General features: G+C 35.4%; 53 protein-coding genes. 24 read left to right on the top strand and 29 right to left on the bottom strand.

Going from position 1 to position 57671, the window contains the following annotated elements; genetic code table 11:
* Nucleotides 1-269: 269 nt before the first annotated feature.
* The 4 genes from LX80_RS00005 to LX80_RS00020 all read right to left on the bottom strand — a co-directional run bounded on the left by LX80_RS00005 (nt 270) and on the right by LX80_RS00020 (nt 3540).
* Nucleotides 270-566, bottom strand: coding sequence for a hypothetical protein (locus LX80_RS00005; protein WP_111293004.1), 297 nt, complete (start codon nt 564-566; stop codon nt 270-272).
* Nucleotides 566-1366 carry a 5'/3'-nucleotidase SurE gene (gene surE / locus LX80_RS00010; protein WP_111293005.1) on the bottom strand — a complete coding sequence of 267 codons (801 nt, stop codon included), beginning with the start codon at nt 1364-1366 and terminating at the stop codon, nt 566-568. The genes LX80_RS00005 and surE overlap by 1 nt, the downstream gene beginning before the upstream one ends.
* A 136-nt stretch (nt 1367-1502) precedes the next feature.
* Nucleotides 1503-2486: a hypothetical protein gene (locus LX80_RS00015; protein ID WP_111293006.1), complete on the bottom strand. Its 984-nt coding sequence runs from the start codon at nt 2484-2486 to the stop codon at nt 1503-1505.
* Nucleotides 2487-2592: 106 nt separating this feature from the next.
* Complete coding sequence (locus LX80_RS00020; RefSeq protein WP_111293007.1) at nt 2593-3540, bottom strand: hypothetical protein; 948 nt, start codon at nt 3538-3540, stop codon at nt 2593-2595.
* A 34-nt stretch (nt 3541-3574) separates the two neighbouring features.
* Between LX80_RS00020 and LX80_RS00025 the strand changes: the two genes are divergently transcribed.
* Both LX80_RS00025 and holA read left to right on the top strand, forming a co-directional pair.
* Nucleotides 3575-4291 (top strand): ribonuclease H-like domain-containing protein, encoded by a 717-nt coding sequence (locus LX80_RS00025; protein WP_111293008.1) that lies wholly within the window; start codon nt 3575-3577, stop codon nt 4289-4291.
* Between the two features lie 78 nt (nt 4292-4369).
* Nucleotides 4370-5365, top strand: a complete 996-nt coding sequence (gene holA, locus LX80_RS00030) for a DNA polymerase III subunit delta (RefSeq protein WP_111293009.1) — start codon at nt 4370-4372, stop codon at nt 5363-5365.
* 13 nt (nt 5366-5378) lie between these two features.
* Here holA and ribF read toward each other — a convergent pair whose 3' ends face one another.
* The gene (ribF, locus tag LX80_RS00035) at nt 5379-6326 is read right to left on the bottom strand and encodes a riboflavin biosynthesis protein RibF (RefSeq protein WP_111293010.1); all 948 of its coding nucleotides are present in this window, start codon (nt 6324-6326) and stop codon (nt 5379-5381) included.
* A 154-nt stretch (nt 6327-6480) separates the two neighbouring features.
* Here ribF and LX80_RS00040 point away from each other — a divergent pair, with 154 nt between their 5' ends.
* The 3 genes from LX80_RS00040 to LX80_RS00050 are packed head-to-tail and all read left to right on the top strand — an operon-like array spanning nt 6481 to nt 8989.
* Entirely contained in the window at nt 6481-7656 is a 1176-nt protein-coding gene (locus LX80_RS00040) for an AIR synthase related protein (RefSeq protein ID WP_111293011.1), read from the top strand.
* A 59-nt stretch (nt 7657-7715) separates the two neighbouring features.
* On the top strand, nt 7716-8414 hold the full coding sequence (locus tag LX80_RS00045) for a cell division ATP-binding protein FtsE (RefSeq protein ID WP_111293012.1): 699 nt from the start codon (nt 7716-7718) through the stop codon (nt 8412-8414).
* Between the two features lie 59 nt (nt 8415-8473).
* Complete coding sequence (locus LX80_RS00050; protein ID WP_170120341.1) at nt 8474-8989, top strand: GNAT family N-acetyltransferase; 516 nt, start codon at nt 8474-8476, stop codon at nt 8987-8989.
* Between the two features lie 24 nt (nt 8990-9013).
* Here the strand turns inward: LX80_RS00050 and LX80_RS00055 are convergent, their stop codons facing one another.
* The 3 genes from LX80_RS00055 to ytxJ are packed head-to-tail and all read right to left on the bottom strand — an operon-like array spanning nt 9014 to nt 10486.
* Nucleotides 9014-9553, bottom strand: coding sequence for a YeeE/YedE family protein (locus tag LX80_RS00055; RefSeq protein ID WP_111293014.1), 540 nt, complete (start codon nt 9551-9553; stop codon nt 9014-9016).
* A 5-nt stretch (nt 9554-9558) separates the two neighbouring features.
* Nucleotides 9559-10122, bottom strand: coding sequence for a YeeE/YedE family protein (locus LX80_RS00060; RefSeq protein WP_111293015.1), 564 nt, complete (start codon nt 10120-10122; stop codon nt 9559-9561).
* Nucleotides 10123-10150: 28 nt separating this feature from the next.
* Nucleotides 10151-10486, bottom strand: coding sequence for a bacillithiol system redox-active protein YtxJ (ytxJ, locus tag LX80_RS00065; RefSeq protein WP_111293502.1), 336 nt, complete (start codon nt 10484-10486; stop codon nt 10151-10153).
* 287 nt (nt 10487-10773) lie between these two features.
* On the opposite strand from ytxJ, the gene LX80_RS00070 reads away from it, so the two are divergent.
* From LX80_RS00070 to LX80_RS00090, 5 genes are all read left to right on the top strand, one after another.
* Nucleotides 10774-12138 carry a UDP-N-acetylmuramate--L-alanine ligase gene (locus LX80_RS00070; RefSeq protein WP_111293016.1) on the top strand — a complete coding sequence of 455 codons (1365 nt, stop codon included), beginning with the start codon at nt 10774-10776 and terminating at the stop codon, nt 12136-12138.
* A 72-nt stretch (nt 12139-12210) separates the two neighbouring features.
* Nucleotides 12211-12987, top strand: coding sequence for a 3'-5' exonuclease (locus LX80_RS00075; protein WP_111293503.1), 777 nt, complete (start codon nt 12211-12213; stop codon nt 12985-12987).
* Between the two features lie 88 nt (nt 12988-13075).
* Entirely contained in the window at nt 13076-13858 is a 783-nt protein-coding gene (locus tag LX80_RS00080) for a polyprenol monophosphomannose synthase (RefSeq protein WP_211307665.1), read from the top strand.
* 21 nt (nt 13859-13879) lie between these two features.
* Nucleotides 13880-14752 (top strand): DMT family transporter, encoded by an 873-nt coding sequence (locus LX80_RS00085; RefSeq protein WP_111293018.1) that lies wholly within the window; start codon nt 13880-13882, stop codon nt 14750-14752.
* 144 nt (nt 14753-14896) lie between these two features.
* On the top strand, nt 14897-17845 hold the full coding sequence (locus tag LX80_RS00090) for an alpha/beta hydrolase family protein (protein WP_170120342.1): 2949 nt from the start codon (nt 14897-14899) through the stop codon (nt 17843-17845).
* Between the two features lie 76 nt (nt 17846-17921).
* Here LX80_RS00090 and LX80_RS00095 read toward each other — a convergent pair whose 3' ends face one another.
* The 3 genes from LX80_RS00095 to LX80_RS00105 form a co-directional block, all read right to left on the bottom strand.
* Nucleotides 17922-19358, bottom strand: a complete 1437-nt coding sequence (locus LX80_RS00095) for a dihydrolipoamide acetyltransferase family protein (protein ID WP_111293020.1) — start codon at nt 19356-19358, stop codon at nt 17922-17924.
* 164 nt (nt 19359-19522) lie between these two features.
* Nucleotides 19523-20785, bottom strand: a complete 1263-nt coding sequence (locus LX80_RS00100) for a CinA family nicotinamide mononucleotide deamidase-related protein (protein WP_111293021.1) — start codon at nt 20783-20785, stop codon at nt 19523-19525.
* A gap of 99 nt (nt 20786-20884) precedes the next feature.
* The gene (locus tag LX80_RS00105) at nt 20885-21295 is read right to left on the bottom strand and encodes an acyl-CoA thioesterase (protein ID WP_111293022.1); all 411 of its coding nucleotides are present in this window, start codon (nt 21293-21295) and stop codon (nt 20885-20887) included.
* A gap of 161 nt (nt 21296-21456) precedes the next feature.
* On the opposite strand from LX80_RS00105, the gene LX80_RS00110 reads away from it, so the two are divergent.
* The 6 genes from LX80_RS00110 to LX80_RS00135 all read left to right on the top strand — a co-directional run bounded on the left by LX80_RS00110 (nt 21457) and on the right by LX80_RS00135 (nt 29613).
* A complete protein-coding gene (locus LX80_RS00110) occupies nt 21457-24489 on the top strand; it encodes a tetratricopeptide repeat protein (protein WP_245897883.1) in 3033 nt (1010 codons plus the stop codon).
* A 23-nt stretch (nt 24490-24512) separates the two neighbouring features.
* Entirely contained in the window at nt 24513-26303 is a 1791-nt protein-coding gene (locus LX80_RS00115) for a TonB-dependent receptor (protein ID WP_111293023.1), read from the top strand.
* Between the two features lie 9 nt (nt 26304-26312).
* Nucleotides 26313-26894, top strand: coding sequence for a hypothetical protein (locus tag LX80_RS00120; RefSeq protein WP_111293024.1), 582 nt, complete (start codon nt 26313-26315; stop codon nt 26892-26894).
* Between the two features lie 14 nt (nt 26895-26908).
* Nucleotides 26909-27814 (top strand): class I SAM-dependent methyltransferase, encoded by a 906-nt coding sequence (locus LX80_RS00125; protein ID WP_111293025.1) that lies wholly within the window; start codon nt 26909-26911, stop codon nt 27812-27814.
* A gap of 85 nt (nt 27815-27899) precedes the next feature.
* On the top strand, nt 27900-28496 hold the full coding sequence (hisIE, locus tag LX80_RS00130; protein WP_111293026.1) for a bifunctional phosphoribosyl-AMP cyclohydrolase/phosphoribosyl-ATP diphosphatase HisIE: 597 nt from the start codon (nt 27900-27902) through the stop codon (nt 28494-28496).
* A gap of 43 nt (nt 28497-28539) precedes the next feature.
* On the top strand, nt 28540-29613 hold the full coding sequence (locus LX80_RS00135) for a TlpA disulfide reductase family protein (RefSeq protein ID WP_146250345.1): 1074 nt from the start codon (nt 28540-28542) through the stop codon (nt 29611-29613).
* A gap of 43 nt (nt 29614-29656) precedes the next feature.
* Here the strand turns inward: LX80_RS00135 and LX80_RS00140 are convergent, their stop codons facing one another.
* Genes LX80_RS00140 through LX80_RS00155 form a run of 4 tightly spaced genes read right to left on the bottom strand, consistent with a single transcriptional unit; the run spans nt 29657 to nt 31614 of the window.
* The gene (locus LX80_RS00140; RefSeq protein ID WP_111293028.1) at nt 29657-30010 is read right to left on the bottom strand and encodes an arsenate reductase; all 354 of its coding nucleotides are present in this window, start codon (nt 30008-30010) and stop codon (nt 29657-29659) included.
* Nucleotides 30010-30531: a hypothetical protein gene (locus tag LX80_RS00145; protein ID WP_111293029.1), complete on the bottom strand. Its 522-nt coding sequence runs from the start codon at nt 30529-30531 to the stop codon at nt 30010-30012. Before LX80_RS00145 ends, LX80_RS00140 begins: the two co-directional genes overlap by 1 nt.
* Before the next feature lie 45 nt (nt 30532-30576).
* Nucleotides 30577-30795, bottom strand: coding sequence for a hypothetical protein (locus LX80_RS00150; protein ID WP_111293030.1), 219 nt, complete (start codon nt 30793-30795; stop codon nt 30577-30579).
* A 33-nt stretch (nt 30796-30828) separates the two neighbouring features.
* Nucleotides 30829-31614, bottom strand: a complete 786-nt coding sequence (locus tag LX80_RS00155; protein ID WP_111293031.1) for a (Fe-S)-binding protein — start codon at nt 31612-31614, stop codon at nt 30829-30831.
* A gap of 102 nt (nt 31615-31716) precedes the next feature.
* Here LX80_RS00155 and LX80_RS00160 point away from each other — a divergent pair, with 102 nt between their 5' ends.
* On the top strand, nt 31717-32352 hold the full coding sequence (locus tag LX80_RS00160; protein ID WP_111293032.1) for a LysE family translocator: 636 nt from the start codon (nt 31717-31719) through the stop codon (nt 32350-32352).
* On the opposite strand, the gene LX80_RS00165 is transcribed toward LX80_RS00160, so the two are convergent.
* Nucleotides 32349-33671, bottom strand: a complete 1323-nt coding sequence (locus LX80_RS00165; RefSeq protein ID WP_111293033.1) for a (Fe-S)-binding protein — start codon at nt 33669-33671, stop codon at nt 32349-32351. The genes LX80_RS00160 and LX80_RS00165 overlap by 4 nt on opposite strands.
* Before the next feature lie 232 nt (nt 33672-33903).
* On the opposite strand from LX80_RS00165, the gene LX80_RS00170 reads away from it, so the two are divergent.
* From LX80_RS00170 to LX80_RS00180, 3 genes are all read left to right on the top strand, one after another.
* Nucleotides 33904-34398, top strand: a complete 495-nt coding sequence (locus LX80_RS00170) for a phosphoribosyltransferase family protein (RefSeq protein ID WP_111293505.1) — start codon at nt 33904-33906, stop codon at nt 34396-34398.
* 57 nt (nt 34399-34455) lie between these two features.
* A complete protein-coding gene (locus tag LX80_RS00175) occupies nt 34456-36183 on the top strand; it encodes a phospho-sugar mutase (protein ID WP_111293034.1) in 1728 nt (575 codons plus the stop codon).
* Between the two features lie 138 nt (nt 36184-36321).
* Nucleotides 36322-36978, top strand: coding sequence for a protein-L-isoaspartate(D-aspartate) O-methyltransferase (locus LX80_RS00180; RefSeq protein ID WP_111293035.1), 657 nt, complete (start codon nt 36322-36324; stop codon nt 36976-36978).
* Nucleotide 36979: 1 nt separating this feature from the next.
* Here the strand turns inward: LX80_RS00180 and LX80_RS00185 are convergent, their stop codons facing one another.
* Both LX80_RS00185 and porW read right to left on the bottom strand, forming a co-directional pair.
* Nucleotides 36980-39403: a penicillin-binding protein 1A gene (locus LX80_RS00185; RefSeq protein WP_111293036.1), complete on the bottom strand. Its 2424-nt coding sequence runs from the start codon at nt 39401-39403 to the stop codon at nt 36980-36982.
* Nucleotides 39404-39468: 65 nt separating this feature from the next.
* Nucleotides 39469-42426 (bottom strand): type IX secretion system periplasmic lipoprotein PorW/SprE, encoded by a 2958-nt coding sequence (gene porW / locus LX80_RS00190; RefSeq protein ID WP_111293037.1) that lies wholly within the window; start codon nt 42424-42426, stop codon nt 39469-39471.
* A gap of 103 nt (nt 42427-42529) precedes the next feature.
* Between porW and LX80_RS00195 the strand changes: the two genes are divergently transcribed.
* From LX80_RS00195 to LX80_RS00210, 4 genes are read left to right on the top strand one after another with little or no spacing between them, the layout of a single operon-like run.
* The gene (locus LX80_RS00195; protein WP_111293038.1) at nt 42530-42928 is read left to right on the top strand and encodes a hypothetical protein; all 399 of its coding nucleotides are present in this window, start codon (nt 42530-42532) and stop codon (nt 42926-42928) included.
* Nucleotides 42925-43134, top strand: coding sequence for an AtpZ/AtpI family protein (locus LX80_RS00200; protein ID WP_111293039.1), 210 nt, complete (start codon nt 42925-42927; stop codon nt 43132-43134). The genes LX80_RS00195 and LX80_RS00200 overlap by 4 nt, the downstream gene beginning before the upstream one ends.
* Before the next feature lie 2 nt (nt 43135-43136).
* Entirely contained in the window at nt 43137-43538 is a 402-nt protein-coding gene (locus tag LX80_RS00205) for a hypothetical protein (RefSeq protein WP_111293040.1), read from the top strand.
* 9 nt (nt 43539-43547) lie between these two features.
* Nucleotides 43548-44174 (top strand): SprT-like domain-containing protein, encoded by a 627-nt coding sequence (locus LX80_RS00210; RefSeq protein ID WP_111293041.1) that lies wholly within the window; start codon nt 43548-43550, stop codon nt 44172-44174.
* A 56-nt stretch (nt 44175-44230) separates the two neighbouring features.
* Here the strand turns inward: LX80_RS00210 and sucC are convergent, their stop codons facing one another.
* The 11 genes from sucC to LX80_RS00265 form a co-directional block, all read right to left on the bottom strand.
* Entirely contained in the window at nt 44231-45442 is a 1212-nt protein-coding gene (sucC, locus tag LX80_RS00215) for an ADP-forming succinate--CoA ligase subunit beta (RefSeq protein ID WP_111293042.1), read from the bottom strand.
* 73 nt (nt 45443-45515) lie between these two features.
* Nucleotides 45516-46031 carry a DinB family protein gene (locus LX80_RS00220; protein WP_111293043.1) on the bottom strand — a complete coding sequence of 172 codons (516 nt, stop codon included), beginning with the start codon at nt 46029-46031 and terminating at the stop codon, nt 45516-45518.
* An 18-nt stretch (nt 46032-46049) separates the two neighbouring features.
* Entirely contained in the window at nt 46050-47726 is a 1677-nt protein-coding gene (locus LX80_RS00225) for a S8 family peptidase (protein WP_111293044.1), read from the bottom strand.
* A gap of 124 nt (nt 47727-47850) precedes the next feature.
* Entirely contained in the window at nt 47851-48177 is a 327-nt protein-coding gene (locus LX80_RS00230) for a cupin domain-containing protein (RefSeq protein WP_111293045.1), read from the bottom strand.
* A 9-nt stretch (nt 48178-48186) separates the two neighbouring features.
* Nucleotides 48187-49710, bottom strand: a complete 1524-nt coding sequence (gene amaB, locus LX80_RS00235; protein ID WP_111293046.1) for an L-piperidine-6-carboxylate dehydrogenase — start codon at nt 49708-49710, stop codon at nt 48187-48189.
* 202 nt (nt 49711-49912) lie between these two features.
* The gene (locus tag LX80_RS00240; protein WP_111293047.1) at nt 49913-50605 is read right to left on the bottom strand and encodes a LytR/AlgR family response regulator transcription factor; all 693 of its coding nucleotides are present in this window, start codon (nt 50603-50605) and stop codon (nt 49913-49915) included.
* A 52-nt stretch (nt 50606-50657) separates the two neighbouring features.
* The gene (locus tag LX80_RS00245) at nt 50658-51821 is read right to left on the bottom strand and encodes a sensor histidine kinase (protein WP_111293048.1); all 1164 of its coding nucleotides are present in this window, start codon (nt 51819-51821) and stop codon (nt 50658-50660) included.
* A gap of 88 nt (nt 51822-51909) precedes the next feature.
* A complete protein-coding gene (gene panB / locus LX80_RS00250) occupies nt 51910-52725 on the bottom strand; it encodes a 3-methyl-2-oxobutanoate hydroxymethyltransferase (RefSeq protein ID WP_111293049.1) in 816 nt (271 codons plus the stop codon).
* Nucleotides 52726-52759: 34 nt separating this feature from the next.
* On the bottom strand, nt 52760-53647 hold the full coding sequence (locus tag LX80_RS00255) for a Ppx/GppA phosphatase family protein (protein ID WP_111293050.1): 888 nt from the start codon (nt 53645-53647) through the stop codon (nt 52760-52762).
* Nucleotides 53628-55724: a polyphosphate kinase 1 gene (ppk1, locus tag LX80_RS00260; protein WP_111293051.1), complete on the bottom strand. Its 2097-nt coding sequence runs from the start codon at nt 55722-55724 to the stop codon at nt 53628-53630. The genes LX80_RS00255 and ppk1 overlap by 20 nt, the downstream gene beginning before the upstream one ends.
* A 107-nt stretch (nt 55725-55831) precedes the next feature.
* Complete coding sequence (locus LX80_RS00265; RefSeq protein WP_111293052.1) at nt 55832-57586, bottom strand: vWA domain-containing protein; 1755 nt, start codon at nt 57584-57586, stop codon at nt 55832-55834.
* Nucleotides 57587-57671 lie beyond the last annotated feature (85 nt).

The following is a 57671-nucleotide window of genomic DNA, read 5'->3' on the forward strand; positions in this document are numbered from 1 at the left end:
GGTTAAACTCTCTAAAAAGTTCGAACTGTTGGTAGGCAAGCCGACAAACGCATATATTTAAAAAGCAATCTTGCAAAAGGTTGCTTTTTTTTGCAAACTGTTATATACAAATTTGCTAAAAGGTTAAACTTGTATTAATGAAGACAAATTAATTCAATAGGCTTAGATAAATTTTTACATCATTAATACTTTTTTTATTTATTAAGTGTGCAGGCAATTGTGACTGTAGTTGCAACATTTTAAAACGTTGTTGTGTACAAACTTTTTTATTAATAAAACAGTTTTAATAGTAATACACCAATAGCATAAATTACGGTTACAACAAAAATGCCTTTAGCTGTTTTATCTTTTCTTGTATTGATGTATAGCGTAAATACAATAGCATTGGCCAATAAAGCAAAGCTTAACATGGCAGTAATTAAATGTTTTTCAATGCCTAAATATTGAATAAATTCTGTAATGGTTAAACGTTGAAACCGCCATAAATAAAAGCCAAATATGCCGGCTAATGGCGCTAACAAGCCTAATATTATACCCAGTTTTGTATTATCTTTTTGTAAAAACATTATAAGTCCCAGTTGGTTTCTAATTCTTTTTTTAAAGCATAATCAGTTAAATCGAAGGTTACGGGAACCAAGCTTACATAATGATTGTTCAGTGCCCACACATCGGTATCTTTTCCTTTGTCAAAGTTCAAAAAATCGCCGGTAAGCCAATAATATTTTCTGCCATGTGGGTCTGTACGTTCAATAAAATCTTCCTCATACTTAGCATAAGCTTGTCTGCAAACTTTAATCCCTTTAATTAAGCCTGCATCTAATGCAGGAATATTTACATTAAATAGTAAGTGTTTGGGTAGCTTTCTTTTTAGTAGTTGTTCTGTAATTTTTCTAACATATATTTTGGCTGCTGTAAAATCAGCTTCCATGCTATAGTCTAATAACGAAAAACCGGCAGAAGGAATGCTTTCAATAGCTGCTTCCATAGCGGCACTCATAGTACCACTATAAATTACATTAATACTATGGTTTGCGCCATGGTTAATGCCACTTAAACAAATATCGGGTTTACGGTGTAAAATTTTGTCAACAGCCAGTTTCACGCAATCAACGGGAGTTCCATTACAGGTGTATGCTTCAACGCCATCAATAAATGCCACTTTTTGTAACCGAAGTGGGTGGCCTATGGTTATGGCATGTCCCATTCCGCTTTGCGGCTTATCGGGTGCTACTACTACAATTCTTCCTAAGTCCATTACTGCTTCAACCAATGCTTTTATTCCCGGTGCGCCAATGCTATCATCGTTGGTAACCAATATAATCGGTTCTTCTTTTTTTTGTTTCGATTGTTTCACTTTTTTTGCCATAGGTGCAATATACTTATGAATACTTTTGGTTGTTTATTTTTTTGCTATCTGTATGTTAATATCTGTATGTAATAAAAAGAAAAACCGCCCCAATATAATGTGAGGCGGTTGTGTTCTTAGTTGAGTGGCTAATTATTTAGAGGCCTAAAAATCCTCCTTTATTCAAGGTTTTTTGGGCTTCACCAATTTTAAATCCGTTGTTGTATATTTCAATTTTATAATTACCACCGGTGAATTTGCTTCCGGGTTTCCAATTAAAACTTACGGGTAAGGTTTTGCCTTGTTCATAATTTACTTCAACTGCATTTGAATAAGCTTTATCACTGCCATCACGTAATTTAAATGTACCTTCTGTGCCTGATGGGGTTCCATCGGGATTGGTTACACATACATACAAGGTTTTTTTACCGCTTGGTGTAATTCTGTTCTCATCAATATTGCAGGTAATAACAAACATATCTGCACGTTTTGCATTGTTGGTGCTAACTTCTTTACCGCTTTTTTTCACAATAACAGCTTTTACCTGAATGTTGGAAGCATGTAAAGTAGAAGCAATGTCCTCTATATTCGCTTTTTCTGTTTGTGTTTTGGTAAGGTTGCTTTGTAACTCGGTGTTTTGATTGGTTAATTGTGTTTTTTCAGTAGTTAACTGTTGATTGGCAGCAGTTAATTGTTGATTTTCTCCTTTTAACTGTTGTATTTCAGCAAACAGGCTGTCAATTTTTGCATTTAATTCAGCAATCATGGCTTTGGCCTGTTTTAACTCTTCTTCTGTGGCATTCTTTTTATTTAAAATGCTTCTGATGTTTGACTTTAGCTTTAGAATTTCATTGTTTTTTTCAGCTAAAGCACCTTGTAATTTTACATTACTTCCGGTTAATGAATCTGCTTTTGCAGAGGCATCATTAAATAAAACCTGTAATGAATCTTTGGCAGTTAATGCCGTTGTAATTTGGGTGTCTTTTTGTGTAATAATTTCTTTTGTTTTGCTTTTATCGTAAATAATATAACCCCAGGTTAATACCAATGCGGCTATTAATATGCCATAAAAAGTTTTACGATTGTCTCTTCCTGATGAAGATTGTTTTTGCGGGTTTTCTGTTGGTGTTGTATAACTCATAGTTGTATGTTTTACAGTACTAAAATAATCTTTGTTTGTGTATTATTATAATATAAAAAATATTAATTTTTAAAAATACTTATTTATTGATGTTTTTTGGGAATTTTTAGCCGAATATGCCGCTTTTTTTAAGTAATATGGATCCTTGCCCAATTTTGTACCCATTTTGATAAACAATAATGGTATAATCACCGGGTTCATAATTGCCGTTGTTACGCCAGTTAATGTTTACCGAAGCTGTTTTACCTTGTTCATATTGTACGGTTACTTTGGTTGTATAAGGTATTGTACCATCTAATCGGGTAGTTATGGTATTGCCCGAAGTTATAATTTTACCATCAGGGCTTACAATGCAAATAAACAGTTCTTTTTCACCGCTGGGTGCAATTCGGTTAGCATCTAAATCAAAACTTATGCGTAATAAATCTGTTTTTTTGGCTACCGTAATCATTTTTTCTTTGCCATTATTATGCACTTTTAATGCTTCTATGCTAAAGTTTGAAGCATGCAGTGTTGAAGCCTCATTGGTAACATATTGATTGTATGCTACAGTTTTATTCAATGTGTCTTGTAATTGTAATTTTTCATTATTTAACTGCTCATTAGCTAATGTTAATGCTTGATTTTTATTTTGCAGCAAAGCCAGTTCATTATACAAATCATTCACTTTGCCATTCAATTCATCAATCATTTTTCTGGCTTCTAATAATTGTGTGGCTGTAATATTTTGTTTTTGCAGCAGTCCGGCAATTGTATTTTTTAAATGTTGAATGGTTTTGTTTTTATCGGCCAGTTTATCAATTAACTGAATATGCTTGCCGGTTAATGAGTCTAATCGGGCCGAAGTGGCATTAAATTCCAACTTTAGCTCTGCCCTTGAACTGTCAATGGCATTTATTTGGGTTTGCAATTGTTCTTTTGAGTGGGTGGTAACACTTTTATCATAAATAATATATGCCCAAGTACCTAATAACAACACCACAAATAGGCTGTAAACTAAGTTGCGTTTATCTTTTTTCTGCTTGGGTTGATGGTCTAATGGTTCGTTCAACATAACTTTAAGGTGCTATTTATTTAAAATTAAATTCATGCAAATTAGTAATTTATTGGTATTGGATATTGAAACCGTTCCACAGTATGCCGACTTTCATCAGCTTTCGGAAAGGGTTCAGTCGTTATGGTGGAATAAAATTTCTAAAACCGTGCCAGAAAATATTTCACCGGAAGAAAGTTATCGTTTAAGGGGCGGAATATTGGCTGAATTTGGTAAAATTATTTGCATTTCAACCGCTTTTTTTTATGAAAATGAGGCCAGGGAAATTTGTTTAAAAGTAAAAAGTATATATGGGCATAATGAAACAGAAATATTAAAAACTTTTTCTGCTTTATGTACTAAAATGAGCCAAATTCATCATGGGTTTACCTTTGCCGGACATAATATTAAGGAATTTGATATACCCTACATTTGCCGACGTTTAATTATTAATGGTTTGCCTTTACCGGAATGTTTGCAATTGCATGATAGAAAACCTTGGGAAGTACGAATGATGGATACTTTAAATTGGTGGAAATTTGGGGATAACAAAAATTATGTTTCATTAGATTTATTGGCTGAAGTATTACAAATTCCTACCTCTAAAACAGATATTGATGGCAGTATGGTGCAGGATGTTTATTATAAAGACAATGACTTGCCCCGCATAGTGCACTATTGTGAACGCGATGTAGTGGTAACTGCTAACATTATTCTAAAATTTTTAAACCTGCCTGCTTTACCTGAAAGTAGGGTTGTGGTTGTGAATTAAAAGTGGTGAGAAAGTTGTTGTTTTTAACATTTTCAGCATTGTATGCCAATACACTAATCACTACTTATTTTTGCCGGTATGAGTTATGAAAAAATTTTGGCCGACTGGCAAAAGAAAGTTTTTAAACCTATTTATTGGCTGGAAGGGGAGGAAACTTATTACATTGACCATTTAATGCAATATGCTGAAAGCAACTTGCTTTCCGAAACAGAAAAGGAATTTAATTTAACCATACTCTACGGGCGTGATACAGATTGGGCTCAATTAATTAATGCCTGCAGGCGTTATCCCATGTTTGCCGATAAACAAGTAGTGTTGTTGAAAGAAGCCCAACAAATGAAGGATATTGAAAAATTGGAAGCCTATATTGAAAATCCATCTAACACTACCATTTTAATAATTGGATATAAAGAAAAAAAATTAGATGGCCGCTTGAAACTGGCCAAACTGTTAAAACAAAAACACGAATTACTAACTACCCGTCGGCTATATGAAAATGAATTGCCTGCATGGGTAAAGCAAACGGCCCAATCATTAGGTTACTCTATTCAACCCAAAGCCTTGGGTTTATTGGTTGATGCTATTGGTAATGATTTAAGTCGCTTATACAACGAAATTGAAAAATTAACCCTAAACTTAAAAGGGAAAAAAGAAATTACGGATGATGATGTTGAAACCTATGTAGGAATAAGTAAGGAGTTTAATGTATTTGAATTGCAAAGTGCCATTGCACATAAAAACATGGCTAAAGCCATAAAAATAATTCAATACTTTGATGCCAACCCCAAGGCTGGTCCGTTACAATTAGTTTTACCTGCCATTCATAATTTCTTTTGCCGTGTATTAATGCTGCATGCAGAAGGCAGCAGTAAAAATCCGGTAACCATTATTGGCAGTAATCATCCCACTGCCATTGCCGACCATATGGCTGCAGTTAAAAATTATTCGCATCAAAAAACACAACAAATACTATTGTTGCTGCATGAATACAATTTAAAAAGTATTGGTATTAACGATGCCGGCAGTTCCGCTGCCGATTTATTAAAGGAATTAACTGCTAAAATTATTTTTTAATGCATGATTTGTATTAAACCAATTGGCTTAATACGGCTTGTTTATCTAATGCTAATTGTTGTTGCAAAGCTTGTAAACTAGTTAATGGCATATCCCCACGAATAAACGCTTTTAGCGTAACCTGCATCGTACATTCGTAAATATCTTCATTAAAATCAAAAATATTTACTTCAATTACTCTGCGTTTTCCATTTACAACGGGTCGACTTCCAATGTACATCATCCCTTTTAATGAGGAATAAGCAGATAAATTATTTTTACCGGCATTTACCGAACAATACACCGCGTAAACCCCATCGCCGGGTACTAATTTGTCGGTGTTATTGAGTTGAATATTGGCCGTGGGGTAGCCAATGGTTCTTCCAATTTTATCGCCGGAAATAATGGTTCCTGAAAAAAAATAATCATAACCCAATAAATGGCTGGCTGTAGCAATATCATTTTGTAACAATGCTTTCCGAATGCGGGTTGAACTGATGGCTGCTGTTTCAATTACTTGAACAGGAATTTCTTTTACTAAAAATCCCATGGCTTTACCATACGTTTCCAATAAACTAAAATTGCCGGTGCGATCGTGGCCAAAATGATGATCGTACCCGATAATGATGGTATGCGGCCTAAATTTTGCTACTAAAAAATTTTTAATATATGCATCGGCACTTAGTTGCGAAAATGCTTCATTAAATGGCACTACTACTAAATGGTCAATATCTTGCTTTTCAATTAATGAAATTTTTTCATCTAAAGTGGTTAATATTTTAATATCCGGAACATCGCCCACAATTTTTCGAGGATGCGGATGAAAGGTAATAACAACTGTTTCGCCGGTTACTGCTGCTGCTTCTTCTTTTAGTTGTTGCAAAATGGTAGTATGCCCAATATGTACGCCATCAAAAGTGCCGATGGTAATTACGCAATTTTTAAAATGGGGCAATGCATCAATATTATAATGTACCTGCATGGTTCTTTGTATTGTTTGCAAAAGCCAAAAAAATTGAATGATTTTATTGGCTTAACAGCAAATGTACAGTAAAGCATAACTATAAAAACAGCCAATTGCTGTTGTATGGATGCTTTGTTTAACTTTGCCCGAAACAACACATTAATTTTTTTTCATGTCATTATATGCGCAGCGCGGCGTTTCAGCCCAAAAAGAAGAAATACATGAGGCCATTAAGCATTTAAACCAGGGATTATTTGCACATGCATTTTGTAAAATATATCCTGACTTTTTAGGTGGTGATGAGCAAATGATTAATGTTAGCCATGCCGATGGTGCCGGAACAAAATCTATTTTAGCTTACTTGTATTGGAAAGAAACCGGCGATGTTAATATTTGGAAAGGCATTGCTCAGGATGCAGTTGCTATGAATATAGATGACCTGCTTTGTGTTGGTATTTATAATAACATGGTTTTTGCATCAACCATTGATAGAAACAAGCATTTAATTAATGGTGCAGTAATTGAGCAAATTATTAATGGTACACAAGCATTTTTCAATCAACTTGCTGCGCATGGTGTTCATATTCATTACTTAGGTGGCGAAACTGCCGATGTAGGCGATGTGGTTCGTACCATTGCAGTAAATGGAACCATTACAGCACGCTGGCCTAAGCAAAAGTTAATTACCAATCATAAAATCAGTGCCGGTAATGTAATTGTTGGTTTTGCCAGTAGTGGTAAAGCTACATACGAAACAACCTATAACAGTGGATTGGGAAGCAATGGTTTAACCAGTGCTCGCCACGATGTGTTAAGCAAGCATTATGCTCAACTATATCCTGAAACTTACGAAACCGGCTTGCCGTCAAATGTGGTGTATATTGGCAATAAAAAATTAACTGATGAATGGGTTGTCAATAATGAAACTTATACCATTGGTCAATTATTATTATCACCCACCCGAACCTATGCTCCGTTGGTAAAGCAATTATTGGAAGAACAGTTCAATGATATTTACGGAATGATACATTGCAGCGGCGGTGGACAAACCAAATGCATGAAATATTTACCACAAACTTTAAAAGTGGTGAAGAATAATTTATTACCGATTCCACCTATATTCCAGTTGATACAACAAAATTCCGGTGCTGATTATAAAGAAATGTTTCAGGTATTTAATATGGGGCATAGACTTGAGATTTTTACCAATGAAAAAGCAGCTCAAAAAATGATTGATATTGCTAAACAATTCAATATTGATGCAGCTATAATTGGTCATACAGAAGCTGCCAATAAAAATAATTTGGTGATTGAAGGCAACTTCGGCAGCATAGAATACACATATTAACAATTTTGCTTGCTCAATTTTACTTAATTTTAAACGTTGTTATAAAAAATTAATTTTTTATGGAATCGGTTGTAACGCTTACAAACGCAAATATTTATCAGGGTTCGGCACTTATTTTACAACAAGTAAATTTTACAATAGAAAAGGGAGAGTTTGTTTACTTGGTAGGTAAAACCGGATCGGGTAAAAGTAGCTTACTAAAAACTTTGTATGGCGAATTACCTTTGAAAGAAGGGCAGGGTAACGTAGTGGGCTTTAATCTTAGAGAAATGAATTGGAAAAAAGTTCCATATTTAAGACGAAACCTGGGAGTAGTCTTTCAAGATTTTCAGTTATTAACCGATAGAAATATTTATGAAAACTTGCGTTTTGTTTTAAAAGCTACCGGTTGGAAAGATGAACATTTAATGAATGAAAAAATAAATGATGTGTTAGATAAGGTTGGCTTGAAGAGCAAAGGCTTTAAAATGGCTTATGAAATTAGCGGTGGCGAGCAACAAAGGGTTGATATTGCTCGTGCTTTATTAAACTCGCCCAAACTTATTTTAGCCGATGAACCTACCGGTAACCTTGATCCTGAAACAAGTGATGAAATTATGCAGTTGCTGTTTCAAATTACAAAAGATTATGGTACCAGCATTATAATGGCAACGCACGATTTTATTGTTATCAATCGTTATCCTTCGCGTATGCTTAAAACCGAAAATGGGCAAGTAACCGATATTCCTTTATCTGCCAATGCCACTTTTGCCGGATAATTAAATGAGTTGTTTCTTCAATAATTTTGCTGTTGATTGTCCCCATGCTTTCGCATTTAATGATAAAAAAAGTTACTGCTGATGAAATACCATTATTGGTAGAAATTAGTCAATCTACTTTTTACCATACCTACCAAGCATTTAATACCGAACAGGATATGCAGCTTTATTTAAATAAACACATGAATGAAGCAGCTATACGCAATGAATGGAATAGCCCCAACAATGAATTTTATTTTGCCTGGCTCAATGAAAATCTTGCAGGTTATTGTAAACTATCTTACCATACACAACCGGATAGTTTACATTTTTCAAATGGTTTGGAAATTGCCAGGCTTTATGTTAATGAGCCTTTTAAAAAGTTAGGAATTGGTAAACAGTTTATTGCATTTGCCAAAAATTTGGCTCAACAACAAAATTTAGAACAACTTTGGTTAATTGCCTGGCAGCAGAATAAATCGGCAATTACATTTTACCAAAAAATGGGGTTTGAAATTGTAGGTGAACAACAATTTATTTTAGGTAATGATGTACAAAACGACTGGGTTTTGCGGAAATGGCTAAATGCAAAATAGTTGGTTACGTTAATAGTGAAAACACTAATGTGGCAATTTTTCCCGCACAGCACCATATACCCAAGTACCAACCATTGCGCTTAGCAGTACAACAGCAATAACGGTTATACCCGACCCGATTAAAGCGTACAATGGCCCCGGGCAAGCGCCAGTCATAGCCCAACCTAAACCAAAAATAAGCCCACCATAAATCTGTCCTTTATTAAATTGTTTTTTTACAAATTGAACAGGCTCGCCATGTATGGTTTTTAATTTCCATTTTTTTATGCACCAAACACACAATGCACCGGTAACTACGGCAGAACCTATTACCCCATACATATGAAAACTTTGCAGGTGAAACATTTCCTGAATGCGGAACCAGGAAATAACTTCCGCTTTAATTAAAATAATGCCAAATAAAATACCTGCTGCCAAATATTTTAAATTATACCACCACGGATGTTTTAATTGACTATCATTAGTACACATGGCATCAAGACTCCTTACCTCAAAATCGGTATTATTGAGTGTATTGGTATGGTGAATAATATTAGTTGAGGATTGCTCAGTAATATTTTGCATATCACTTAAAGTTTTAAAATGAAGGGTAAAATAAGATTAGCCATAATAAATCCGCCGACCATGAAGCAAATAGTGGCAATTAGCGAGGGTAATTGTAAATTACTTAATCCGTTTATGGAATGGCCTGAAGTACAACCACCGGCATAACGGGTACCAAATCCCACTAAAAATCCGCCAATCACCATCATGATAAATCCGCGAAGGGTGAAGAGTCCTTCCCAACTAAAAATTGCCGTTGGCACCCAGCTATTGCTTTCCTGTATTTGATAGGTTTGTAGCTGTTCCGTTAAATTAGGATTGACATTTAAGGGCATACCATTGGTTAGGTAGGAACTTGCCAACCATCCCCCTATGATAATGCCGCCAACAAAGAACAGATTCCATTGCTCTGCCTTCCAATTGTATTGAAAAAAAGGAATTTTTGCCGGCAAACAGGCCGCACACACATGCCTTAATGAGGATGAAATGCCAAAAACTTTATTGCCTAATAATAACAATAACGGAACCATTAAGCCAATTAATGGTCCGGAAACATACCAAGGCCAAGGGGCCTGCAACCAATGAAGCATATTTTTAATTTCCTACAAAAATAGTAGATTAATGTGAAAGTGCATTCTCAACTATTTCCTCCATAGCAATGGCGAAATGGCTTTCATGATAAACACATTGACCATTTTTAATGAGTAAAATTTGAGGAGATTCATGCTTTACCTTAAAAACTTCGGCCACTTTTGCCGACAGCGAACGATATTGTATTAAGTCTAAATAATAGAAATCAATATCCGCTGGTGCCTCAGCTCGTTCCAAACGATGCAAAGCAGTACTACTAATACTACAGCGAGTACTATGTTTAAAAATAACCTGTGGCTTCAGAAAGGAGGCTTCTTGTATTTGCGCTAATTGTTCTTCTGATGTAAGTGATATCCAGTTCATTATTGCTTTTTTATGCAAAGCAACAAAAAAAAGCCCATTAAGGTTTAAAGTAGTTTTTATTGGTGGTTGGGCAGCCTCTTCCCCGTGATGAAACACAGGAGCTGACAGTAAAAGCTACCATAACCAAAAGCACTAAGGCAATTAACATTTTTTTCATAAAATAGCTATTTGTTCAAGCTGCGGTTTTACCGCAAAAATCAAAGATAAGAATTCGTTACAAAATGTTGCTTTTATGCAAATTTTTTAATTATCTATGCACATTAACGAAAAAGTAGAGAATAAATTTTATGCCAAATATTCATTTTATTGCCATTGGCGGCAATGTTATGCATCAGTTAGCTATTACTTTAGCGCAGAAAGGGTACCATGTAACAGGTTCGGATGATGAAATTTTTGAACCCGCTTATTCCAACTTAAAAAACGCCGGATTACTACCTAATGAATTGGGATGGTTTCCCATAAAAATTACTAATAATTTAGATGCAATTGTAGTGGGTATGCATGCAAGGGATGATAATCCCGAATTAATGCAGGCTAAACAATTGGGTATTCCCACTTATTCTTTCCCCGAATTTATTTTTAATGAAAGCAAAAATAAAATTCGGGTAGTAATAGGGGGTAGCCATGGTAAAACTACCACAACTGCCATGGTTATGCACGTTTTAAAACAAGCCAATCTTGATTTTGATTATTTGGTGGGTGCCCAATTGAATGGTTTTCCACAATCTGTGCAACTTACCAATGCGCCTGTAATTGTGTGCGAAGGCGATGAATACCCGGCCAGCGCCTTAGATAAAAGGCCTAAATTCCACTTTCTGTTTCCCAATGTTGCCGTAATAACCGGTATAGCTTGGGATCACATTAATGTATTTCCTACGTTTGATATCTATTTGCAACAGTTTTCCATTTTCATTGAAAAAATTGAACCCGGGGGTACCTTAATTTATAATGCAGAAGATGCTACTTTAAAACAATTAGTATTACAGCAAACCCGAAAAGATATTCAATACATTCCCTACACTTTACCAACCCATAAAGTGGATGCTGGTATCACTTACATAACCATGGAAGACACTACGGTGCCCTTGAAAGTTTTTGGTAATCATAACTTGTACAATTTACATGCTGCCTATTGGGTATGCAGAAAACTGGGGGTAACTACTGAAGTATTTTTAAAAGCTATACAAAGCTTCACAGGTGCCAGTAAACGATTAGAAGTAATATTGGCAAATGATTCCATTACCATTTTCCGCGATTTTGCCCATGCTCCCAGCAAAGTAAAAGCAACCATTGAAGCGGTAAAAACACAATACCCGCAAAGACATTTAACCGCAGTTTTTGAATTGCATACCTATAGTAGTTTAAATGCCAACTTTTTTAAAGAATACAATGGTGTATTTGAAAAAGCCGATTCCTGTGCTGTATTTTATGCCGAACATGCATTGGCCATAAAAAAAATGCCGCCCATTGATGAAACACTTTTACGAGCAGGATTTAATCAATCTAATTTAGCCATTTTTCATAACAAGGAGGCCTTGTTAAGCTGGTTACAACAACAGCCTAAAATCAATAGCAATCTTTTATTAATGAGTAGTGGTAATTTCGATGGGTTAGATTTGGAAGCATTAAAAAGCAATTATATCCCTAACTAAATTTTTATTAACAACAAACTGCTTTATTTTCGTTTTCCATAAATCCTTTATTTATATTTGAAAATGCACAATATGAAAATTCAGCTTAGCAAACCTGTTGCTACCATTGATTTAGAAACTACCGGTGTAAATATTGGTGCTGATAAAATAGTAGAGATTGCTATTGTAAAAATTTTACCCGATGGAACCCGCCAGGTAAAAAGAAAATTAATTAATCCTGAAATGCCCATTCCAAAAGCTGCTTCCGATGTGCATGGTATTACCAATGAAATGGTAAAAGATGCGCCCACTTTTAAGCAAGTAGCCAATGAAATAAAACAATTTATTGGAAATGCAGATTTGTGTGGTTATAATAGCAATAGGTTTGATATCCCTATGTTAATTGAAGAATTTGCCAGAGCGGGGCAGGAATTTTCTACCGAAGGCCGCAAGTTTATTGATGTGCAAAAAATATTTCATTTAAAAGAACAACGTACTTTAAGTGCAGCATATAAATTTTATTGCAACAAAAATTTAGATGGGGCACACAGTGCAGAAGCAGATGCTGTTGCCACTTGGGAAATTTTAGAAGCACAAGTAGAAAGGTACGGCGACATTGGAACAACTACAGAAGAGTTGGCTAAATTTTCGGGTGAAGATGATATGGTTGATTTTGCTCGCAGGTTCATAAAGGTTAATGGTGTGGAAGTGTTTAATTTCGGCAAGCATAAAGGCAAGCCGGTGGTTCAGGTTTTGAAAGAAGAACCGCAATATTACGATTGGATGATGAAAGGCGATTTCCCAATGAATACCAAGCAAAAGTTCACCGAAATATTGAATAGAACCTATTTGAAAAAAGATAAAAATTAAAAATCGCTGAAGATTTGTAAATTTTAGTAAACCATTTAGCAGCTGTTTAGAAAGAACTTCGTACTTTCAGTTTTAAGATATTTATACGTTGGAAAAATTAGTTATCATACCTACCTACAATGAAGTTGAAAATATTGTTTCAATAGTAGATACTGTATTTGCATTGAATCAAAATTACCATGTATTGGTAATTGATGATGGCTCGCCCGATGGTACTGCTTTGGCCGTAAAAAATTTAATGACCAAATACAAAGGATGTTTGTTTTTAGAAGAAAGAGAAGGGAAATTGGGGCTAGGTACAGCTTATATTCATGGCTTTAGGTGGGCATTGGCTAACGGATATCAATATATATTCGAAATGGATGCCGACTTTTCCCATAATCCTAACGATTTAGAACGTTTATACGAAGCTTGTAAATACAATGGTGCAGATGTGGCTATTGGCAGCCGTTATGTGCGCGGCGGCAAAATTGAAAATTGGCCATTAGACCGTCATTTATATTCAAAAGGAGGGGCCATCTATACACGCATTATTACATTCATGCCCATCAACGACCCCACCGCAGGCTTTATTTGCTATACCCGAAAAGTATTGCAAACAATTAATTTTGATGCCATTACTTTCGTAGGTTATGCCTTTCAAATTGAAATGAAATTTGCGGCTTGGAAATTGGGTTTTAAAATTAAAGAAGTCCCCATCACTTTCATTGATAGAAAAATTGGCGTGAGTAAAATGAGTAAAGGCATTTTAAAAGAAGGTGTATTTGGTGTTATTAAAATTCAATGGCTGAGTATGTTTAAAAACTATCGAAAAAAGGTTGCAGCCATTTCTACTCCTGAAATTGTTCAACAAGTAACTGACGTACAGTAATTTTTTCTTCATTTCCTTTTCATGAAGCAATCGCTTATACAACTCCACATTTCTGTTTTGTTGGCAGGATTTACCGGAATTTTAGGCGTCTTCATTCAATTAAATGAATTGCCGCTTGTTTGGTATAGAATGGGAATAACCGCCATTACTTTATTGATCATATTACTTTGGCGAAAACAGACATTCGCCATTACACCTCGGAATATATTTTTGTTTTTGAGTATTGGAGTGCTTATTGCTTTGCATTGGGTATTTTTTTATGCAAGCATTAAATTGGCTAATGTATCAATAGGGTTGGTATGCTTTGCAGCAACCTCATTCTTCACGGCTGTATTGGAGCCATTGTTCAATCGAAAAAAAGCCCATGCAGTAGAAGTTGGTTTGGGCTTATTGAGTTTACTGGGCATCTATATTATTTTTCACTTCGATGTAAAATTTAGAACAGGTATTTTATTTGGATTAGGTTCGGCATTAATTGCTGCTTTATTTTCCATATTCAATAAAAAAAATATTCATAAGGAAGCACCGCAAACCATTATGTTGATTGAAATGACAGGCGGGTTTTTACTTTTAACCATTTTGTTGCCTTTTTATTTACAGCAAAATCCTACAGCAAAGTGGATTCCAACGATGCCCGACTTGTTTTGGTTACTGATACTTGCCTGGCTGTGTACTGTTTTAGCCATGGAATTAATGTTGAAAGCATTGCGGAATATTTCTGCATTTACTCAAAATCTAACATTAAATCTTGAACCGGTTTACGGTATATTATTGGCTTTTGTTTTATTTCATGAAAATAAATACTTGAACAGCAGTTTTTATTGGGGTATTTTTTGCATTGCATTATCGGTCATCATTCAAATGCGTAGGGTAACCAAACTTTATCATACCTAATTCCGGAACAAACAGCCGGCAAGTAAGTTACACAAGCCATTTGTGTTAATTGAGGAACATAAAATTTCTTCACATCCGTTTATCAATAGTTTTTTATGGCATTTCCTGCATTTAATTATCTTAGTAGGTCTACAAAAAATGCATATGAGAAAATTTTTATTTTTAATTGCTGCTTTAGTTGCAACATCATCTCTGCTAGCACAAAAAAAAGTATTAGATCATTCCGTTTATGATAGTTGGCAAAGTATTGGAGAAAAGCAAATAAGTAACAATGGAGAAATAGTTACATACACCATTGTACCACAAGAGGGGGATGGCTGTTTGTGGATTAGAAAATATAATACCCAAAAACAGCAGTGGGATACCGTTGATAGCGTTCCCAGGGGTTATCAAGCCAAAATAACAAATGATGCAGCATTTGTTGTATGTAAAATAAAACCTTTGTATCAACAAATTCGTGAGGCAAAAATTAAAAAGCTGAAGCCGGAAAATATGCCGAAAGACAGTATGGCTATCATTAATATACAAACCGGCTCTATTACAAAAGTTGCCGCGGTTCAAAGCTTTTTATTGCCCGAAAAAGGGAATAACCTATTGATTTGCTTAAAAGAGAATATGATTGCTCACACACCTGCAAAAAATGATTCTGCAAGTTTAGTTCAGCAACTTAAAAAGCAACTTTCCGGTACACAACATTTAGAAGACAGTTTAAAAAAGCAATTACAGTTATTGCAAGAAAAGGGTTTCGCCAACTTTAATGCTTCCATAAAAAAAGGGAGTGATACTCTTTCAAAAAATACAGAATCACCAGTTAAAACTGATTTATATATTTATCGTTTACCCAATACCGAACCCGAAATTATACATAAAGTGCAACAGGCTATTGTGTCTAAGTGGGGTACTGCAGTGTTATTGAGTGAATGGATAGGGCCTGAAAATTTTTCTGTAAAGTATTATCAACTGAGCCAAAACAAACCCATTACTGTAGCAAATGGCCTGCATGAGGTAAGTGCTCTAACTTTTGATGAATCCGGAAAACAATTATCATTTGTTGCAGAAAAAGACAGCAGCAGTAAAGCATTGCAAAAGTTTTATGGTTTGTATTACTATACAGCTGGTGCAGATAGTGCTACATTAATTGTAAACCGTAATACCAAAGGCATGCCCTTAAATTGGAGTGTAAGTGCCTTTAGCAATACACATTTTAGTGAATCAGGCAAAAGATTATTTTTTGGAACAGCACCTGTTTTACCACCAAAAGATACTACTGTACCAGCCTTTGAACAAGCCGGTCTAGATATTTGGCATTATAATGATGATGATATAATGCCGGCTCAATTAAAAAATTTAGAAAGGAATTTGAAAAAGAATTATTTAGCTCGTTATGATTTTACTACACATACAATGGTGCAATTGGCTAATAACGTATTTGAAAATGTAGTAGAAACCAACAAAGGCGATGGTAAGTATTTTTATACCTATACCGATACCGGCAGAAGGGTTCAAAAGCAGTGGCAAGGATATACGTTTAAAGATGTGTATGCAATAAACCCCGAAAATGGCGACAAGCAAAAAATAGCTGCTAACGTAAAAGTACGCATATATGCTTCCAGTACGGGAAAATACCTGGTATTGTATAATGAAGTGTTGAGAAAGTATTATTGTTACAATGCCGATATCAATAAATTGTATGCCATAGCTAATGATATTACTACGCCTTTATACGATGAGACTAATGATGTTCCCGATGATCCTTCAAATTATGGCATAGCAGGATTTACAGGTAATGATAGTTATGTGTGGATATATGACCGATTTGATATTTGGCAGGTAGATCCGTCGGCAAAATTAGCATCACATAAAATTACCAATGGCCGAACTACTAAAATGCAATACCGTTATATTAATGTGAAAGATGAAACATTTATCCCTGCAAATGCGGATGTATGGTTGCATTTGTTTAATGAACAAAACAAGTTTAGTGGAATTGCCTTATCAATGCCTGCTAATAATCAACAACAGCCCTGGCTGCGTAAAAACGAAACACTTTTAAATGTTCCTAAATTTATCAGTGGAACTGAGCTTGATAAAAATGCAACAGAATTAATATTTACAATGGAAGACTATCAAAATAGCCCCAATGTATTTGTTTTGAATAAACCGGCAACTACCATTAATCAACCACAACAATTAACAGCTATTAATCCGCAACAGCAGCAATACAATTGGGGAACAGCTACCTTATTTACCTGGCGTGCCTACAATGGGAAAATGGCTGAAGGTATTTTGTATAAACCTGAAAATTTTGTGCCTACGCAAAAATATCCGATGATTGTTTACTTTTATGAAAGAAACAATCAAACACTTTACAACTACATTCCACCTACACCAACGCCATCACGTTTAAATATTTCATTTTATGTTAGTAGGGGGTACGTTGTTTTTGTTCCGGACATTTGGTATACCAAGGGGCATCCGGGGCAAAGTGCCTATGATTATATTGTAAGTGGAACAAGAGCTGTGGTAAAATTAGGATTTGTAGATAGCACCAAATTAGGCATTCAGGGACAAAGTTGGGGTGGTTACCAAACTGCATATGTAATTACCAGAACCAATTTGTATAAAGCTGCATGGGCAGGTGCACCGGTGGTAAATATGTTTAGTGCTTATGGAGGTATAAGATGGGAAAGTGGTGTGAATAGGCAGTTTCAATATGAAAAAACACAAAGCCGCATTGGTGCCGATATTTGGCAAAGACCCGATTTATATATTGAGAATTCCCCTTTGTTTCATTTAAAAAATGTAAAAACACCGCTCGTAATTATGAGTAATGATGCAGATGGTGCTGTGCCATGGTATCAGGGCATTGAATTTTATACTGCTTTGCGCCGTTTACATAAACCGGTTTGGCTATTGGTTTATAATGGTGAAGCACACAATTTAGTTGAACGTAGAAACAGAAAAGATATTCAAATTAGAGAGCAACAATTTTTCGACTGGCTTTTAAAGGGTGCAAAACCTGCAAAATGGATAACGGAGGGCGTTCCTGCCATTTTAAAAGGAAGAGATTGGGGCTTGGAAACAGTTAACTAATTCAGAAGAATTATTCAATAAAAAAGCGGCTGAGGATTATGTATCCAAGCCGCTTTTCTGTGTTTAACTATTTTTATTAATCAATGTAATGTTCCTGAACTACCAATTTTAATTCGCGGTTTACATCCCATGCTTCAAATTCTTTGGCAACTTCGTGTAAAAAGCTGGCACCGATGCTACCATCAATAATTCTGTGATCATAGCTCATGGATAAATACATCATGTGTCTAATGCCAATATAATCGCCTTTATCTGTTTCAATAACAACAGGACGTTTTTTGATGGCACCTACTGCTAAAATAGCAACTTGTGGTTGGTTAATAATGGGGGTTCCCATTAAACTGCCAAAAGTTCCCACATTGGTTAAAGTAAAGGTACCACCTTGGGTATCATCCGGCTTTAATTTATTATTTCTGGCATTGTCAGCAAGGCTATTCACAGCCTTGGTTAAACCCACCAGGCTTAAATTTTCTGCATTTTTAATAACCGGCACAATTAGGTTACCGTTAGGTAAGGCAGTGGCCATGCCTATATTCAAATTTTTCTTGATGATGATTTTATCGCCATCAACAGAACTGTTTACAATAGGGAAGCGCTTTAAAACTTTTACAATACACTCAATAAACATGGGTGTGAATGTAATTTTAGTGCCTTCAACTTTTTCGAAGTTGTCTTTTACTTTGTTGCGCCATAGTACCATATTGGTAACATCGGCTTCAGTAAAACTGGTTACATGTGGACTGGTATGCTTACTATCAACCATGTGTTTGGCAATTAGTTTGCGCATACGGTCCATTTCAATAATTTCCACATTTTGTTGAGGAATGGTAATGGGTGCCGGTGATTCCGGAACTGCTTTTATTTCTTCTTCAATAATATGGGGTACATTAACAACAGGATTAGCAGGTTGAGGCGCAGGTGCAACAGCAGGTTTTACTTTTCCTGCTTTTTTATCGGATAAATATTGTAAAATATCTTTTTTAGATACCCTGCCTTCTGCACCCGTACCGGGTATATTTTCCAGTTCGGCCATGCTAATCCCTTCACTATTGGCAATATTTAAAACTAATGGTGAGTAAAAGCGGTTGTTGCCTGAAGTATTGTTATTAATCTGTGCTGCATTAGGTGCAAATGGAACAGCAACAGGTTCATCATGTATTGCAGGTTCCAAGGTTTTAAATTGTCCGTTGGCATTAACCTGCATGCTTCTGGTTTCGGGTTTGGCAGCAGCGGGAATTGGTGTTGGCGCAGGAGATGAATTTCCTGCAGTATCAGCCACTTCAATTTTTGCTAATACGGCACCCACCGGAACCACATCATTAACATTATATAAAATTTCTTTAATAGTTCCCGCAACAGTACTGGGTACTTCGCTATCTACTTTATCAGTTGCAATATCAAGCACGGTCTCGTCTTGTTTTACAACATCGCCAACTTTTTTGTGCCAGCGCAAAATAGTAGCTTCCATAATACTTTCACCCATTTTGGGCATCACTAAATCTGCTAAAGCCATAAAATACAATTTTGGTGATAATATACTGTTGAAGTATTACTTTAGTAATGTTGGCAGCAATCGTTTAATAGCCTATTCAACAGTAAAATTCAGGGTCAAAAATAGTGTTTTAGCATGGTACCTGCACACGATTTTTGCCAATAAGCAATAATTTAATGTAAATGTTAATTTTTGTCATTCATTAGTTGAATAAGAAGCAATAGCGCATTAGCTGCAGTTAATTGAATATTGCGTTGTCTATTGAAACGGAAATGCATTTTTTTAGTAATAATTTTATGATTTCCCGATACGGCCATCCAAACAGTACCTACGGGTTTATCGGGTGTAGCACCGCCGGGTCCCATAATACCGCTAACTGCAATAGCATAATCGGTATGTAGCATTTCTTGTGCATTCTGCACCATTTCACGCACTACTTCTTCACTCACTGCACCATATTTTTCAAGTGTTTGCTTATTTACGTGTAACACTTTTTCTTTTATATCATAAGAATAACTAATAATACTTCCTTCATAATACGAGGATGAGCCCGGAATGGAAGTAATTAAATGAGATATGTAACCGCCTGTACAACTTTCAGCAGTGCCAATGGTTTTCTTTTGTTCCAATAAAATTCTGCCTACTACGGCTTCAAGTGGTTCATCTTTATCGGTTATCATTACATCGGCCACCAATGCTTTCAAGTTTTCAAAATAAGTATTAATGGTTGCATTTACTTCCGTAGCATTTTCCCCGTTTAGTGTTAGGCGTAAACGAACCATGCCATAATTGGGTAAGTAGGCTAGCGATAAATTCTTTGGTAATGATTTTTCAAATTCTACTAATCGTTCTGCCAACATTGATTCGCCTATACCGGCAGTTAACAAAGTTCTATGTTCAATACTACCTAAAGTAAACCGTTGTTGTAATAAGGGAATAATTTCATTTTGCATTAATCCCTGCATTTCATGCGGAACACCCGGTAATGAAAAAAATAAACACCCATTTTTTTCAAACAACATTCCCGGTGCAGTACCCAATTCGTTTTTTATAATAGTACAATTATCGGGTACTTCTGCTTGTTTTATATTTCTTTCAGACAATGGAAGTCCTCGCTTAAAAACATGTTCAAATAAATATTCAACATGTTGTAAGGTGGGTTGATGCAACACTAATTTTCCACCAAAATATTTACACAGTAGGGGCTTGGTTATATCATCTGAAGTAGGGCCTAATCCGCCCGTAATGAAGATAAGGGTTGATAAAGCACTCTCTTGGTCAAGCGCTTGCCAAATTTCATCCCATTTATCGCCAACAGCTATTCTTCTATGTATCGGAATGCCAATTTTATTCAATGCCTGAGCCATCCAGGCGCTATTGGTATCAATAACTTGTCCTATCAGTAGTTCATCGCCTATCGTAATAATAGAGGCAGAAATGGTATTCATATCACTAAAATTGCCTGCAAAAGTAAAGTAGTTAATATTTTAAAACCCAATTATATTTTTAAACGGCATTTTGTGTATTGTAACATGCGTTTGCGCCTGTTATTTAAAGTAAACGGCCAATTTTTCGTATAAATGTTGGGGCATATTTGTTTTTTCCTTTGTTTTTGCATTAATAAAATACAAAACCACCCTGCCTACGGTTATTAATTTGTGTTGCTCATTAAAAATTTCCTGGTGAAACTCAATTTTATGATCGGTTGGTAAGTTTTTTAAAGTAGTGGTAATAGTTAATAAATCATCATAATGCGCCGGGCGTAAATATTTTGTGTGTATTTCAACAATGGGCATTATAATACCCATAGCTTCCATATCCTTGTAAGTAAAACCCAATTGGCGAATACTTTCTGTTCGTCCAACTTCAAAATATTGAACATAATTGCCATGATAAACCACATTCATTTGGTCCGTTTCTGCATATCTAACTCTAATCTGTGTGCTACTTTGATACATTTTTTTTAAAAATTTGTTGGTAAAGGTATTAAGCTTTACTGTTTATCCACAAAATGTGGAATGGTATTTGGTTACAAAGTGAGGGTATTAACTTTAAACTTATTTTGCGTTTATTTAAGATTCCGTTCATAATCTTTGTTCATAATACACGTTTCAATTATATGCAGATAAAACATTTTTTTTTATATGTATTGTTTAGTGCTAGCATGTATACCGGTTATGCACAGGCTACAAAAATAAATAATGACCCCGCCGCATTGTTTAAGCAGGCTAAAGAGTATTTTCAAAACAATGAATATAGTTTAGCTTATCCTGTTTTTAAAAATTTGCAAAATCCGCAATACGGTGCTACACTTAATGATGCCACCATACGTGAGGAAATAAAATTTTACACCATTGCCTGTGAACTGTATTTAAAAAATGCCGCTGCAGCTTCACAAGCTGCTGAATTCATTAGCCTTGAAACCACTACACCGTTGGTGCAAATGATGAGTTTTTATTTGGCTGAATATTTATTTGAACAAAAAAATTATACGGACGCACTTACTTATTATCAAAAAGCAGGTATTGATAATTTAAGTAATAGCCAAATTTCTACTTTGAAATTTCATATGGCTTATGCCTATTTTACTTTACAAAAATTTAATGATGCCAAACCATTGTTTGATGTTATCAGGCAAATAAAAACCGACCCAAATTATATTGATGCGAATTATTATTATGGCTTTATTTGTTTTTACGAAAAAAACTATGCAGCTGCATTGCAGGCATTTACTATAATTGAAAAAGACAAGACGTACAAAAACATTGTTCCTTTCTATATTGCAGAGATTTACTATTTCCAAGGGAATTACGATAAAGCCCTATTGTATGCCGAAGCTGCTTTATTAGCTGGCAATCAGTATTATGAGTTACCATTAAAACAGTTAATTGGTCATTTGTATTTTGATAAAAAAGATTATGCCCGTGCTAAATCATATTTAGAAGCATACATTAATGCTACGCCAACCCCTAACCGTGAAGATGTGTATGAATTAGCCTATTGTTATTATGCTACCGGCAATTATCAGCAAAGTATTACAGGATTTAAAGAGTTGGGCGGGAAACAAGATTCATTAGCCCAAAATAGTATGTATTTGTTAGCGGATGCTTACTTAAAAACAGGCCAAAAAGCCAACGCAAGAAATGCTTTTTTGTTTTGTGCAACCAATAATGCTAACCCAACTCAAAAACAAGTATCCATTTTTAACTATGCAAAATTAAGTTACGAATTAGGATACTTTGATATTGCTCAACGTGAGTTGGAAAATTTCATCAACAATTATCCCTCATCGCCTTATATTCAAGAAGCCAAAGAAATTCAAGTAAGCGTATTGGCTAACACAAGCAATTATAAAGATGCATTAATGTTGTTTGAAAGCTTACCGTCTCAAAGTGAAAACGTTAAGAAAGTATATCCGCGAATTTTATATGGTAGGGCTGTTGAATTGCTGAACGATCAGCGTGTAAATGAGGCTAATGCTTTATTAGTTCGTTTATTACAAGTGCCTTATAATGAATCGCAATTACCATACGCTTATTTCTGGTTAGGTGAAATTGCATACAGAAACGGTAATGTTGATGCTGCCATACAATATGATAATGCTTATTTAAAAAATCCTGTTGTTTTGGGCGAAGTAAATCCGATTAATGCACATTATAATTTGGGATATGCTTTATTAAAAAAGGAAATGTATAGCGAGGCACTCAGTAATTTTCAACAAGTTGCCAAAACCATTTCTTTCAATCCAACTCCCGTGCAGTTAGATGCGTATATACGTTCAGGTGATTGTTATTTCATGAATAGAAATTATAAGCCGGCATTAACCATTTATGATAAAGTAATTGATATGAATGCCAAAGGTGCCGATTATGCTTTGTACCAAAAAGCTATTATTGCAGGTGCCTATAATAAAAATTCCGAAAAAATTAATTTACTACAATCACTTATTAAGCAGTACCCCAATTCTGAGTTTGCCAGTGAAGCCAATTTTGAAATTGCCAACACCTATATGGCTGCTGAAAATTTTAATGCTGCAATTCCTTATTTGCAAAATATTTTAAAAAATAATGATGCCGCCGCTTTATGGCCGAAAGTTTACTTGAAGTTGGGTGTGTGTACATTCAACCTAAACCAAAACAACCAATCGCTGCAAAACTTTACACAGTTGGTGTCTCACTATCCCAATTCACCGGAAAGTGATGAAGCCATAGAGTATATTCGGAATATATTTTTAGAAAATCATCAGCCTGATGCATTCGTAGCCTTTATGAAGGAAAACGGCAAGCCGGTATCGTATAGTGAAGAAGATTCTTTAACATTCCGTTCTGCACAACTGGCATATGATGCGGCCAATTTTAATGCTGCTCAAAAAGGTTATGCAAATTATTTGGCGAAATTTCCTGATGGTAAATATAATATTGAGGCTAACTATTTTATGGCGGAAATTTATTTAATGAATAAAGATCCTCAGAATGCCTTTACTTATTATGCTGCTGTTGCTGCTAAAGCACCTAATATTTACGCAGAAAGAAGTGTATTGCAATGTGCCAGAATTGCTTACTTTGATAAAAAAGATTACACTACTGCCGAAACTTACTATGAACAATTAAAACAAATTGCCACACAGCAAGAAAATAAATTAGAAGCCATGCGTGGTTTATTACGTTGTCAGTACAAATTACAACAATGGAAAGATGCAGTGGCGAATGCACAAGATATTCTAAATGAAAAAGGTGCAGCTGAAGATGACCGAATGATGGCTAATATGATTGTGGCTAAAAATTTTCAATCAGACAGTGCTTTAACCAATGCTGCAAATGCTTATCAACAGGTAATTAAGTTAGGTAAATCTGAATACAGCGCCGAAGCGCAATACCGTATTGCTCAAATTTTGTATTTGCAAAATCAACTTCCTGCCGCTGAAAAAGCAGCTTTTGAAGTAATAAAAAAATACGGCTCATATGAGTATTGGGTAACGGATAGTTATTTATTGTTGGGTGATATTTATTTTAAAGAGAACGATTTGTTTAATGCGGAAGCAACCTATAAAAGTGTGGCAGAAAATGCTACTATTGAAGCATTGAAAAAAGAAGCAGCAGATAAACTGGCTATGGTACAAGCCGCAAAGAATAAACAACCAAAAACCAATTAACAATATATTTAATTAGTTTAAGCATGCTAAAGCAATATCAACTTCATATATTTTTAGTTTCTTTTGCACTTTGTGCTTTTTTGCCCAATGTAAGGGCTGAAAAACATCATCCACAGCAAAAAAAGCATAAATCAAAGCAACATACTGCTGTTCATAAAAAAGAAACAACTACCCATAAATCTACTGCAGTTCAAGCAAAAACAACTGCAACTGTTGTGGCACCCAAAAGCATTTCTGTAAACGATTTACGTGACACGGTAAGCCCTAAAGTAGTGGTAGTTACCTCTGTATTTAAGCCTTCTTTACGCAGTGCTGCTAAAATTAATTTTACTGCAGCCACTGCACCTACCGATGTTTCCATTATACCTTTAATTTATAGTATTCCTTCGCAAAATCTAACTTTTTCTTATCGCCCGGTTTCTATAAAACCATTGGCATTAGTACAGGATACCTCTTTGCATTGGGAAAAGAATAAATACATAAAAGTTGGTTACGGTAATTATGCAACACCTTATGCTGAGGCCGGGGTAGCATTGGGCGATGGACAAAAATCGGCCATTATGTTGCATGGAAAATATACTGCTTCAAAAGGAAATTTACCCTTCCAAAACTTTTCGTTGGGCGGCATTGATGCGAATGGCGTTTTCGCATTACCGCATCAACAACAGTTTACCGGTAAAATTTATTATAATAACAGCAATCAATATTTGTACGGGTTTACCGGCAATAACAATTTTACCAAAGAACAATTGCAGCAGCAATTTAATACCATAGGTGCAAACTTTGGCCTGCAAACCACCCAACCTAACGATTATGGCATTGCGTACCATCCCGAGGTAGGGATTTCTTCTTTTTTTGATAATCGGCAGGGTAGTGAATTAAATGCGGTTATTAAAGCACCGATTAGTAAAACCCTAGGAAAATTATTAACTTTTCAGGTAACGGGTTTAGCCGACATAACGCATTTACAAACCCCAACCAATACCATTAATAATAACTTATTTTATGTAGCGCCGGCTTTGCTTTTTAAAGTTCCTAATATTCAAATTAAAGCAGGGGTGCAACCTTCATGGGATAATCAGCAATTTTCACTTTTACCCGATGTGCATGTGCAGGCCAATATAGCCGAAACCCAATTGATTGTTTTAGCCGGTTGGCAAGGGTATTACCAAAAAAATTCTTACCAAAGTTTAGCGGCCATCAATCCATTTATTGCACAACCTACAGCATTGTTCAACACAAAATTTACTGAACAATATGCAGGAATAAAAGGCAATGCCGGGAAGCATTTTACTTGGTTAGGTAAAATTTCATTTTTGCAAATCAGCAATCAGCCCTTATTTGTGAATGATACTGCTGCAGGCAAATCGCAGTCGTTTGTTGTTTTGAATGAAACAGGATTGCAAGCTTTAAAATTACATGGTGAAGTTACTTATACCGATCAGGAAAAATTTTCATTTATTGCCGGAATGGATTACACACAATATACCAAACAACAGGTTTATGATAAACCATGGGGATTATTGCCTTTGGATGTTACCGGTACGCTACGTTATAAGTTAACGAAAGATTTTTCCATAAAATCTGATTTGTTTTTATGGGATGGGTCTCAATACCGCGATCCGGTTTCTTTGGCTTCGCGTAAATTACCCGCTGCTATTGACATGAATGCCGGTGCCGAATTTTCAATTAGTAAAAGCTTGAATATCTGGCTTCAATTCAATAATATATTCAATAATAAGTATGAACGTTGGAACCAATACCAGGTTTTAGGTTTTAATGTTCTGGGAGGAATCGTATATTCGTTTCATTAATGCACACACATGAAAGAGTTGTTGTTGCCCTATTTATTGGTAAATGAACGTTTGGGAATACCCGGCTTAGGTTTGTTTCAATTAATTAAGGATAAGCCAAGCGTAAATTGGGCCCAAAAATCAGTTTCCGCTCCGGCTACTCAAATTAGTTTTTCAACTGAAACTGTTGAAGCCGACCATCAGTTTTATAAATCAATTGCAGCACAACTCAATATAACAGAGGTTGCAGCTATTCAACTTTTTACAGATTACACATACGAACTTAAAATACAATTACAACAAGGTGGTGTATTATTACCGGGAATTGGAACCTTATTGCTAAATCCTGATGGTGAAGTTTTATTCAGGCCTTTGCAAAACAATATGGCATTGCAGCAAACATTATCTTTTCAACAAATTAAAATTGTATCGGCAAAAGCTGCAGAAAATATACCTTCTCGGCAATCTATTTTAGCCAATATTCCTGCTGTTGAAACCAATTCAAGTGTTGAAGAAGTTTCCGATGAAATGATACAAAAAGATAGATGGTGGATTTACGCCATTATATTAACCATTATTGGCATTGCAGCACTGGTTATTGCGTTAATGTAATTTTTTAAAACAGCATGAATCAACCATCTATACAATACTCAAATTGTCCTATTTGCAATAGTAGCAATATTTCGCTTTCCTTATCGGCTATTGATTACACTGTTTCGCAACAAACATTTGAAGTGTGGGAATGCGCTGAATGTACTGCGCGATTTACACAAAAAATTCCCGATGCACAGCATATAGGGCCTTACTATCAATCAGAAAATTATATTTCTCATTCCGATACACATAAGGGGCTCATCAATGCTTTGTATCATTATGTTCGCAGCATAACCTTGCAACAGAAGAGAAAATTTATTGAAAAAATAACCAAGGGAGAAACTAAAACATTATTAGATGTGGGCGCCGGTACCGGAGCATTTGCTAATACTATGCATTTGGCCGGATGGCAGGTTACCGGTGTTGAAGTGGATGAAGGCGCAAGAAATATTGCAAAGAACAAATATCAAATTGATTTACATAATGTAGAACAATTGCAGCAATTGCAACCTGCTTCTTACCAGGTTATTACCATGTGGCATGTGTTAGAACATGTGCATGACTTGCATGGGTATATGCAAAATTTTTACAAAGCTTTAAAACCGGGTGGAAAGCTGATTATTGCTGTACCTAACTATACTTCGTACGATGCACAATATTATCAGCAATATTGGGCAGCTTATGATGTTCCTCGCCATCTATATCATTTTTCGCCTAAAAGTATGTTGTGGTTAGCGCAGCATCATCAATTTACCATACAGCAGTACAAAGCAATGCCCTTCGATAGTTTTTATGTAGCAATGCTCAGTGAAAAATATAAACAGGGCAAAAACAATTTGTTGAAGGCGTTTTGGGTGGGCTTGCTTTCAACTCTGCATACATTACAATCGGTTAAAAAATGTAGTTCTGTTATTTATGTATTGCAGAAAAGCCGGTAAGTATCAATAGCCTTCTTTGTTGTAGTTTACAGTTTATTTATCGGTATTTTTGCTAAAAATTTAGAATAATTAAAGCCTTAGAACAATGAATGTAGCGTTTAATAAATATGCCGATGGATTGGTGCCCGCCATTATACAAGATTACAACACATCAAAAGTGCTGATGTTGGGATTTATGAATGAGGAAGCCTATAAACAAACCGAGCAAACAGGAAAAGTTACTTTTTATAGTCGTTCTAAACAAAGGTTGTGGACTAAAGGTGAAGAAAGTGGCCATTTTTTAGAACTGAAAAGTATTAGTGTTGATTGTGATAATGACACTTTACTCATAAAAGCAATACCGCATGGCCCGGTTTGCCATACAGGGGCCGATACTTGTTGGAGTGAAAAAAATCATGCCGATAATTTTTTATTGTATTTAGAAGAAGTGATTCGTTTACGCAGCAAGGCATCGCCCGATGAATCATACGTTGCAAGGTTAATGCAAAAAGGTATTAACAAAGTGGCACAAAAAGTGGGTGAAGAAGCTGTAGAAGTAGTAATTGAAGCTAAAGATGATAATGAAACCTTATTTTTGAATGAGTCTGCCGATTTGCTGTTTCATTTTCTGGTATTATTAGCTGCAAAAAATTATACTTTGAATGATGTGGTAAATGTTTTAAAAAGCAGGCATTCAAAATAAATTGAAAATTCAAATAAAACCTATCAAAGGTAAATTGTATAGTATGAAAAATTTAGTTGTATTGTTGTTGTTACCCTTAAGTGTTTTTGCCCAAAAGGGGTTTGTGATAAAGGGCGATGTGAAAGGAATAAAGGATAGCACACTGGTATTTTTAGTAAGTGGCGCTACCGGAAAGTCTGTAGCTGAAGACTATGTGAAGAATGGTAAATTTACCTTGAAAGGACATTTGGAAAATGCCGATATCTATCAATTAAATTTCATTGGTTATCTGGCAACCCCGGAAGTTTTCATGCAAAACGATGAAGTATTTGTTAATGGTGATGTGAACCATTTACAAGATTTGGTTTTTTCCGGATCGCCTTTACAGAATGATTATGTAGATTATTTAAAAGGCTTTAATCCTTTAAAAGAAAAGCTAGGTAAGTTGGTATCTGAAATTAACGCTGAAAAACCCGGCATGAAGCGCGATTCATTAATTACTTCTTTCGGTGTTTACAAAAACATGGTTATTAGTCAGGTAGATGCATTTATTAAGCAAAAGCCTACATCACAAGTTAGTGCATTTGTAGTTTATGCAGTTAATCCGTTGTTTTCAGGTGTAGATGAATTAGAAGCTAAATACAATCGTTTAGGTGAGCCGGCTAAAGAAGGATTTTATGGGAAATTGATTCAACAAACCATAGCGGCTGCAAAAGTTGGTGCAGTAGGTACAAAGGCAATTGATTTTACACAAAATGATACTGCTAACCGTCCGGTTAGTTTATCTTCTTATAAAGGAAAATATGTTTTGGTTGATTTTTGGGCCAGTTGGTGCCGTCCTTGCAGAATGGAAAACCCCAATGTAGTGGCCGTGTACAACCAATTTAAAAATAAAAATTTTGCTATCATCGGTGTTTCACTCGATCAACAAAAAGATAATTGGCTGAAAGCTATTCACGATGATGGGTTAACGTGGACACATGTAAGCGACTTGCAATTTTGGAATAATGCAGTAGCACGTTTGTATCATATTGAATCTATTCCCGATAATATGTTAATTGACCCCAATGGTGTTATTATTGCCCGTGGCCTTCGCAGTGAACAACTAAAAGAGAAATTAGCAGAGGTATTACAATAATTGGCTTGGCTATGTACCTTAATAGTTTGTTTAAAAAAATGAACTATTTGAAAACGGTGTTATAAAGTGCTTCATTAAAACCAATGGCCACAACGGTGGTGCCTTTAACAATTACAGGACGCTTAATAATACTCACCATTTCTTGCATTAATTGAATGGCTTTTGTTTCGGTGGTAATGCTTTGCTGTGTGTTGGCATCTAACTTACGCCAGGTAGTTCCTTGTTTATTTAATAGGTTTTGCCAACCACCTGCTTGTTGGCACCAGTTTTTTAAAGTAGTTGCTTCAATTCCTTCTTTTTTAAAATTGTGAAAAGTAAAAGGAATATTATGTTGTGAAAGCCAGTCTAAAGCCTTTTTAACTGTATTGCAATTCGGGATACCGTAAACCTGATACATTATGAATGAGAAGTTTCAGTTTTAAAATATCGTTTACCTAACCAACTTTTTCCTGCAGGAATCATCCAATTTTCCAATAACTCTTGTTTAGTATAAACCAAGTTATTGAAGTAGATGGTTTCTTCGCTAATAAAGCCCTTTTCAATGGCATATTCAATTTGAGAAAGAGGCAATAATTCTACTTTTTCTTTTATGAAGAAAGCCAACATTTGTCGGTCGAACAATTGAATGTTGAATTGCTTTTCTATTTGTTTAATAAAGTGTACACTGTAATCGGTGCTGCATCCACTCACTTCAGCCTGAGATTCATCGGCCATAATAACAATGAATTGCCCAAATATTAAGTTGGCATAACCTTTTACAGGGGTACCATGGCTTTTCCAATTTTGCACAAAATCGGCAAAAAGTTGTTCTAACGTAAGTGCTTCTTGCATGGAAAGTAAACGGCTACTTTGATAAATCCAAACCCGTGAACGATTGGAAAAGTCAGCCGGAAGTATTTTTTCTAAAGAAATGTTCATAGTGCAAAATTATTACAATAATTGCATTATGACATGGTCAATTTTTTAGGGTTTGTTTTGTTTGTAAAATTGAATGATGCGAGCATAAAAATACCCGCCAATAACAGCAGCAATGGCTTTAAAAATTAAGTTTTCGGTTGAAAACAGGGTGGTCGTATTCCACTCGTTCATGGCATAATCATAAATGCCATCTAGTATTAACAACGCGGGAAATAGCAAGAACGAACCAATAATAAAATGTTTCAATGAAAAATGTATTTTCATAATATATTGTTCAAGCTATTGGCATTATTTTATTTATTCACCCACCATTGATTGTTCAATCAATTCAGCAATGTCAAGCACATGTACTTCGGCTTCCTTTTCTTTGTTTTTCACACCATCAGTCATCATGGTGTTACAAAATGGACAAGCTGCTGCAATAATATTCGCATTAGTGGCTAAAGCCTCTTCTGTTCTTTCAATATTAATGCGTTTATTGCCGGGTTCGTCTTCTTTAAACATTTGTGCACCGCCGGCACCGCAGCAAAGTCCTTTACTTTTACAACGTTTCATTTCAACTAATTCGGCCGATAAAGCTTCTAAAACCTCTCTGGGTGCTTCATAAATGCCATTGGCACGGCCTAAGTAACAACTATCGTGGTAAGTTATTTTTTTGCCGGAGTAGGGGCTGTTCTCTTTTATAACAATTTTTCCTTCTTTTATTAATTGCTGTAAAAAAACAGTGTGGTGTATTACTTCATAATTGCCGCCTAATTCCGGGTATTCATTTTTTAAAATATTAAAACAGTGTGGACATGTAGTAACAATTTTTTTGATGCCATATCCATTTAATATTTGAATGTTATTGTACGCCATCATTTGAAATAAAAACTCATTTCCTGCACGCCTTGCCGGGTCGCCGGTACAAGCTTCTTCTTTGCCCAATATGGCATACGATATATTTAGTTTGTTTAAAATGCTTGCAAATGCTCGGGTAATTTTTTGGGCTCTTACATCAAAACTTCCTGAGCAACCTACCCAAAATAAAACTTCGGGTGTATTGCCGTTGGCTGCCATTTCGGCCATTACTGGTACATTCATAACAATAACCTTTGTACGAATGTAGGGTAAATTTATTTTAGGTGAATATTTTGAATAAAGATGTTATTTTCACCTATTCATAAAATTTTATTTTCTTGTTGAATGGATTTACTGATTGTACTTTTAGTTGGATGGCTGGTTAGTTTTTTGGGGCAACTGCCGTTGGGCACCATGAGCATTACCGCAACACATATAGCTGTTTTAGAAGGTTTTAATAATGCCTGGCGTTATGCTTTAGGCGTTGCTTTAATTGAAATTATTTATTTACGTTTAGTTTTAGTTGGTGTGCAATGGATGCTGGCACATCATTTATTATTTACCATTATTGGTTGGCTTACGGTTCTTTTTTTTCTGGTTTTTGCTGTGATTAGCTTTGTGATGATTGCGCAGAAAAAATCGAATGAAAAAAATATTTTATTGAAAAATAATTTACACCGATTTGTTTTAGGGGTAAGTATGAGTGCTTTGAATCCTGCACAAATTCCTTTTTGGTTTATATGGAGTAGTTACTTGATGAATGCCAATGTTTTATTAAACCAAACAGCCAGCTTAAATTTATTTACCATTGGTTGCGGATTGGGCACAATAAGTGGTTTAGCTTTTTATATGTACGGCGGCAATTGGTTAATTAAGAAACTGAAAGCCGAAACAAAAGTGTTAAATATAATTATGGGAATTGTTTTTTTAATTGCTGCATTTGCACAATTATACCGAATGCTGTACAGTAAAATGTTTTAACTATTTACCCATTGATCTCTTTCTTCCGGTGAAAATTTCCAGGGTGCAAAATTGTTTTCAATGTTACTAAAAGTGCTGTTCCATTCTTGTGGTGCATTGCTTTCTTCCATAATTAAATAGCGGCGAAGCTGTAAAATAATGTCAAGCGGTGAAATACTTACCGGACATTCTTCTACACAAGCATTACAAGTTGTGCAGGCTCTCAGTTCTTCAGTAGTTATATAATTGTGAAGCAGCGATTTTTCATCACTTTGCCAATTTTCAACCTGTTTTTCTCTTCTTTTACCTAATTCTTCCATACGGTCGCGGGTTTTCATCATAATTAAACGCGGACTTAATTTTTTGCCGGTTAAATTAGCCGGACAAGCCGCTGTGCAACGGCCGCATTCCGTACATGAATAGGCATCTAATAAATTTTTCCAGCTTAAATCTGCCACATCTTTTGCCCCAAATTTGTGTGTGGTTTCATTTGCAGCATCTGCCGGAATTAATTCCGGCTGCATGGCGTATAACACCTCTTTTTGAATTTCAGGCATATTGTGCATTTTGCCTTTGGGTTCTAAATTGGCGTAGTACGCATTGGGAAATGCCAATAAAATATGTAAGTGCTTGGAGTAAGGTAAGTAATTCAAAAATGCCAAAATACCTGCAATGTGTAACCACCAGGCCATCCGCTCAACTACTTCTATTTGCGGTGATGAAAGATGATTAAATATGAATTGTAAATGTTCGGAAAATAAAAAATTACCGGTAATGTGCTGAGCGTAATGACCATAATTTCTGCCTTGTAAAATAGTATCAGTGGCATTCATGGTTAAGAATAAGCACATTAAAATAATTTCCGATATTAAAATATAATTGGCATCACTTCTGGGCCAACCGTTTAAATCGTTGCTTAAAAAGCGTTTAATGTGCAATACATTTCTTCGTATTAAGAAAATAATGCAAACAATAATTACACCAACTGCAAAACATTCAAATACATTAATTAAAAAATTGTACACTATTCCCAATGGCTGTGCAAATAACCGGTGTGTACCAAAAATACCGTCTAAAATTATTTCCAGAACTTCAATATTGATAATGATAAATCCGGCATATATTACAAAATGTAATACGGCTACTAAAGGGTTTTTAAACATTTTTTTTTGTCCAAAAGCCAACAACAGCACATTGCGCCATCTTAATGGTTTATTGTCGTTTATTATTTCATCACGGCCCATTAAAATATTTGCTTTAATGAAACCAACTTTTTTTGCAAATAAATAAATGCCTACTGCCAGTAATACTATAAAAATAATTTGAGGAATAAAGTGCATAACCAAGTTGTTATGGTGCTAAGTTAATAGTTATGAGTATATAAAATGCAACAAATCAACAGGTTTGCAAGTAGTAATTATTAAATATTAAACAAATGGGTGGCATAAATGCCGGCAAACAAAAAATACTTACAAAATGCCTAAGCAGTTCATTCATTTCAATTTTTACCGTTAAATTGCTTTGCATAAAGGCACTAAGGCTTTTAAAGCTTGTTGGAAAAAAATGAGTACAATGCAAAAAGAAATATTATCGCAAAAAATTATACAATATAAGTTAGAGCGTTTGGCGTTAGAAGTGGTTGAAAATTTAGCCAATGCCGAAAACGAAATTATTTTGCTCGGCATTAAAAAGAATGGGTATGTAATTGCGCAAAAAGTGGCTGCATTGATGCAACCTTATTTTAAGCAATCTATTGTTGTTTCAGGTATATCATTAAATAAGCAACACCCTGATGATGTGCAAATAGATAATCCTGTAACATTAAACGATAAACATATAGTAGTGGTTGATGATGTTGCCAATACCGGCCGTACGTTAATGTATGCGCTAAAACCTTTATTACAGCAATATCCTAAAAGTATTCAAACCATGGTATTAATTGATAGAATGCACAAGTTATTTCCTGTTAAGCCCGATTATGTAGGCTTATCAGTGGCTACTACACTGCAAGAACATATTTCAGTTGAAATGAATAAGGAACAAATTGTTGGCGCCTATTTATTGTAATACATTTGTTACCTTAGTATTTTACGAATTTCATGAAAGTATTTTTAATTAAAGCATATGGATAACGCAATATTAGAAAAAGCCCGCAGTTGGGTAAACGGAAATTATGATGCAGCAACCAAACAAGCCGTTCAGGATTTAATTGATCATAATCCTAACGAGTTAATGGAAGCATTTTATAAAAATTTAGAATTTGGAACAGGGGGCTTAAGAGGTATAATGGGCGTAGGTACCAATCGTATGAACAAATATACTGTTGGTATGGCTACTCAGGGGTTTGCCAATTATTTAAAGAAAACCTATCCAAACCAAACCATTAAAGTTGCTATAGCTCACGATAGCCGAAACAATAGCCGCTTTTTTGCAGAAACCACTGCACAGGTTTTTGCAGCGAATGGCATAAAAGTGTTTTTGTTTGAAGATTTGCGCCCTACACCGGAATTAAGTTTTGCTATAAGAACGTTGCAATGTAACGGAGGTGTTGTTTGTACTGCATCACATAACCCCAAAGAATATAATGGTTATAAAGCCTATTGGAATGACGGAGGACAATTAGTACCACCGCACGATAAAAATGTAATAAAGGAAGTTGAAGCTATTCAAACTATTGATGATGTTAAATGGAGTGGAGGCGATGCTAACATTACATTAATAGGTGCAGAAATAGATAAGCAATACTTAAGCATGGTGAAAAGTTTAAGTGTTAATCCGGAGGTAATTCAACAACAAAAAGATTTAAAGATTGTGTATACCCCTATACATGGCAGTGGTATTAAATTAGTACCTGCAGCCTTAGCTGAGTTTGGTTTCACCAATGTACACATTGTACAAGAACAGGCAACACCCGACGGGAATTTTCCCACAGTAGCTTATCCTAATCCCGAAGAAAGTGAAACCATGCGTATTGGGTTAGAAAAAGCAAAAGCCTTAGATGCCGATATTTTACTTGGTACCGATCCGGATGCAGATAGGGTTGGGGTAGGCGTTAAAAATCATAAAGGTGAATGGGTTTTAATGAATGGTAATCAAACAGCTGTTTTGGCGTTTGCTTATTTAATTGAAGCACGTCGAAAAAAAGGTATTGCACAGCCCAATGATATGGTGATTACCACTATTGTTACAACTGAAATGATTAATGAAGTAGCCAGACAAAACCATGTTGCCTGCTATAATGTATTAACCGGCTTTAAGTGGATTGCAGAATTAATTAAAGAGAAAGAGGGTAAAGAAAATTATATTATTGGCGGTGAAGAAAGTTTTGGTTTGATGATTGGCAGCCAAATTCGCGATAAAGATTCGGTTAGTGCTGTGGCATTATTGTGCGAAATGGCAGCTTATGAAAAACAACAGGGTAAAACCTTGTTTGATAAACTTATTGAGTTATATATGCAATATGGTTTTTACTATGAGCATTTAATTAGTATTACCAAAAAAGGCATGAACGGGCAGAAAGAAATTGCCGCTATGATGGAATCCTATCGTTCAAATCCACCTCAATTAATCAATAACAGCAAAGTAGTTACTTTACTTGATTACGAATTACAAACAGGCACCAATTTACTAACCGGAGAGAAATGGAAAATAAACTTACCAAAGAGTAATGTTTTACAATTTATTACGGAAGACGGTAGTAAAATTTCTGCTCGCCCCTCTGGTACGGAACCTAAAATTAAATTCTATTTTAGTGTACATACCCATTTAAGCAATAAAAGCGAATTTGATGCGAAGTTGGATGAATTAAAACAGCGCATTAATGGTATTATACAATCAATGCAATTAGCTTAAATTTTGAAATAGATTTACTATTAGCACTTGTGCTAAATTTTTAAAATGCTGTGTAAAAAAATTGCACAGCATTTTTATTTCCCCAAGTATTAATTTTATTAGCAAATATTTGTGGCTAACTTTAGTTTTGTGTGGTTTATGAGAAATTTAGAAGATACTTACCGGCACAAAGGCTTACGCAATCAGTTAGTGCAGCAACTGAAACAGAAAGGTATTACGAATGAAGCTGTATTAAATGCTATACAACAAATACCTCGCCACTTTTTTTTAGACTCTGCTTTTGATAAAATAGCTTATGAAGACCGGGCATTTCCCATAGGCGAAGGTCAAACTATTTCGCAACCTTATACCGTAGCTTATCAAACCCAGCTTTTGCAGGTTGCAAAATCTGATAAGGTATTAGAGATAGGTACAGGTAGTATGTATCAGGCTTGCGTATTGGCCGAGTTAGGGGCTTGGGTTTATACAATTGAGCGCCAGAAAAAAATTTTTGATACCAATAAAACTTTTGCATTTAAAAATAAATATCCAAATATTAAATGCTTTTTTGGCGATGGATATGAAGGGTTACCCACATTTGCTCCCTTCGACAAAATATTAATTACCGCCGCTGCACCTTTTATTCCACCAAAATTAGTGGAACAGTTAAAAATTGGCGGATTAATGGTTATTCCAATCAATGAAGGAAATTCACAGCGAATGTTGCGTATTACTAAAGTTTCGGCTGATGCTTGCAAAGAAGAATCATTCGATTTGTTTTCCTTTGTACCCATGTTAACCGGAAAAAAATTGTAATTTATTGGTGAATATTCCCTCCTACTTTTTTAGGTAAAATAGCTTTAGGTGTGGGCGTTGGAGTTGTACCGTTTTTGGGTGTATTATTATTTTTCTTAGGTGAAAAAGCCGGCAGTTTATTGGTGTCAATTTGAGATTCAGGCGCTAAATCTTCCGGTTTAATATCAGCAGGTACATAGTCTTGTGAAGTACCATTACCCATTAGTTGTTGATCGCCTTCTACCCCCATTGGCACATTTGGATTGGGGTTACTGTAATCAATCTCAATATCGTTGGTCATTCCCTCAGGTTTAGAAAAATCAACATTAGCATCAATACCCAATGTGTTGGCATTTTGCAATACTTTTTCATAGAAGTATCCCCAAATAGGCATGGCAGCCCTGGCGCCTTGTCCATTATAGCTGTTGCTGCTTATATGAATAAATCTGTCATCGCAGCCTACCCAAACACCGGCAAGTAGTTGTGGGGTGTAGCCCATAAACCAAGCATCGCTGTTATCGTTGGTAGTACCCGTTTTGCCGGCAATATTCCCACGTACATCAAACTGCATTTTTAAACCACGGGCAGTACCAAAGTCAACAACCCCTTCCATCATTTTAATTACTGAATAGGCAGTAATATCGCTCATGACTTCTTTACGAAGTGGTGCAAAGTTTTCCAATACGTTCCCATTTCTATCTTCAATACGCGTTATGTATAAAGGTTTCACATTAAAACCACGTCCGGGAAACATACTATAAGCTTGCATCATTTCATAGAGCGATATTTCACAGGCACCAATGGCAATGGATGGGTGTGGTTCTATATTGGTTTGCAAACCACATTTATTTTTCAAAAAATCAACAAAACGAATAGCTGCATTATTGCCTTTGGGGTCAAGTTGTTTCATAATATAAGCAGTGGCACAGTTTCGTGAAAAGGCCAATGCCTGAGCCATTGGAATAGATGCACCGGTGCAGGAAGTAGAAGTTGCAGGCACCATTCCATAAGCACCAAAACTTTGTTGTACATCTTGTACAATTGTATTGGGGGTAAAACCCGCATCTTCAATTGCTAAACTGTACAATAATGGTTTTATGGTTGAACCTACCTGGCGTTTGGTGTTATAGTTTACATGGTCGAATTTAAATGTTTTAAAATCAATACCACCTACCCATGCCCGTACTTCACCACTTAAGGGATCTAATGCCATAAAGCCTGCTTGCATCATTTGGCGGCAATATTTGATTGAATCCATGGGAGTCATAATGGTATCCTTCTCCCTATTGTTATTCCAAGCAAAAATGCGCATGGAGGTAGGTACAAAAAATGTTTTCTTAATGTCATCATCATTAAGGCCGTCTTTCTTCAAATTTCTCCAGCGATCACTTTGTTTCATGGCAGCATCCAATACATTTTGATGTCCATCCCAAACGGTACCTTTCTTAATATTGGCTTGCTGATTTAAAATTTGTTGCATGTAGCTCATGTGTTTGGCTACTGCCTCTTCCGCATAAATTTGCATCCGAGGGTTAATGGTGGTATAAATTCTTAATCCATCAGTGTATAAATTGTATTCCTCCCCATTGCTTTTTTTGTGTGTTTTACACCATTGTTTCATGTATTCGCCTAAAACCATTCTAAAATAAGGTGCTAAACCTGTCGTTTCATCTAATTTCTTATAATTCAGTTCAATAGGCTCTAGCTTAATTTTAGCTCCTTCCTGTGGTGTTAAGTAGCCATTGGTAACCATTCTGTTAAGTACCAAATTTCGGCGTTCTAAAGCTTGTTTGGGGTTACGGCGGGGGTTATATAACGTAGGGGCATTTATCATTCCTACCAAAACAGCCGCTTCATTTACATTTACGCGGTCGGGTTCTTTTTGAAAAAATGTTTTGGCTGCATTTCTTATTCCAAAAACATTATCACCAAAGGCAACTGTATTCAAATACAGGTTAATAATTTCATTTTTGGTAAAGTTTCTTTCTAACTTAACCGCAATAATTGACTCTTTTACTTTTTGAATGGCGCGTAATAAAAAGTTGCGGGTAGACCAGTTTTCCGTAAACAGATTTTTAGCCGTTTGCATGGTTATGGTACTGGCCCCTCCATCTCTTCCAAACCCTTTAATGGCTCTGAGTAATGAAATAAAATCAATACCGCTATGGTCATAAAAACGTTGGTCTTCTGTAGCCACCAGTGCATGCACTATATTGGGGCTAATGTCTTTAAAATCAACATTCACACGGTCTTCCAAATAATATTTACCCATTAGGGTACCATCTTGTGCATATACCTGGCTGGAAAGAGAGGCTGAAGGATTTTGTATATCGGATATGGAAGGCATTTTTCCAAATACACCCCAGTTACAAAGCAGTAGAAATAATATAAAGGCTGCCACTGCTATAAAAAAAGCTTTCCAAAATATTTTAACTGAACGCGACATAAATGTTTACATGGTTAGATTTGTAAAACTAAGTATCTAAACCCTTTGGTTATTTTGATACCTAGTTAAAATTTTTCGGGCAAATTACGTTTCAAAAACTGAATATACTCGTCAATATTGTTTTTATTGTATAAAAGCTGCAAATTAGCAGGGCTTATCATACTAAAAATATATTTTTCCGGTTTTAGCCAGGGTATAATTCGGGCGGTGGCCATGGGTTTGGTTTTATCTAAATAATCAACCGCATCACCGGCATTAGCAAATGGTCCAATTAATACCAATGATGTGGAGTCGTTTAATTTTTGTTGATTCACTTTTAGTCGAAGATTATAGAATTTTTCTAAGTTAAAGCGATAAAAGGCATTGCGTGCCTCACTGGCAAAAACAGGATCAACTTTATTGAGCACTACTGCAATGTATTGTGAATCGGACGGGTTAAATGCATAGTTGTTTACACTTTGTATAACGGGTGCACTTACCGGTATTTGTACAGTTGCTGTTGAATCTAAATGTTTAATTACAGGGGCTGCCACACTATCTACTCTTCTTCTTACCGGTGTATTAACCAATGTAGCAGGATGCAGGTCAATATTAGCCACTACATTGTCTTCATTTTTTTCAATTACCAAGTTGGTTAAATAGTTTTCAATTTCTTTTCTACGTTTCAACACATCAATCATGGTATTGGCCATATCAACCATTGGCGATTGTGGAAACTGGTGTATCATTGCTTGCAAGGTTTGTATAGCGGAACTGTCATTTTTCTGTTTCACATCATACACTGCTTGAATGTACATGAGTTGTGGGGTCCAATAAGTTTTGCCGTATGTTTTGTCCGCTTCAGCTTTTTCGGCTAATGCTTGTTTAAAGTTGCCTTCAATAAATAAATTGTAAATATGTTCATATTGTTCGGTGGCTTTATCTTGCAGGGTAGGCTTTCCTATATTTTTAATTTTTTGCGCATAAGTGCCATTGGGAAATGCAAACATCAGTTTCTTCCTAACGGAATCGGATTTTTGTAGTAAGCCCAATTGTTTATAACAGTATATTAAATTAAATAAAACTGCTTCTTCATATTGATTTTCCGGGTATAACTTCATGAGTGTTTCATATGAATCAACCGCATCGGCATATTTTTCCAAATTATTTTGAAATGTTTGCGCATTTGAATACAAATCATTAATAATGGTATTGTGTGCATCGCCTATTTGTTTTTCGGTAAGTGGTATGTTATCCAACATTCCTTTCAACGTTAAGGCATTGGCGTTATTTGTTTTTGCCGTTTCAGTGGTAGTAGTAGCAGCCGTTACATTATTATTGTTTAATTGCAAGCTGTTGTTAATTGCCGATTGTCGCTGCCAATTATCTACATTGGGCCTATTGCCCCATTTTTGTTTGAATTCCTTATAGCCTTGCAATTTAAGTGTAGCATTAGCGAAGTAAAAGTCGTTTGCGTTATTTGAAGATGTTGAACTTCCAAATAGCCCGCTGGCGGCAACATTAGCAGTAGTATTGGTGCTGCCAAAATCAATGTCTTCTTTCTCTTCTGCCAGTCCTTGTTCTTTTCTAAGCCTGCGGTATAATTTTTTTACGGCAGCTAATCTATCCGCTTCATTCAACTTAGCTAATTGCAGTAAACTATCTTGTAAATGCAATGAGGTTAGGTTACCGGTAATAATTTTCAATGCTTTTTTTCGGGCAATTACTTCATTTTTTAAGGTAGAATCTAGTTGGTTCGTTTGAATACTATCATAATACAATGAGGCTAGGGGGTACTGACGAATATTATAGGCAGTTGAAGCTAATAATAACATGCTTTTTTGTTTTTGCTCAGGGTTATTGACACTATAAGCAATACTCTTTTGCAAATTTTGAATGCCGGCTTCATAATGTTGTTGTTTAATTTCTAAAGCTGCAGCAGCATAGTAAATAATATCGCGGTAATCGGCATACTTATCTCTATGTGCCAATTGATACATTTGTCTTAGGTTATTTTGAAGGGCTTTGGTACTACTTCCGGTATCGGATAGTGCCACAATATTTAAACGTGCATATACTTCTAAATAAGGATCAATTGTATGTGTAATAGCAGTTTCAAATGCTTTGATGGCCGGTTTGTTTTGATGCGCTAATTGATACAATTGTCCGGTTAAGAATTCCCATCTGGCTTGCTGCTGTTTATTGTCTGCTTCCGAAATTGATTTGCTTAAATAAGTAGCGGCGCTATCATACTGGTTCTGTTTATAAAAAAGATAGGCTTGTTGCAGCCATAAATCTTTTTGTAATCGTTTTGGAAACAACGGGTCAGCTTTTAACAAAGCAATTAAGCCCGATGCTTTATCTAACTGATTACTCTCAATATAATTGCGAATTTGCCAAATAAAGCTATCATTACGAGTGGTAGGTTTGGTGGTTATTTTTTTTAACAGGCTTCTATTTTCGTTAGTAGATACCGTGAAAATGCCCTGGTTATTACTGACATTACTACCTATTGGAATATCATAACCGTCATCTTTGGGGGCATATATGTAATTAATATATTGAAATACCATGGCTGCCGAATCGAAATTCTTGCGCAATAAATAGGCTTTCCCTAACAATAAATAAAAATCATCTACCCAATCGCTTCTTAAATCGTGCAATAAAATTCCGGCATAACATTTATAAATAATGGAGTCTAAGTCGCGTTTATCTAATGCAGTTACCGACAAACTATAATCATAAAATGGCAATAGTTTGCTGTAATCGTCAGTATGCATTTTTTGTGCCTGTTCAATAATAAAGTTTAATTTATTATTGGCATTAAAAAAATAGTTGTAGTGGCTTACCATATCTTGATAAGTGCGCGATAGAAACCCCAATTTTTTGTCACCTGTTTTTTCGGCAGGTAACAGCCTATCCTGGTATTGTGCCGGTTTTTCCTTGTCTAAATTTATGGTTGTATTGGGCTGCCCCCATACTTTGGGTTGAAAAAACAAAGCAGGTATAAGAAACAAACACAGAAAAAAATACTTTTGCATCATAGGCAAATTACAACACAAGTCAAAACTGTTTAAAAGTACAGTTATTTTTTAACAATTTCGGCAAAACAGGGGTGGTTATGTACCTTTAACCTTATTTTACAGCATGGCAAAACAAATTTTTGAAACCAACACTTTTAAACGGCTTCGCAACCAATACCGTTTGGTAATTATTAACGATGACACTTATGAGGAACTGGTAACCTTTAAATTATCTCGTTTAAGTGTTTATGTTGCCTTTAGCACCGCATTTGTATTATTGGTTACATTAACGGTAGCATTAATTGTATTTACGCCGCTAAAATATTATATTCCCGGATATGGGTCAAAAGAAAGTAGAACCGAGTTGCAGTTACTTCAAATGAAAACGGATTCCTTAGAACGTTCTATTCAATACAAAGATCAATATCTGGAAAGTTTAAAAAAGGTACTTTCCGGTAGCATGCCGGTGCAAAAAGATACTACTTCACTAACAATACCCAAAACTGACATTATTAAGGAATGAAAACTCCTCAAAAAAATAAAAATTTGTTGTATGAGTATGCTGCATTTGGTAGTGAACTTATTATAACGCTGGCTATTGCTGTTTATGTAGGGTGGTGGATAGACAATAGATTGCATGTTAAAATACCCTTGTTGGTTTGGATATTGCCTTTATTGGTTATTATTGCATTAATTGTGAAAGTTATTAAAGACACCAGCAAAAAGTAAATATGCAACAAAAATCGGTATCGTTTTTAAAAAATATTGTCCCCCTGCTTATTGTATTTGTTGTAGTAAACATTTTATTGTTATTCCTGCATCATTTCATGAATACACATCAAATTAATGCTTGGGTAGTTTTTACTGCAAACGATTTATTGTTTATTGTTAGTTTATTGAGCCTTTTTTTACATATACAAGCCACTCAAAAAAAATCGGCCATGCGTTCAGTTAATAATGTTATGTTGGCTTCGGTTATAAAATTATTGGTTTTAGGGGGCGCTGCTATTTTGTATTTAATAGCTGCAGGCAGTAACCGAAGTATTTATGCCATTTTAGTAGGGTTGGTGTTGTATATTGTTTACACAGCTATTGAAGTGTCAATTGCAACAAAAATAAATGGCAAAAAGTAGAAAGTAATTATGGCTGCAACGCAACATCCCATGCAGGCTTTAGCCGCTTTTTTACCTGATGGTTGTTTTGAATCCGTAGTAGAGTATTTAAATCATTATAAAGTTCATTTAACCATTACTAAAAAAAGAAAATCGGTTTTGGGTGATTATAGGCATGCTTCTATGCATAGCCATCATGCAATAACCGTAAATGGCAATTTGAACAAATTTGAATTTTTAATTACGTTGTTACACGAACTGGCGCATTTATTAACCTTTGAAGCGTATGGCAACAGGGTAGAAGCGCATGGTAAAGAGTGGAAGATGTTTTACAGTAAGTTGTTATTGCATTTTACTGAAAAGAATATATTTCCGCCTGATATTTTACTAGCCTTACAAAAAAGTATTCGTAACCCTTCGGCAACGGCAAATGGTGAAACAGAATTATTGATGGTATTACGCAAATACAATACAGTTACCCGAACTGATATTTTATTGTTGGCCCAAGTTCCTGAAGGTGTAATTTTTAAAACAGAAAATGGTCGATTGTTTAAAAAGGGACCTAAGCGCAGAAAGCGATATGAGTGTATTGAAATTCATTCAGGTTTAAAATATGCTTTTAGTCCCATTTGCGAGGTTAAAATTCATAAACAATAAAAAAGCTGATTAGCATTTTACTAACCAGCTTTTCAATATATAAGTTGTTGTAAAATTTATGCTACCGCTTTTTTCACTAAATCAGCCGCTTCACTTAATTCAATAGCTGATTGAACTTTTAAGCCGCTTTCATCAATTAATTTTTTAGCTTCAGCAGCATTGGTTCCTTGTAAGCGAACAATAATGGGGATATTAATATTTCCTAGTTTATTGTAAGCTTCAATCACTCCGGCGGCAACCCTGTCGCAACGTACAATTCCACCAAAAATGTTAATGAGAATGGCTTTTACGTTAGGGTCTTTCATAATAATTTTAAAACCGGCTTCAACGGTTTGTGCATTTGCAGTACCACCTACGTCTAAGAAGTTAGCAGGTTCACCACCACTTAATTTAATCATATCCATGGTGGCCATGGCTAAACCAGCTCCATTCACCATACAGCCAACATTACCGTCTAATTTTACAAAGTTTAGGTTATACTGACCGGCTTCCACTTCTGTAGGATCTTCTTCTGTAATGTCGCGTAAAGCAGCTAAATCTGAATGGCGCATTAAAGCATTGTCATCCAAATTCATTTTACAATCTACCGCAATAATTTTATCGTCACTGGTTTTGAATAAGGGATTAATTTCCAACATTGAGCATTCAAGACCTAAGTACGCATTGTATAAATTGGTTACAAATTTTACGCAGTTTTTAAATGCCTCACCGGTTAAGCCGAAATTAAAAGCAATTTTTCTGGCTTGGAAGGGTAATAAACCGCCAGATGGGTGTACCCATTCTTTAAATATTTTTTCCGGTGTTTTATGGGCTACTTCTTCAATATCAACGCCACCTTCGGTGCTGTACATAATTACATTTTGGCCCTTTGCTCTATCTAATAAAATGGATAAATAAAATTCTTTAACGGGGTTGGGGCCCGGATAATAAACATCTTGCGCTACAAAAATTTTATTTACTTTTTTTCCGGCAGGTCCGGTTTGAACAGTTACTAAAGTACCACCCAAAATATTTTTAGCAATATTAGCAGCATCTTCAGCATTTTTTGCAACGGCAACACCTCTTTGTTCGGTGCCTACAATTTTACCTTTACCACGGCCACCGGCATGTATTTGGGCTTTAATAACCGCAAAATTATTATTGGTTTGAGTTTTAATTTGTCTGTAAGCTTCTTCTGCTGCCATAACATTGTCAACAGCAATACCGTCTTGTACGGGAACATTGTATTTTTTCAACAATTCTTTCGCCTGAAATTCATGTAAATTCATACGTAACTATTTAGATTGCGAAGATAAGGTTTTTGTATGGGTAGATAAGGGCTTCGTAGTATTAAAAAAAGCTTTACTGTAAGTATTTTTCCTGCAATACTTTTTTGTGGTGCAATAAATGACCAAATAGCATAAAGCCCATAGCGTTTACAGTTACTTTATAGTTATTGGCGGTGCCTGAAAGAGATAGCATATCTTCAGTTAATGACATTAAAAACTGATTGCTTGATGCACGTAATGCTACCCATTCATCTTGTAAGCTTTTTAAAGTTCTATTACCGGCATTGGCTCTTTTGGCATACCATTCTTCATCAAAACCCGGTAGGCTTTTATTATCAGAACGAGCGAAGGTTAACATTCTATAAACCATTATTCGTTCTGTATCAATAACATGTTGAAGAATATCTTTGGGTGTCCACTTCCCGGGTGCATAACTAAAATTTTCCTTATCAACCGGAAGGCTGGTATAAAACTCCTGTAATGAATTGCTGAAATTTTGCACCAATTCATGCATGTTATTACTGCCACCGGTTAATTGAATGTAATTTTCATAATAGGCAGGGTAATCGCCAACTAAAGGTCTGCTCATATTGTTCCATTATTTTGGTTAATTATTTTTTTTGTTTGAACGATTCTTTTCTGCCGCCCATTCCTTTTCCATGTTTTCAGCCATTTTTACTGCATTGGCTGCATTGATGATACCACCTGTTTTTGATAACGCATTAAATGCAATGGCTTGTTGGGTTCCCGGTTTAAAATCGGCTAAAGTACTGTCGGGGTGCATGACTGATTGTAGTATAATTTGCTTTACTTGTAATGCTGTTAAATTTGGAAAGTAGGAACGTAATAAGGCCGCCACACCGGTAACTATTGGTGCAGCCATACTGGTACCTTGTAAATTTCCATACTCGTTTTTGGTAGGTAAGGTTGAATAAATTTTTACCCCGGGTGCAAACACATCTACCTCTTTTGAACCATAATTACTGAAGTCGGCCGCTAAGCCTTGCCCCATAGATGGGTCATTACTGGCACCAACAGTAATAACATTGTTTGCGGTTCCATTTTGAAACAAGTAATGCGGATTTGGATAATTTTCCTTTGTGTCAATATTGGCTGATTCATTACCTGCAGCATGAATAATTAATACATCTTTTTGCTCGGCATAGCGCATAGCACTATCAACCCAATATTTCTGTGGGGAATATGATTTGCCAAAACTCATGTTAATAACTTTCGCCCCATTATTCACAGCATAAAAAATGCCCAAAGCAACATCTTTATCGTATTCATCCCCATCTGGTACTACTCTTACCATCATTACTTTTACATTGTCGGCAATGCCATCCATACCAATGCCATTATTACGCTGTGCAGCAATTATACCGGTAACGTGTGTGCCATGCATGGGGTCGGGACCCATTACATCGGGGTTACCATAATATTTGTCGTTAATATCGTTATAATTGTCCTTAATAATTTTGCTTCTGTAATTTATGGGCGGGGTATTTTTTTCATTCAAAGCATCTTGTTTCCCCTCAATATATTCCTTTAATTCATTAATTACGGTTGTATTTTTTTCTTCAGGATCAATGCCTACCATTTTCATTAAAGTTAAATAACCATACTTTGCTTTTTTCCCTTCGGGTGAAGAAGGCTCAAAACTTTCAAGTTGGGTGCAATTGAAGACATTTTTACCCATTTCTTGTTGAAGAATTGAGTCATTTTTTTTGATGGAATTTAGGGTGATATTTAAAAAGTTAATTTCCATTTGGTCGTCGCCTGATTTATTCATTTCATCGGCTGCCATTTTCCAAATGCGGTATTCATATTTTTGTTTGGCAGAAAGTACAGTAGTATCTACTTTCTTCCCATCAAATTCATCTTTAAATTGATAATATACTCTTGAGCGTTCATCGCCCGCCTTTTTAATATTTTCTCCATCTTTGTTTCCTAAAAAATTCCACCCGTAAACATCATCTACATAACCATTATGGTCATCATCAATGCCGTTGCCTGGAATTTCTTTCGGATTATGCCATAAAATACCTTTCAGGTCTTCATGTGTAGTATCTACGCCGGAATCTAAAACAGCTACAATTACCGGTTTCGATTGAATGTGGTGGTCTTTTAAATATTGGTAGGCTTCATTTAAACTAATGCCATAATATTTGTCTTTTGTTGCATCTAATAAATGCCAACCTTTGGGTACTGCACTTTTTTGGGCATTTGCACTAAGGCTAAACAGCAACACAATCGTTAGCAGTCGAAAATAAAGTTTAGTCATGTATATGTTTTTTACAGCAGATGAAAAGTTGCATAAAATTGCAACTTTCGCAAAGTTCTTATTAAAGTAGGAAATTGTATGAATTCCTAAACTGTTTTAGCTTATTGTTAAGCTAAATATTGTATTATAGCGCTTTATAGTCTTCCCGTTCGGGATAAAAAACATCTAATAAACTACAATTTGTAATAGCCAATCCCTCATGCGGAACATTGGGTGGAATAACCATTACCTGCCCGGGCTGTAAGGTATAGGCAATGCCATCTACCGTTAATTGAAATGTTCCCTCCAATACATGTGCAATTTGTTGGTGGGGGTGATGGTGTAAACCTAAATGGCTACCCGCCTTAACTTGCAAATAGGAAAAAGTGTTTGTGCCGGTGTGAATAAAACGAGCTTTATATCCCGGCACAATTTCTTTTTCAGGTAAATGGTTTAATTCTATTAATGGCATAGTGGCTAATTATAATTCAAATGTTATACCCTGTGCTAAAGGAAGTTGTGTACCCCAATTAATGGTATTAGTTTGGCGACGCATGTAAGCTTTCCAGGCATCACTACCACTTTCACGCCCACCGCCGGTTTCTTTTTCACCTCCAAAAGCGCCACCAATTTCGGCACCACTGGTTCCAATATTTACATTGGCTATTCCACAATCACTGCCTGCATGTGATAAGAAAGCTTCTGCTTCACGAAGGTTTAAAGTCATAATGGCTGAGGATAAGCCTTGTGGTACTTGATTTTGTATTTCAATGGCTTCATCCAAAGTTTTGTAAGGCATTATGTAAAGGATAGGGGCAAATGTTTCGTGATGCACAATAGGCATATTCGGTTGTACCTCAGCTATACAAGGTTTTACATAACAACCACTTTCAAAGCCAGTGCCTTCCATAACGCCACCCGGAACAATAAACTTGCCACCTTGTTGTTGACATTGTTCAATGGCATGTAAATATAGTTGAACAGCAGTTTTATCAATTAATGGTCCTACATGGTTTTCCGGTTGTAATGGGTTACCAATTTTTAATTGTTGGTAAGCTTTCACCAACTTGTTTTTAAACGTTTCATAAACTGATTCGTGAATAATTAAGCGGCGAGTGGTGGTGCATCTTTGCCCTGCTGTTCCTACGGCACCGAATAAGCAACCCAATAAGGCCATGTCTAAGTCGGCGTGTTGAGAAATAATAATAGCATTATTTCCACCCAATTCTAAAATACATTTACCTAAACGAGCAGCAACAGCTGTATTTAGGGCTTTGCCCATTCTTGTTGAACCGGTTGCACTAATTAAGGGAATTCGGGTATCATGGCTTAACCATTCGCCCACGGTTTTATCGCCTTGAACCAAACAACTTACCCCTTCAGGTACATGGTTTTTAGCAAAAACATCAGCTACAATTTTTTGAACGGCAATACTGCACAATGGGGTTTTTTCACTGGGTTTCCAAATACATACATTACCACAAACCCAAGCTATGGCCGTATTCCAACTCCAAACTGCAACGGGGAAGTTAAATGAAGAAATAATGCCCACGATGCCTAATGGGTGCCATTGCTCATACATTCGATGATTAGGCCTTTCGCTATGCATGGTTAGGCCGTATAGTTGGCGCGATAATCCAACGGCAAAGTCGCATATGTCAATCATTTCCTGTACTTCACCCATTCCTTCCTGCAGGCTTTTTCCCATTTCAAAACTTACCAGTTTACCCAGGTTTTCTTTATTGGCTCGCAGCGACTCACCCAATTGGCGAACAATTTCGCCACGCTTTGGGGCAGGCCAATTACGCCAAATTTTAAATGCCGAAGCAGCTTTGTGAACAACGGCCTCATAAGCCTCTTTGTCAGTGGCAGTAACAGTAGCTATTAAAGAACCATTTACGGGTGTAAAACTTTGTATTTCGCTTCCATAACTGGTTAGCCATTCATTTCCGGTTGAAGTACCCATATTGGTGGGTTCAATGTGCAGCAATCTGATGAAATCCATAACTGATTATTTTGGGTATGCAAGGTAAGTTAAAATATAGGTATCAAAAAAGGTATTGCCCAGATTGCGATCAATCAGCAATACCTTTTATTAAATGTAACCCTGCATGAAAATAAAACAGTTTGAAACTGATGTAAAGTTGAGAACAATGGTTGAACAATAAATATTTGATAGGTGAAAACGGGAAAATTACCGATGAATTTTAGTTGTGTTGTTTGCTTAGAAGCAAATCGTACACATCGGAATAACTACTGCCGATAGGTATTTCTTTTCCTGCTACATAAATTTTGTTCTTATTAAATTTTTCAACTTTACTAATGGGAATTATGTAGGAACGATGTACCCGTACAAACTCCTTTTCAGGCAATTTTTCTTGCATATTTTTCAATGTCATTAAAGTTAAAACAGGGTAGGGTTTAATGTGAATTTTAATGTAGTCATCCAATGCTTCAATTAACTCAATATCCTTTAAATTTATTTTCATCATTTCATAGTTCACTTTCACATAAATAGAATTCAACTGTAATTCTTGTGAACTTAGAAACTCTTGGTACTCATTGGCTTTGTAGGCAGCTTTTAAAAAACGATTATAATCAAATGGCTTTAATAAATAATCAATGGCATCTACATTAAATCCCTCAACTGCAAAATCTTTAAAAGCCGTTGTAAAAATTACCAACGGTTTATTGGTTAAGTTTTTATACAGTTGAAGTCCATTTATATCGGGCATTTGAATATCTAAAAACAATAAATCAATTTTATTTTCTTGTAAATAGGTAATGGCTTCTTTTGGGTTTGTGAAGGTTTTTTCTAATTGTAAAAAGGGAATTTTGGCGCAATACTGTGCTATAATTTGTAAGGCTAAAGGTTCATCATCTATGGCTATACATTTCATAATGCTTCATTTTTCGGTTAATTAAATATTCGGTTAGATAGCAACAAGACTATTATACTATTTTCAAAAGTGTTAATGTAACCCTAAATGTATTTTTTTCTTTTTCAATGGTAAGTTTATGCATGTCGGGATACAATAGCGCTAATCTTCTTTCTACATTTTTTATTCCTATTCCTGTGGTTTCGGTAAGCGTATTTCCCGCATTTGCAGCAATAGAATTTTCTACTGAAAATACTATTGAATTTTCTTTAATATTTAAATTAATATGAATAAATGAATTTTCAACAGTACTTACCCCATATTTAAACGCATTTTCAACAAATGGAATAAACAGTAATGGTGCTACTTTTTGATTGGTAATGGTTCCGTTAATATTAACGTTTAATGCTACATTATCTGTAAGCCTAACTTTTTGCAGCTCAATATAATCGTTTAAAAAATCAATTTCGCTTTGAATGGGTACCCAGTCGTATTTTGTTTCCGTTAAAATGTACCGCATAATGGCCGACAGTTTTAAGATGGCTGAGGCCGTTTTATCGCTACCGGTAATGGCAAGCGAATAAATGTTATTGAGTGTATTAAAAAAGAAATGTGGATTGATTTGTGTTTTTAAAAATGATAATTCTGTTCGAAGCATTTCTTTTTCAATTTCTTCTTTTGTTTGTTCAACTTTTAGCCATTGTTGTAATAAAGAAATGCTTAAGCCTACTGCCAAAACCAATAAAAATATGGCTTCACGCCCCGGAAAATAACGGTTGTTTCGGCGTTTGTTCATATTATCGGACCGCATTGGGGGTGGATATTGTTTACGCCATTCAGCATTATTTGGGGTGTCATTTTTTGAATAATTGGCTGTGTCAAATCGCCTATACTCAGGTCTAAACTCGCTTCTTATTTTTGTCTCTGTTGTGTTGTTGAGCCAAAGCGATATCTGTCTTGGAACATTTGTAAAACCATACATGCAAATGCCTACTATAATTACATAAATAATCCACCTTTTTTTAAACAATAATTTAGGAATAAGCAATAGGGTGTTAAAATAATAAAATATTAATAAATATAAGTTTATTACAATGTAGAGGGTTAAAATATATTTACTAACCTGTTCAGGAATATCTTTGGGTTGCGGTGAGAAAATATAGGGTAATAGGAAAAATGAGGCCCAGGCAACAATATGAAGTAATACAATGATGATTTTTTTTGAGCTTTTCGCCATATGAAAAAATTGCTTTGGCTAAAGCTAAATTAATAGTGTAAGATACACGAAATTTTTTCGGGTGAAATAATTAAACTGTCGGTAAATGTTAGTATGATTCATTGTCGTTGGGAAAGTCGTTCGATTTTACATCGGCTATGTATTGTTTTACTGCTGCCGTAATTTGTTCGTGTAGATTTAAATATTGCCTTAAAAAGCGCGGTTTAAATTCGGTATTAATACCCAGCATATCGTGCATAACCAAAACTTGCCCATCACAATGGGGACCTGCACCAATGCCAATAGTTGGTATATGTACAGATTCAGTTACTTTTTTGGCCAACTGGGCCGGAATTTTTTCTAATACAACAGCAAAGCAACCGGCTTTTTGTAATAATTGTACATCGTTTTGTAATTTTTGTGCTTCTTCATTTTGCGTGGCACGCACTGCATAAGTGCCAAACTGATAAATACTTTGTGGTGTTAAGCCCAAATGCCCCATTACAGGAATACCCGCTTTTACAATTCGTTCAATACTTTCCAATACCTCTTCGCCACCTTCTAATTTAATAGCATGTGCACCGGTTTCTTTCATAATTCTTATGGCAGATGCAAGCGCTATTTCACTGTTGGATTGATAAGTGCCAAAGGGTAAATCAACCACCACCAATGATCTTTTTACTGCACGAATTACAGAGGCGGCATGATAAATCATTTGATCGAGGGTTATGGGCAAAGTTGTTTCATGACCAGCCATTACATTACTGGCACTGTCGCCCACTAAAATAACATCCATGCCTGCAGCATCGAAAATGCCCGCAAATGAATAATCATAGGCAGTGAGCATAGATATTTTTTCGCCGCTTGCCTTCATTTTTTGCAAAGTATGTGTAGTAATTTTTTTTATTTCTTTTTGAACAGACATAATTTTTTTGTTTAGTGAGTGAACAGCTTCAGCCTTATTTTCCTGCTAAGGTAAGTTCTTCATACAAGCTTTGAATTAAACCATCGGCTAAACCAATTTTGGGAACATAAATTTCATTAATACCACCCCACCGCATTACATTGGTATAAATTTGTAAAGCCGGTACAATTACATCGGCTCTGTCTTCACGTAACTTGTACATTCTAATTCTTTCTTCTAAACTTACGTTCGATAATTCTTTGTAATAATCTTTCAATAATTCCAACGAAAGTGGTTTCCCTTCTTTCTTTTTACTTAACGAAAATACTTTATTTATATTACCACCACTACCAATGGCAGTTATAGGTAACGATGATTTGGTATTCGATTTTAAATGTTCTTTCAGTTCCAACCAGGTGTTATCTGCCACCAATCCTTTTAATAATCGAATGGTGCCAATATTAAATGACTCTTTATACTTTAGCTTGCCTTCGGCAAAAAAAGTTAATTCGGTGCTTCCACCACCTACATCAATATACAAGTAGGCGTGTTGTTTATCAAGATTTTCAGCAATGTGATTTTCAAAAATCATGGTTGCCTCTTCATCACCCGAAAGAATTTTAATTTCAATGCCTGTTTCTAATTTTACTTTTCTAATAATGTCGGCGCTGTTTTTTGCATCGCGCATGGCACTTGTAGCACATGCTTTTACATGCTGCACTTCATAAACATTCATTAAATGGTTATATGCCTTCATGGTTTGCAATATCATGCCACGCTTGTGTTTTGAAATTTCAGCATTTTCAAATACATCAAAGCCAAGCCGTAATGGAACACGAATAAGATTAACTTTATTAAATTGAGGTGTTCCCTTGTATTCCAAAACGTCGGCTATTAAAAGGCGGGCTGCATTACTGCCTATGTCAATTGCTGCTAATCTCAATTTGTTGCTGTGTTTTTTTGTGCAAGTAAAAATAGGTTTCTATTTGAGAACGAATTAATTTTTTTCCGGTATGTGGTACATATTCGTTTAATAGTTCACTGTCTAAAATGCGTGCTTTTACATTATCGGAAAGTTGAATATTAATAATGTCAATAATTTCTTGCTTTAAATGCTCATCCAATACCGGAATGGCAGCTTCAACTCGGTGGTCTAAGTTGCGTACCATCCAATCAGCAGATGACAGATATATTTTGGGTTTATTTTCATTTTCAAATATCATTACTCGGGCATGTTCCAGGTATTCATCAACAATACTTATTGCTTTTGCATATTTACTCATTTTACCAAAATCCATTTTTGCACAAAAAATGCCTCGTACTATTAATTGAATTTTTACGCCGGCTGCGGCTGCATCATAAAGTTTTTCAATTAATAAAACATCACTTAAAGAGTTGAGCTTTAAAGTAATACCTGCTTTTTTACCTGCTTTGGCATTCTTAATTTCTTTGTTTATAAGTGCATTAATTTCATTCCGCATATTGGTAGGACAAACCAGTAGCGATTTACAAGCTTTTAAAGGTGTTGTACCCAATTTCCAATTTTCTAAATACCGGAAAATACGGTTAATATCAGCCATTACATTGCGATTAGCCGTAAATAAACACATATCGCCGTAAACTTTTGCTGTGTCTTCATTCAAATTACCTGTACTTACGAAACCATATTGTATAATTTTATTTTTTATTCGCTTTTTTATGATGCATAGTTTGGCATGAATTTTCATTCGGGGTACACCCAATAATACTTTAATACCCTCTTCCTCTTCTAAAACTTTTTTCCATTCTAAATTTGCTTCTTCATCAAAACGGGCTTTTAATTCCAACATTACCACTACTTCTTTGCCGTTGCGGGCAGCATTAATGAGTGCATTGATAATTTTGGATTTTGGTGCTAAACGATATGCCGTTATTTTAATGGAACGAACATCGGGATCAATAGCAGCCTCTCTTAAAAAATCAATTACGGTGTTAAACGAGTGGTAGGGAAAATTTAGAATAATATCTTGTTTTACAATAACATCTGTAACGCGTAAACTATTTGCTAAAGCTGGATGCGTAAAGGGTTTGCGTTTTTCAGTATTGTGGCTAAACACATCCGGAAAATCCATAAAATGCCTGAAATTATGAATTCTGCCGCCCGGAATAATGTTACTTTTTCTATTTAAGTTTAATCTGCGAATTAAGTATTCTAACAGGCCTGCATCCATCTCTTTATCGTAAACAAAACGAACGGGCTTGCCTTTGCGTCGGTTTTTCAAGCCCTTCTCAATTTTTTCTACAAATGTGGTTGATACATCATTGTCAATATCAATTTCTGCATCTTTGGTTACTTTAAAAACATGGGCACTGAAGTAGTCGTATTCAAATAAAGAAAAAATGTTGGGAAGATTAACCCTAATAACATCTTCCAACAACATGATATTCTTTTCATTGTTTTTTGAAGGTAGTAACACAAAACGCCCTACTGCTTTAGCCGGCACTTCAATTAAAGCATATTTTTGTTGATAGGCTGAATTTTTTTTACGCATCACCACACCCAGGTAAATACTCTTATCGCGCAGATAAGGCATTTGAGGTAAACTTTCAATCATTAACGGAATGACGTTTACCCGAACCGTATCATCGAAATATTTTTTTACGAATGCCAGTTGCTCATCATTTAAATGTGACTCATCAACTAAAAAAATTTTTTCTTGTTTAAGTTCTTCCAAAATACCTTCCCAAATTCTGTTAAATTCATTTTGTTGTTGCAAAACAATGGTATGAATTTCATCCAGTACTTTTTGTGGGTGTTCTTCCATATGCATATTTAATGCCTTTCGCTTGGCACTATATTCTACCATGCGTTTTAGGGTCGCAACCCTTACTCTAAAAAATTCATCGGTATTGTTTGAAAATATTCCCAAAAAACGAATCCGTTGTTTAAGAGAAACAGAGGGGTCATTCGCCTCTTGTAATACACGTGCATTAAAACTAAGCCAGCTTATATCTCTTTGAATAAATTTTTTTTTCGACATGAATGCTTGAATTCTTTCTTCAAAGATACAGAACCCATTTACTATTATTGGAATGGGAATAATGTTTATGGTAATTTAAAACGCGTGGTTAAGCAGTAACAGCCGCTTTATTTTTTCTTTCGATAATTGTAAATGTTATTGGCTTTTTGCATAAGTGTTAATAATTCCTGTTCCGATATATTGGAATTATTGATAGATGATTGCGCCAGGTTTATGGCATCTTGAAAACCATAGTTTTTAATAAACTTGGATTGGCGTAACAATGAACCAAACATTATGATTGATGTAGCTAATTTTATTTGTTTAGGGGCATTGTTAAAATTAATAGGATTAAAAGGTATTTGAAAGTTTTGTGTAATTTGTTGGGGATGTTTGGGTAAATGAAAGGAAAGGTTAAGCTGTGCAATATTGGGGTCTTTTAAATTTATTTTTTCATTTGATACAGGAATAATTTCAAAAACAGCCATCATATTATGCCCGCTTCCCACTTCACCGCCTTCTAATAAACTTGTTGTATCAATAATGGCGGCTCTTTTATTATCAAATCCAATTAATCGATATTTTTTTACTATTTCTGCATTAAATTCAACATTGGCATATGCATCAACGGCAACTGCATACATGGTTTTGGTAAATTCTTTGATTAAAGTTTTTTCTGCTTCATGAATGTTATCAATGTAAGCAAAATTGCCATTCCCTTTTTTAGCCAAAATTTCCAGTTTGCTATCTTTATAATTGCCCATACCAACACCCAAACAGGTTAAAAATATGCCTGATTGTTTTTGATAACTCACTAATTGTTCTAATTCCTGCTCAGTGGTTTTACCTACATTAAAATCGCCATCAGTAGCTAAAATAATGCGGTTGTTGCCATTAGGAATAAAGTTGTTTTTAGCTATATCGTATGCTGTTTTAATGGCACTTTCACCGGGTGTATCACCATCGGCATATAAAGAATCAATAATATTATTAATTTTTAGTTTTTCATTGCCGGGTGTAGCATTTAAGGCAACATGTACACCACCGCCATAAGTAACTATTGACACTTTATCTTCCGGTCTTAAATTTTCAACTAATAATTTGAATGCAGATTGTAAAAGAGGCAGTTTACTGGGGTGGTCCATTGAACCCGAGATGTCAATTAAAAGCACCAAATTATTGGGTGGTATATTGTCTAAATTAATTTTAGGGGCTTGCAATTGTATAAACAGCAACAAGTTATTTTCATTCCACGGGCAAGAAGTTAGGGTAGAAGCCATACAAAAACCGGCACTGTCTTTTGGTTTGGGGAATTGTGGGCCTCTTAAATCGAAATAGTTCAACATTTCTTCAATTCGCACAGCATTAGAAGGTACATACATGCCGTTATTAATGAACCTGCGAATATTGCTATAAGATGCTTTGTCAATGTTAATTGAGAAACCGGTTTCGGGGTAGTTTTTGGCATTTACAAATTGGTTTTCAATTAAGGAACTGTAACTTTCGCCTAAAGTTGCAAAATATGATTCTCCGTTATCTTCTAGGTTAGTGGTTCTGGAGCTTAGTTTATTGGCATACAAGCTGGCTGTTTCGGGCAACATCTTCAATACAATTTCATTAAATACTTTAGTATTGACCGGTTTTTTATACACTTCATACCCATCGTAAAAAACGGTAATAGTATCTTGTGGATATGGGCACAATATGCCAAATGCACCAAAATTGCCACTGTAAAAAGGAGTATTACCTTTAGAGGCCAAATAAATTTTGGCTCTTTCCAGTTGCCGCCCTTTTTCATCTCTAATTTCGCCACGTAAAAAATACTGGCTAATGCAGGGAATGGCAGAGCAACATAATATACATACCAGCAGGTATTGTTTCATGGGTTGTTAGGTGAATAGGTATCTTAAAGATAGTAGATTCCTTTCACTTTTAATAAAATTACCTAGTATTCGCTAAGTTTTGAAA

It is taken from the genome of Hydrotalea sandarakina (genome assembly GCF_003254115.1).
Lineage (GTDB): Bacteria > Bacteroidota > Bacteroidia > Chitinophagales > Chitinophagaceae > Hydrotalea > Hydrotalea sandarakina.

Excerpts from the sequence above, each read along its gene's own strand:
- LX80_RS00005 (WP_111293004.1), bottom strand. The coding sequence starts at position 566 with ATGTTTTTACAAAAAGATAATACAAAACTGGGTATAATATTAGGCTTG.
- surE (WP_111293005.1), bottom strand. The coding sequence starts at position 1,366 with ATGGCAAAAAAAGTGAAACAATCGAAACAAAAAAAAGAAGAACCGATT.
- LX80_RS00015 (WP_111293006.1), bottom strand. The coding sequence starts at position 2,486 with ATGAGTTATACAACACCAACAGAAAACCCGCAAAAACAATCTTCATCA.
- LX80_RS00020 (WP_111293007.1), bottom strand. The coding sequence starts at position 3,540 with ATGTTGAACGAACCATTAGACCATCAACCCAAGCAGAAAAAAGATAAA.
- LX80_RS00025 (WP_111293008.1), top strand. The coding sequence starts at position 3,575 with ATGCAAATTAGTAATTTATTGGTATTGGATATTGAAACCGTTCCACAG.
- holA (WP_111293009.1), top strand. The coding sequence starts at position 4,370 with ATGAGTTATGAAAAAATTTTGGCCGACTGGCAAAAGAAAGTTTTTAAA.
- ribF (WP_111293010.1), bottom strand. The coding sequence starts at position 6,326 with ATGCAGGTACATTATAATATTGATGCATTGCCCCATTTTAAAAATTGC.
- LX80_RS00040 (WP_111293011.1), top strand. The coding sequence starts at position 6,481 with ATGTCATTATATGCGCAGCGCGGCGTTTCAGCCCAAAAAGAAGAAATA.
- LX80_RS00045 (WP_111293012.1), top strand. The coding sequence starts at position 7,716 with ATGGAATCGGTTGTAACGCTTACAAACGCAAATATTTATCAGGGTTCG.
- LX80_RS00050 (WP_170120341.1), top strand. The coding sequence starts at position 8,474 with ATGATAAAAAAAGTTACTGCTGATGAAATACCATTATTGGTAGAAATT.
- LX80_RS00055 (WP_111293014.1), bottom strand. The coding sequence starts at position 9,553 with ATGCAAAATATTACTGAGCAATCCTCAACTAATATTATTCACCATACC.
- LX80_RS00060 (WP_111293015.1), bottom strand. The coding sequence starts at position 10,122 with ATGCTTCATTGGTTGCAGGCCCCTTGGCCTTGGTATGTTTCCGGACCA.
- ytxJ (WP_111293502.1), bottom strand. The coding sequence starts at position 10,486 with ATGAACTGGATATCACTTACATCAGAAGAACAATTAGCGCAAATACAA.
- LX80_RS00070 (WP_111293016.1), top strand. The coding sequence starts at position 10,774 with ATGCCAAATATTCATTTTATTGCCATTGGCGGCAATGTTATGCATCAG.
- LX80_RS00075 (WP_111293503.1), top strand. The coding sequence starts at position 12,211 with ATGAAAATTCAGCTTAGCAAACCTGTTGCTACCATTGATTTAGAAACT.
- LX80_RS00085 (WP_111293018.1), top strand. The coding sequence starts at position 13,880 with ATGAAGCAATCGCTTATACAACTCCACATTTCTGTTTTGTTGGCAGGA.
- LX80_RS00090 (WP_170120342.1), top strand. The coding sequence starts at position 14,897 with ATGAGAAAATTTTTATTTTTAATTGCTGCTTTAGTTGCAACATCATCT.
- LX80_RS00095 (WP_111293020.1), bottom strand. The coding sequence starts at position 19,358 with ATGGCTTTAGCAGATTTAGTGATGCCCAAAATGGGTGAAAGTATTATG.
- LX80_RS00100 (WP_111293021.1), bottom strand. The coding sequence starts at position 20,785 with ATGAATACCATTTCTGCCTCTATTATTACGATAGGCGATGAACTACTG.
- LX80_RS00105 (WP_111293022.1), bottom strand. The coding sequence starts at position 21,295 with ATGTATCAAAGTAGCACACAGATTAGAGTTAGATATGCAGAAACGGAC.
- LX80_RS00110 (WP_245897883.1), top strand. The coding sequence starts at position 21,457 with ATGCAGATAAAACATTTTTTTTTATATGTATTGTTTAGTGCTAGCATG.
- LX80_RS00115 (WP_111293023.1), top strand. The coding sequence starts at position 24,513 with ATGCTAAAGCAATATCAACTTCATATATTTTTAGTTTCTTTTGCACTT.
- LX80_RS00120 (WP_111293024.1), top strand. The coding sequence starts at position 26,313 with ATGAAAGAGTTGTTGTTGCCCTATTTATTGGTAAATGAACGTTTGGGA.
- LX80_RS00125 (WP_111293025.1), top strand. The coding sequence starts at position 26,909 with ATGAATCAACCATCTATACAATACTCAAATTGTCCTATTTGCAATAGT.
- hisIE (WP_111293026.1), top strand. The coding sequence starts at position 27,900 with ATGAATGTAGCGTTTAATAAATATGCCGATGGATTGGTGCCCGCCATT.
- LX80_RS00135 (WP_146250345.1), top strand. The coding sequence starts at position 28,540 with ATGAAAAATTTAGTTGTATTGTTGTTGTTACCCTTAAGTGTTTTTGCC.
- LX80_RS00140 (WP_111293028.1), bottom strand. The coding sequence starts at position 30,010 with ATGTATCAGGTTTACGGTATCCCGAATTGCAATACAGTTAAAAAGGCT.
- LX80_RS00145 (WP_111293029.1), bottom strand. The coding sequence starts at position 30,531 with ATGAACATTTCTTTAGAAAAAATACTTCCGGCTGACTTTTCCAATCGT.
- LX80_RS00150 (WP_111293030.1), bottom strand. The coding sequence starts at position 30,795 with ATGAAAATACATTTTTCATTGAAACATTTTATTATTGGTTCGTTCTTG.
- LX80_RS00155 (WP_111293031.1), bottom strand. The coding sequence starts at position 31,614 with ATGAATGTACCAGTAATGGCCGAAATGGCAGCCAACGGCAATACACCC.
- LX80_RS00160 (WP_111293032.1), top strand. The coding sequence starts at position 31,717 with ATGGATTTACTGATTGTACTTTTAGTTGGATGGCTGGTTAGTTTTTTG.
- LX80_RS00165 (WP_111293033.1), bottom strand. The coding sequence starts at position 33,671 with ATGCACTTTATTCCTCAAATTATTTTTATAGTATTACTGGCAGTAGGC.
- LX80_RS00170 (WP_111293505.1), top strand. The coding sequence starts at position 33,904 with ATGCAAAAAGAAATATTATCGCAAAAAATTATACAATATAAGTTAGAG.
- LX80_RS00175 (WP_111293034.1), top strand. The coding sequence starts at position 34,456 with ATGGATAACGCAATATTAGAAAAAGCCCGCAGTTGGGTAAACGGAAAT.
- LX80_RS00180 (WP_111293035.1), top strand. The coding sequence starts at position 36,322 with ATGAGAAATTTAGAAGATACTTACCGGCACAAAGGCTTACGCAATCAG.
- LX80_RS00185 (WP_111293036.1), bottom strand. The coding sequence starts at position 39,403 with ATGTCGCGTTCAGTTAAAATATTTTGGAAAGCTTTTTTTATAGCAGTG.
- porW (WP_111293037.1), bottom strand. The coding sequence starts at position 42,426 with ATGATGCAAAAGTATTTTTTTCTGTGTTTGTTTCTTATACCTGCTTTG.
- LX80_RS00195 (WP_111293038.1), top strand. The coding sequence starts at position 42,530 with ATGGCAAAACAAATTTTTGAAACCAACACTTTTAAACGGCTTCGCAAC.
- LX80_RS00200 (WP_111293039.1), top strand. The coding sequence starts at position 42,925 with ATGAAAACTCCTCAAAAAAATAAAAATTTGTTGTATGAGTATGCTGCA.
- LX80_RS00205 (WP_111293040.1), top strand. The coding sequence starts at position 43,137 with ATGCAACAAAAATCGGTATCGTTTTTAAAAAATATTGTCCCCCTGCTT.
- LX80_RS00210 (WP_111293041.1), top strand. The coding sequence starts at position 43,548 with ATGGCTGCAACGCAACATCCCATGCAGGCTTTAGCCGCTTTTTTACCT.
- sucC (WP_111293042.1), bottom strand. The coding sequence starts at position 45,442 with ATGAATTTACATGAATTTCAGGCGAAAGAATTGTTGAAAAAATACAAT.
- LX80_RS00220 (WP_111293043.1), bottom strand. The coding sequence starts at position 46,031 with ATGAGCAGACCTTTAGTTGGCGATTACCCTGCCTATTATGAAAATTAC.
- LX80_RS00225 (WP_111293044.1), bottom strand. The coding sequence starts at position 47,726 with ATGACTAAACTTTATTTTCGACTGCTAACGATTGTGTTGCTGTTTAGC.
- LX80_RS00230 (WP_111293045.1), bottom strand. The coding sequence starts at position 48,177 with ATGCCATTAATAGAATTAAACCATTTACCTGAAAAAGAAATTGTGCCG.
- amaB (WP_111293046.1), bottom strand. The coding sequence starts at position 49,710 with ATGGATTTCATCAGATTGCTGCACATTGAACCCACCAATATGGGTACT.
- LX80_RS00240 (WP_111293047.1), bottom strand. The coding sequence starts at position 50,605 with ATGAAATGTATAGCCATAGATGATGAACCTTTAGCCTTACAAATTATA.
- LX80_RS00245 (WP_111293048.1), bottom strand. The coding sequence starts at position 51,821 with ATGGCGAAAAGCTCAAAAAAAATCATCATTGTATTACTTCATATTGTT.
- panB (WP_111293049.1), bottom strand. The coding sequence starts at position 52,725 with ATGTCTGTTCAAAAAGAAATAAAAAAAATTACTACACATACTTTGCAA.
- ppk1 (WP_111293051.1), bottom strand. The coding sequence starts at position 55,724 with ATGTCGAAAAAAAAATTTATTCAAAGAGATATAAGCTGGCTTAGTTTT.
- LX80_RS00265 (WP_111293052.1), bottom strand. The coding sequence starts at position 57,586 with ATGAAACAATACCTGCTGGTATGTATATTATGTTGCTCTGCCATTCCC.